The organism is Aquiflexum sp., from assembly GCF_041751335.1.
Lineage (GTDB): Bacteria > Bacteroidota > Bacteroidia > Cytophagales > Cyclobacteriaceae > Aquiflexum.
Window position 1 is genome coordinate 1 of sequence record NZ_JBGSXS010000272.1, and the last position, 56,690, is coordinate 56,690.

62 protein-coding genes and 2 pseudogenes (1 of these 64 running past the window's edge) are annotated in these 56,690 nt (G+C 39.0%); 33 read left to right on the plus strand and 31 right to left on the minus strand.

Features of this window, described 5'->3' with window-relative positions; genetic code table 11:
- The 6 genes and pseudogenes from ACEW8U_RS14870 to ACEW8U_RS14895 form a co-directional block, all read left to right on the plus strand.
- Positions 1–366 (plus strand): annotated as a pseudogene (locus ACEW8U_RS14870) (NADP-dependent isocitrate dehydrogenase); the annotation flags it as partial.
- 527 nt (positions 367–893) lie between these two features.
- A complete protein-coding gene (locus ACEW8U_RS14875) occupies positions 894–1,157 on the plus strand; it encodes a hypothetical protein (RefSeq protein WP_373522839.1) in 264 nt (87 codons plus the stop codon).
- A gap of 53 nt (positions 1,158–1,210) precedes the next feature.
- The gene (locus ACEW8U_RS14880) at positions 1,211–1,738 is read left to right on the plus strand and encodes an antitoxin Xre/MbcA/ParS toxin-binding domain-containing protein (RefSeq protein ID WP_373522840.1); all 528 of its coding nucleotides are present in this window, start codon (positions 1,211–1,213) and stop codon (positions 1,736–1,738) included.
- Complete coding sequence (locus ACEW8U_RS14885; RefSeq protein WP_373522841.1) at positions 1,738–2,040, plus strand: RES family NAD+ phosphorylase; 303 nt, start codon at positions 1,738–1,740, stop codon at positions 2,038–2,040. Before ACEW8U_RS14880 ends, ACEW8U_RS14885 begins: the two co-directional genes overlap by 1 nt.
- A 14-nt stretch (positions 2,041–2,054) precedes the next feature.
- Positions 2,055–2,216: a hypothetical protein gene (locus ACEW8U_RS14890; protein ID WP_373522842.1), complete on the plus strand. Its 162-nt coding sequence runs from the start codon at positions 2,055–2,057 to the stop codon at positions 2,214–2,216.
- Positions 2,182–2,772: a HipA domain-containing protein gene (locus ACEW8U_RS14895; RefSeq protein ID WP_373522843.1), complete on the plus strand. Its 591-nt coding sequence runs from the start codon at positions 2,182–2,184 to the stop codon at positions 2,770–2,772. The genes ACEW8U_RS14890 and ACEW8U_RS14895 overlap by 35 nt, the downstream gene beginning before the upstream one ends.
- Positions 2,773–3,233: 461 nt before the next feature.
- Here the strand turns inward: ACEW8U_RS14895 and typA are convergent, their stop codons facing one another.
- Positions 3,234–5,039 (minus strand): translational GTPase TypA, encoded by a 1,806-nt coding sequence (gene typA, locus ACEW8U_RS14900; protein ID WP_373522844.1) that lies wholly within the window; start codon positions 5,037–5,039, stop codon positions 3,234–3,236.
- 721 nt (positions 5,040–5,760) lie between these two features.
- On the opposite strand from typA, the gene ACEW8U_RS14905 reads away from it, so the two are divergent.
- From ACEW8U_RS14905 to ACEW8U_RS14985, 17 genes are all read left to right on the plus strand, one after another.
- Positions 5,761–6,090, plus strand: coding sequence for a carboxymuconolactone decarboxylase family protein (locus ACEW8U_RS14905; protein ID WP_373522845.1), 330 nt, complete (start codon positions 5,761–5,763; stop codon positions 6,088–6,090).
- An 11-nt stretch (positions 6,091–6,101) separates the two neighbouring features.
- Complete coding sequence (locus ACEW8U_RS14910) at positions 6,102–6,509, plus strand: cupin domain-containing protein (RefSeq protein WP_373522846.1); 408 nt, start codon at positions 6,102–6,104, stop codon at positions 6,507–6,509.
- Between the two features lie 23 nt (positions 6,510–6,532).
- Complete coding sequence (locus tag ACEW8U_RS14915; RefSeq protein ID WP_373522847.1) at positions 6,533–6,733, plus strand: hypothetical protein; 201 nt, start codon at positions 6,533–6,535, stop codon at positions 6,731–6,733.
- A 568-nt stretch (positions 6,734–7,301) separates the two neighbouring features.
- A complete protein-coding gene (locus ACEW8U_RS14920; protein WP_373522848.1) occupies positions 7,302–7,568 on the plus strand; it encodes a hypothetical protein in 267 nt (88 codons plus the stop codon).
- A 149-nt stretch (positions 7,569–7,717) separates the two neighbouring features.
- Positions 7,718–8,965, plus strand: coding sequence for a hypothetical protein (locus tag ACEW8U_RS14925; protein ID WP_373522849.1), 1,248 nt, complete (start codon positions 7,718–7,720; stop codon positions 8,963–8,965).
- Positions 8,966–8,989: 24 nt separating this feature from the next.
- Positions 8,990–9,496 (plus strand): c-type cytochrome, encoded by a 507-nt coding sequence (locus tag ACEW8U_RS14930; protein WP_373522850.1) that lies wholly within the window; start codon positions 8,990–8,992, stop codon positions 9,494–9,496.
- Between the two features lie 21 nt (positions 9,497–9,517).
- Positions 9,518–11,533, plus strand: a complete 2,016-nt coding sequence (gene nosZ / locus ACEW8U_RS14935; RefSeq protein ID WP_373522851.1) for a Sec-dependent nitrous-oxide reductase — start codon at positions 9,518–9,520, stop codon at positions 11,531–11,533.
- Positions 11,534–11,586: 53 nt separating this feature from the next.
- The gene (locus tag ACEW8U_RS14940; RefSeq protein WP_373522852.1) at positions 11,587–12,666 is read left to right on the plus strand and encodes a hypothetical protein; all 1,080 of its coding nucleotides are present in this window, start codon (positions 11,587–11,589) and stop codon (positions 12,664–12,666) included.
- Positions 12,612–13,913: a nitrous oxide reductase family maturation protein NosD gene (locus ACEW8U_RS14945; protein WP_373522853.1), complete on the plus strand. Its 1,302-nt coding sequence runs from the start codon at positions 12,612–12,614 to the stop codon at positions 13,911–13,913. Before ACEW8U_RS14940 ends, ACEW8U_RS14945 begins: the two co-directional genes overlap by 55 nt.
- The gene (locus ACEW8U_RS14950; RefSeq protein WP_373522854.1) at positions 13,906–14,637 is read left to right on the plus strand and encodes an ABC transporter ATP-binding protein; all 732 of its coding nucleotides are present in this window, start codon (positions 13,906–13,908) and stop codon (positions 14,635–14,637) included. The genes ACEW8U_RS14945 and ACEW8U_RS14950 overlap by 8 nt, the downstream gene beginning before the upstream one ends.
- On the plus strand, positions 14,621–15,388 hold the full coding sequence (locus ACEW8U_RS14955; protein ID WP_373522855.1) for an ABC transporter permease subunit: 768 nt from the start codon (positions 14,621–14,623) through the stop codon (positions 15,386–15,388). The genes ACEW8U_RS14950 and ACEW8U_RS14955 overlap by 17 nt, the downstream gene beginning before the upstream one ends.
- Before the next feature lie 425 nt (positions 15,389–15,813).
- Positions 15,814–17,574 (plus strand): cbb3-type cytochrome c oxidase subunit I, encoded by a 1,761-nt coding sequence (locus tag ACEW8U_RS14960; protein WP_373522856.1) that lies wholly within the window; start codon positions 15,814–15,816, stop codon positions 17,572–17,574.
- Positions 17,567–18,577: a cbb3-type cytochrome c oxidase subunit II gene (locus ACEW8U_RS14965; RefSeq protein ID WP_373522857.1), complete on the plus strand. Its 1,011-nt coding sequence runs from the start codon at positions 17,567–17,569 to the stop codon at positions 18,575–18,577. Before ACEW8U_RS14960 ends, ACEW8U_RS14965 begins: the two co-directional genes overlap by 8 nt.
- 104 nt (positions 18,578–18,681) lie before the next feature.
- Positions 18,682–18,885 (plus strand): hypothetical protein, encoded by a 204-nt coding sequence (locus ACEW8U_RS14970; RefSeq protein ID WP_373522858.1) that lies wholly within the window; start codon positions 18,682–18,684, stop codon positions 18,883–18,885.
- Between the two features lie 25 nt (positions 18,886–18,910).
- Positions 18,911–19,363 carry a cytochrome C gene (locus ACEW8U_RS14975; RefSeq protein WP_373522859.1) on the plus strand — a complete coding sequence of 151 codons (453 nt, stop codon included), beginning with the start codon at positions 18,911–18,913 and terminating at the stop codon, positions 19,361–19,363.
- A gap of 91 nt (positions 19,364–19,454) precedes the next feature.
- On the plus strand, positions 19,455–21,953 hold the full coding sequence (locus ACEW8U_RS14980) for a heavy metal translocating P-type ATPase (RefSeq protein WP_373522860.1): 2,499 nt from the start codon (positions 19,455–19,457) through the stop codon (positions 21,951–21,953).
- A gap of 364 nt (positions 21,954–22,317) precedes the next feature.
- Complete coding sequence (locus ACEW8U_RS14985) at positions 22,318–23,070, plus strand: SDR family NAD(P)-dependent oxidoreductase (protein WP_373522861.1); 753 nt, start codon at positions 22,318–22,320, stop codon at positions 23,068–23,070.
- Positions 23,071–23,160: 90 nt separating this feature from the next.
- Here ACEW8U_RS14985 and ACEW8U_RS14990 read toward each other — a convergent pair whose 3' ends face one another.
- From ACEW8U_RS14990 to ACEW8U_RS15000, 3 genes are all read right to left on the minus strand, one after another.
- On the minus strand, positions 23,161–23,472 hold the full coding sequence (locus tag ACEW8U_RS14990) for a hypothetical protein (RefSeq protein ID WP_373522862.1): 312 nt from the start codon (positions 23,470–23,472) through the stop codon (positions 23,161–23,163).
- A 112-nt stretch (positions 23,473–23,584) separates the two neighbouring features.
- Positions 23,585–25,549, minus strand: a complete 1,965-nt coding sequence (locus tag ACEW8U_RS14995) for a c-type cytochrome (protein ID WP_373522863.1) — start codon at positions 25,547–25,549, stop codon at positions 23,585–23,587.
- 18 nt (positions 25,550–25,567) lie between these two features.
- Positions 25,568–27,379 (minus strand): family 16 glycoside hydrolase, encoded by a 1,812-nt coding sequence (locus ACEW8U_RS15000; protein ID WP_373522864.1) that lies wholly within the window; start codon positions 27,377–27,379, stop codon positions 25,568–25,570.
- Between the two features lie 191 nt (positions 27,380–27,570).
- Here ACEW8U_RS15000 and ACEW8U_RS15005 point away from each other — a divergent pair, with 191 nt between their 5' ends.
- Positions 27,571–27,804: a hypothetical protein gene (locus tag ACEW8U_RS15005; RefSeq protein ID WP_373522865.1), complete on the plus strand. Its 234-nt coding sequence runs from the start codon at positions 27,571–27,573 to the stop codon at positions 27,802–27,804.
- A 583-nt stretch (positions 27,805–28,387) separates the two neighbouring features.
- Here ACEW8U_RS15005 and ACEW8U_RS15010 read toward each other — a convergent pair.
- Positions 28,388–28,543, minus strand: coding sequence for a lmo0937 family membrane protein (locus tag ACEW8U_RS15010; protein WP_373522866.1), 156 nt, complete (start codon positions 28,541–28,543; stop codon positions 28,388–28,390).
- A gap of 106 nt (positions 28,544–28,649) precedes the next feature.
- Positions 28,650–28,961 (minus strand): hypothetical protein, encoded by a 312-nt coding sequence (locus tag ACEW8U_RS15015; RefSeq protein WP_373522867.1) that lies wholly within the window; start codon positions 28,959–28,961, stop codon positions 28,650–28,652.
- A 288-nt stretch (positions 28,962–29,249) separates the two neighbouring features.
- Between ACEW8U_RS15015 and ACEW8U_RS15020 the strand changes: the two genes are divergently transcribed.
- On the plus strand, positions 29,250–29,711 hold the full coding sequence (locus ACEW8U_RS15020; protein ID WP_373522868.1) for a DUF1456 family protein: 462 nt from the start codon (positions 29,250–29,252) through the stop codon (positions 29,709–29,711).
- A gap of 131 nt (positions 29,712–29,842) precedes the next feature.
- Here the strand turns inward: ACEW8U_RS15020 and ACEW8U_RS15025 are convergent, their stop codons facing one another.
- Together ACEW8U_RS15025 and ACEW8U_RS15030 are read right to left on the minus strand one after the other, a co-directional pair.
- The gene (locus ACEW8U_RS15025) at positions 29,843–30,535 is read right to left on the minus strand and encodes a protein-L-isoaspartate(D-aspartate) O-methyltransferase (RefSeq protein ID WP_373522869.1); all 693 of its coding nucleotides are present in this window, start codon (positions 30,533–30,535) and stop codon (positions 29,843–29,845) included.
- A gap of 53 nt (positions 30,536–30,588) precedes the next feature.
- Entirely contained in the window at positions 30,589–30,798 is a 210-nt protein-coding gene (locus tag ACEW8U_RS15030; protein ID WP_373522870.1) for a hypothetical protein, read from the minus strand.
- A 145-nt stretch (positions 30,799–30,943) separates the two neighbouring features.
- Between ACEW8U_RS15030 and ACEW8U_RS15035 the strand changes: the two genes are divergently transcribed.
- From ACEW8U_RS15035 to ACEW8U_RS15045, 3 genes are all read left to right on the plus strand, one after another.
- Entirely contained in the window at positions 30,944–32,716 is a 1,773-nt protein-coding gene (locus ACEW8U_RS15035) for a hypothetical protein (protein WP_373522871.1), read from the plus strand.
- A 180-nt stretch (positions 32,717–32,896) separates the two neighbouring features.
- Positions 32,897–33,115, plus strand: coding sequence for a hypothetical protein (locus tag ACEW8U_RS15040; protein ID WP_373522872.1), 219 nt, complete (start codon positions 32,897–32,899; stop codon positions 33,113–33,115).
- Between the two features lie 311 nt (positions 33,116–33,426).
- On the plus strand, positions 33,427–33,864 hold the full coding sequence (locus tag ACEW8U_RS15045) for an Rrf2 family transcriptional regulator (protein ID WP_373522873.1): 438 nt from the start codon (positions 33,427–33,429) through the stop codon (positions 33,862–33,864).
- A gap of 9 nt (positions 33,865–33,873) precedes the next feature.
- Here ACEW8U_RS15045 and ACEW8U_RS15050 read toward each other — a convergent pair.
- A pseudogene (locus ACEW8U_RS15050) lies at positions 33,874–34,722 on the minus strand (cytochrome c biogenesis protein); the annotation flags it as partial.
- Positions 34,698–34,958 (minus strand): hypothetical protein, encoded by a 261-nt coding sequence (locus ACEW8U_RS15055; protein ID WP_373522874.1) that lies wholly within the window; start codon positions 34,956–34,958, stop codon positions 34,698–34,700. The gene ACEW8U_RS15055 and the pseudogene ACEW8U_RS15050, both read right to left, overlap by 25 nt.
- A 127-nt stretch (positions 34,959–35,085) precedes the next feature.
- Here ACEW8U_RS15055 and ACEW8U_RS15060 point away from each other — a divergent pair, with 127 nt between their 5' ends.
- The gene (locus tag ACEW8U_RS15060; RefSeq protein ID WP_373522875.1) at positions 35,086–35,640 is read left to right on the plus strand and encodes a fasciclin domain-containing protein; all 555 of its coding nucleotides are present in this window, start codon (positions 35,086–35,088) and stop codon (positions 35,638–35,640) included.
- A 182-nt stretch (positions 35,641–35,822) separates the two neighbouring features.
- Here the strand turns inward: ACEW8U_RS15060 and ACEW8U_RS15065 are convergent, their stop codons facing one another.
- From ACEW8U_RS15065 to moaA, 10 genes are all read right to left on the minus strand, one after another.
- Positions 35,823–36,269, minus strand: a complete 447-nt coding sequence (locus tag ACEW8U_RS15065; RefSeq protein WP_373522876.1) for a molybdenum cofactor biosynthesis protein MoaE — start codon at positions 36,267–36,269, stop codon at positions 35,823–35,825.
- Complete coding sequence (locus ACEW8U_RS15070) at positions 36,259–37,362, minus strand: ThiF family adenylyltransferase (RefSeq protein ID WP_373522877.1); 1,104 nt, start codon at positions 37,360–37,362, stop codon at positions 36,259–36,261. Before ACEW8U_RS15070 ends, ACEW8U_RS15065 begins: the two co-directional genes overlap by 11 nt.
- A gap of 2 nt (positions 37,363–37,364) precedes the next feature.
- Positions 37,365–37,946 carry a molybdenum cofactor guanylyltransferase gene (locus ACEW8U_RS15075; RefSeq protein ID WP_373522878.1) on the minus strand — a complete coding sequence of 194 codons (582 nt, stop codon included), beginning with the start codon at positions 37,944–37,946 and terminating at the stop codon, positions 37,365–37,367.
- 683 nt (positions 37,947–38,629) lie between these two features.
- Complete coding sequence (locus ACEW8U_RS15080; RefSeq protein ID WP_373522879.1) at positions 38,630–38,950, minus strand: nucleotidyltransferase domain-containing protein; 321 nt, start codon at positions 38,948–38,950, stop codon at positions 38,630–38,632.
- 211 nt (positions 38,951–39,161) lie between these two features.
- Positions 39,162–39,392 (minus strand): MoaD/ThiS family protein, encoded by a 231-nt coding sequence (locus ACEW8U_RS15085; RefSeq protein ID WP_373522880.1) that lies wholly within the window; start codon positions 39,390–39,392, stop codon positions 39,162–39,164.
- A gap of 39 nt (positions 39,393–39,431) precedes the next feature.
- On the minus strand, positions 39,432–40,175 hold the full coding sequence (locus tag ACEW8U_RS15090; protein WP_373522881.1) for a sulfite exporter TauE/SafE family protein: 744 nt from the start codon (positions 40,173–40,175) through the stop codon (positions 39,432–39,434).
- A 191-nt stretch (positions 40,176–40,366) separates the two neighbouring features.
- Positions 40,367–40,798, minus strand: coding sequence for a putative toxin-antitoxin system toxin component, PIN family (locus ACEW8U_RS15095; protein ID WP_373522882.1), 432 nt, complete (start codon positions 40,796–40,798; stop codon positions 40,367–40,369).
- A gap of 3 nt (positions 40,799–40,801) precedes the next feature.
- Positions 40,802–41,032 carry a hypothetical protein gene (locus ACEW8U_RS15100; protein WP_373522883.1) on the minus strand — a complete coding sequence of 77 codons (231 nt, stop codon included), beginning with the start codon at positions 41,030–41,032 and terminating at the stop codon, positions 40,802–40,804.
- A gap of 125 nt (positions 41,033–41,157) precedes the next feature.
- Positions 41,158–42,339: a molybdopterin molybdotransferase MoeA gene (locus ACEW8U_RS15105; protein ID WP_373522884.1), complete on the minus strand. Its 1,182-nt coding sequence runs from the start codon at positions 42,337–42,339 to the stop codon at positions 41,158–41,160.
- Positions 42,340–42,674: 335 nt separating this feature from the next.
- Positions 42,675–43,655 (minus strand): GTP 3',8-cyclase MoaA, encoded by a 981-nt coding sequence (gene moaA / locus ACEW8U_RS15110; RefSeq protein ID WP_373522885.1) that lies wholly within the window; start codon positions 43,653–43,655, stop codon positions 42,675–42,677.
- A 271-nt stretch (positions 43,656–43,926) separates the two neighbouring features.
- On the opposite strand from moaA, the gene ACEW8U_RS15115 reads away from it, so the two are divergent.
- Positions 43,927–44,778 (plus strand): alpha/beta hydrolase, encoded by an 852-nt coding sequence (locus tag ACEW8U_RS15115; RefSeq protein WP_373522886.1) that lies wholly within the window; start codon positions 43,927–43,929, stop codon positions 44,776–44,778.
- A 61-nt stretch (positions 44,779–44,839) separates the two neighbouring features.
- A complete protein-coding gene (locus tag ACEW8U_RS15120) occupies positions 44,840–45,373 on the plus strand; it encodes a GNAT family N-acetyltransferase (RefSeq protein WP_373522887.1) in 534 nt (177 codons plus the stop codon).
- Positions 45,374–45,492: 119 nt separating this feature from the next.
- On the opposite strand, the gene ACEW8U_RS15125 is transcribed toward ACEW8U_RS15120, so the two are convergent.
- Positions 45,493–46,038: a hypothetical protein gene (locus ACEW8U_RS15125; RefSeq protein ID WP_373522888.1), complete on the minus strand. Its 546-nt coding sequence runs from the start codon at positions 46,036–46,038 to the stop codon at positions 45,493–45,495.
- Between the two features lie 119 nt (positions 46,039–46,157).
- A complete protein-coding gene (locus ACEW8U_RS15130; protein WP_373522889.1) occupies positions 46,158–46,511 on the minus strand; it encodes a hypothetical protein in 354 nt (117 codons plus the stop codon).
- Positions 46,512–46,651: 140 nt separating this feature from the next.
- On the opposite strand from ACEW8U_RS15130, the gene ACEW8U_RS15135 reads away from it, so the two are divergent.
- The gene (locus ACEW8U_RS15135) at positions 46,652–47,614 is read left to right on the plus strand and encodes a calcium/sodium antiporter (RefSeq protein ID WP_373522890.1); all 963 of its coding nucleotides are present in this window, start codon (positions 46,652–46,654) and stop codon (positions 47,612–47,614) included.
- A gap of 22 nt (positions 47,615–47,636) precedes the next feature.
- On the opposite strand, the gene ACEW8U_RS15140 is transcribed toward ACEW8U_RS15135, so the two are convergent.
- From ACEW8U_RS15140 to rocF, 9 genes are all read right to left on the minus strand, one after another.
- Positions 47,637–48,200: a hypothetical protein gene (locus ACEW8U_RS15140; protein ID WP_373522891.1), complete on the minus strand. Its 564-nt coding sequence runs from the start codon at positions 48,198–48,200 to the stop codon at positions 47,637–47,639.
- The gene (locus ACEW8U_RS15145) at positions 48,187–48,618 is read right to left on the minus strand and encodes a VOC family protein (RefSeq protein WP_373522892.1); all 432 of its coding nucleotides are present in this window, start codon (positions 48,616–48,618) and stop codon (positions 48,187–48,189) included. The genes ACEW8U_RS15140 and ACEW8U_RS15145 overlap by 14 nt, the downstream gene beginning before the upstream one ends.
- A 156-nt stretch (positions 48,619–48,774) precedes the next feature.
- Positions 48,775–49,488 (minus strand): SGNH/GDSL hydrolase family protein, encoded by a 714-nt coding sequence (locus ACEW8U_RS15150; protein WP_373522893.1) that lies wholly within the window; start codon positions 49,486–49,488, stop codon positions 48,775–48,777.
- Between the two features lie 109 nt (positions 49,489–49,597).
- The gene (locus tag ACEW8U_RS15155; RefSeq protein WP_373522894.1) at positions 49,598–49,954 is read right to left on the minus strand and encodes a translation initiation factor; all 357 of its coding nucleotides are present in this window, start codon (positions 49,952–49,954) and stop codon (positions 49,598–49,600) included.
- Positions 49,954–50,805, minus strand: coding sequence for a universal stress protein (locus tag ACEW8U_RS15160; RefSeq protein WP_373522895.1), 852 nt, complete (start codon positions 50,803–50,805; stop codon positions 49,954–49,956). Before ACEW8U_RS15160 ends, ACEW8U_RS15155 begins: the two co-directional genes overlap by 1 nt.
- Positions 50,806–50,876: 71 nt before the next feature.
- On the minus strand, positions 50,877–51,788 hold the full coding sequence (locus ACEW8U_RS15165; RefSeq protein ID WP_373522896.1) for a 1,4-dihydroxy-2-naphthoate polyprenyltransferase: 912 nt from the start codon (positions 51,786–51,788) through the stop codon (positions 50,877–50,879).
- A 76-nt stretch (positions 51,789–51,864) separates the two neighbouring features.
- Positions 51,865–52,452 (minus strand): glutathione peroxidase, encoded by a 588-nt coding sequence (locus tag ACEW8U_RS15170; RefSeq protein WP_373522897.1) that lies wholly within the window; start codon positions 52,450–52,452, stop codon positions 51,865–51,867.
- A 2-nt stretch (positions 52,453–52,454) separates the two neighbouring features.
- Positions 52,455–54,245: an arginine--tRNA ligase gene (gene argS / locus ACEW8U_RS15175; protein ID WP_373522898.1), complete on the minus strand. Its 1,791-nt coding sequence runs from the start codon at positions 54,243–54,245 to the stop codon at positions 52,455–52,457.
- Positions 54,246–54,394: 149 nt separating this feature from the next.
- A complete protein-coding gene (rocF, locus tag ACEW8U_RS15180) occupies positions 54,395–55,345 on the minus strand; it encodes an arginase (protein WP_373522899.1) in 951 nt (316 codons plus the stop codon).
- 722 nt (positions 55,346–56,067) lie between these two features.
- Between rocF and ACEW8U_RS15185 the strand changes: the two genes are divergently transcribed.
- Positions 56,068–56,690: the 5' portion of a methionine aminotransferase gene (locus ACEW8U_RS15185; RefSeq protein ID WP_373522900.1), read on the plus strand. It continues 523 nt past the right edge of the window; 623 of the gene's 1,146 nt are visible here — the first part of the coding sequence; its start codon is at positions 56,068–56,070; its stop codon lies off the right edge, out of view.

Here is a 56,690-nt window from a genome sequence, read left to right on the forward strand (position 1 = left end):
AAATTGAAGCCGGTCACAAAATCCAAAAAGGATCTTATCGGTGTAGATGTATTTTTGGATTGGGATGAGGACGGAAGAGATCCCAATATTCTGGGTGAAAAGCTTAGGAAAGCAGATGCCGATGGCATGAAACTGACTTTAATTACCAATAGGGGAGTGAAAGTATTTCCCGGTGGAATGAGAGAAACCTTCTGCACAGACCATTGGAGATGCCGTTTCCAAAATGCCGGACAATCCGTGGTAAGCCATGGCCAAATTTTGGAATTGCTCAAACAAATTAAAGACCTTGGCTTTGATTTTATCAAGACAGAAAACCTTTATGCCTTTGATGGGGTGAGGGCATATAGCTTGGCGCAGGGAGAGTGATTGGAGAAGCGAGAGATTAGAGGCGAGATTTTAGAGCCAAGAGACCAGAACCAAGAATCAAGACAAGCTTTTCCTTGTCATTTCGCCTTCCTGCCGTGGCAGGAACGTAGAGAGAAATCTAATCTCCCCTGAAGGTTTATAGACCTCTCTCCCGTACTGTTGTCGGGAGAGAGGTGACAAGGCAAGGTTTTCTTAAATAACTTTCCTTTTTTTGATGGATAGCTACTTGCATTTAACCTTCCTTGTCATTTCGAACGAAAAGAGAAATCTGATAAGGGATGAGGGTTAATTATGAGAACCAAGAAATAAGAAGGGATTGACCTTGTCCTTTCTTCTGACTTCAATAGCAGGAATGAAGTGATTCATTTGTTGAATTACCGAATTAAATTAAACACAAAAAAACCTGGCAGGGATGTCCGGTTTTTTTTAAAACTTTTCGTTTGAAATTATAGTACATCAGTAATATTGGATATTTTTATTATTTTGATGATCAATTAATTGATAAGAAAAAAACTAAATTAACAAATATGGGAACGGTTGAGCTAAAATCTGATTTGCACAAAATTTTGGATACCATTGAAAATGAGGAGCTACTCAGAACAGTTTATGACTTTTTAAAACAAGGACAGAAAACTGAAAAAGGACAATTTTGGAATACCCTGACTGAGGATCAGAAAAAAGAAGTTTACTTGTCATATGAGCAGTCCCAAGATGATGAAAAGCTTATCAAATGGGATGATATCCTTTCTTTTTTTGATGTAAGACAAAATCCAAATAAGAAATTTAGTTAGAACTTATTGGTTCAGCTTTTTTTTATAGGTCTTGCGTGTGGGCTGCAATAAATATGTTGTATGTTTATAGCATATATGCTGCTAATGAAATGGAAAACAAAGAAAAATCCGTGAGCACCAAATGGTTTCATCCTAAACGAAGCATTCCAAGGGAAAGGAATCCTAAGTGGCGGTTAAAATTGGCCGAAGGGGAATATGAATGGCCGACTCAAATGGACCGTGTAAATATTATCAGAAAAGGGCTTCCTTATGAATCTTTTGAAGTGTTGAGCAAAAGGGCAGATTTACCCGTAAAGCAGGTTTTGCAGCTTTTTGGTATTCCTCAAACTACCTATAATAAGAAAAAGAAAGACAAGGATTTGCTTAGTAGTAGAGACAGCGAGGTTGTTTTGGTCCTGACGGAGTTGTTGGATTATGGATTGGAAGTGTTCAATGATGAAAAGGAAAAATTCCAGCGTTGGTTGAAAAAGCCAAATATTTCATTGGGGGAAGTCGCACCGGAAAGTCTGTTTGATTCATTGACGGGTATTCAGGAAGTCAGAAACTGCCTTAACAGGCTGGAATATGGAAATCTTGCCTGATGAGGGTTTATAGAATCGAAAGGAAGAAATACCTTGAAACCACATTGAGTGGAACAGGTGCTGCTTTGACTGAAGGTTTCCGTTGGAACAGCCCCAACACCTATCTGGTTTACACTTCCGCATCGCGAGCCTTGGCAACTTTGGAAGTTTCTGTTCATTTGGATCTCAGTGAAGACCTGCCAACCGATAGGTATTATGTGGAAATAGAAATTCCTGATCAAGTTGATATTTTGGAGTTAAGGTCCAAAGACCTTCCGGAAAACTGGAGTGCTTATCCCCCCATACCCGAACACAATTTATAGGAGATGATTTTGTGATGGAAAATATAGCAGCGGTTTTGAAAGTGCCCAGTAGTATTGTTCCCCCAGAGTTTAATTATTTGATCAACCCCAACCATACCGAAGCAAAAATGATTAAAGTGGTTTCTGTTGAGTCATTAAGATTTGGTCAGAGGTTTAGGGAGAAGAGGGGGGGATAAAGGGTCCGGAAAAGTAGAAAAATTAGCTCAAGATGATTTAGCTTCATTGGCACAAAGAACCCCGCAAACCCATGGAGAGCACTACAAGTATTTAGGGAATTATTTGGAGATCTTTGAGTTGATGAAAAGGTATTTACCTACCTATAAGTTGGAGGCACCAAAACTGTTAAAAGTACTTGTCTTTAATTACCTTTTTTCAAATGGGGATGCGCACTTCAAAAATTTCTCGATATTGGAAACCCCATTTAGGGATTATAGGCTCAGTCCAGCTTATGATTTACTCAATAGCCGTATTCATATAGAAGATAAAGATTTTGCATTGGACGATGGTCTATTGCCGAGAAATATAGCGCTTGGAAAGGTCAGTTTGCAATTTGCCAAACTAGCAGAGAAAGCAGAAATCAGCGAAAAAACTTTCAATGATATCATGGCATTGATGATTTCAAAATCAGAGTTTGTTGAAAAAATGATCACGGCTTCTTTTCTTAATGACCATACCAAAAGAAACTATTTACAGTCATATCAAGGTCGTTTGAAGCATCTCATTGAAAAATGAGAAAGGATTTTTTTTAACGATACGGTTGGATGACTTTTATGGAAAAAAATTTAAAAGTCCCACCAATAAAAAAGAAAATTGGATGGTCTTTGGGGAAGCGATGAAATTTTTCAATAAAAAAGAGGCTTTTCTCGTCACGCTTTCACAAGAAGATGATTTCGAACAGGATGGGTTTAGGATTAGGGTGCTTCCTTTTCACCAGTTAGAGTGATAAAAAAGTAGACCTGCCAGATTTTCAAAATCTGGCAGGTCTACTCCCGTAACCTTTGAGGTCTGCCCTACCGGGACGCCAGGACCTCGAAGGTTTCCCCCCTTTTAGGATCCAAAGGGTTTAATTAAATGTCAAGACCTTCGGTCTGCCGCGGCGGATCAAAGGTCCAAACGCAGACAAAAAAGACCTCAAAGGTTAAAAAAACCTTCGAGGTCAAGTCTCATATCTCAAATCTCACGTCTCAAATCTACTAAGCTTCTTTCTTCGCCATCCTCGTTCTCTCATTCTCATCCAGATAAATTTTTCTCATACGGATGGATTTTGGAGTGATTTCAAGGTATTCATCCTTTTGGATATATTCCATGGCTTCTTCCAAGGAGAACTTTTTGGCAGGTTGGATTCTTACGTTATCATCAGAACCTGAGGCCCTCATGTTGGTCAGTTTCTTGCCTTTTTGTACGTTGACGACGATATCATTGTCACGGGAGTTTTCACCAATAACCTGACCGGCATATAACTCATCTCCCGGATCGATAAAGAATGTACCCCTATCCTGTAATTTGTCGATGGCATAAGCGGTACATTGCCCACCTTCCATGGATATCAGGGAACCGTTTATTCTTCCCGGGATAGGCCCTTTGAATGGTTCGTATGCTGAGAACCTGTGGTTCATGATAGCTTCACCTTGTGTCATGGTCAACACATTGTTTCTCAATCCAATCAATCCCCTTGAAGGGATTTTGAATTCCAAATGTTGTAAGTCACCCTTAGGTTCCATGACCAACAATTCACCTTTTCTTTGGGTAGCCAGTTCGATTACTTTTCCGGCAGTAGTTTCAGGTACATCCACTACCAAGGTTTCGATAGGCTCATTTTTCACACCATCGATTTCTTTGAAAATCACCTGGGGCTGACCAACCTGCATTTCATAACCTTCCCTTCTCATAGTCTCAATCAATACTGACAAATGGAGGATACCACGTCCGTAAACTAGGAACTTATCCTCGTTGTCAGTAGTCTCCACCCGCAAAGCAAGGTTTTTTTCCATTTCCTTGAAAAGTCTGTCTCTCAGGTGTCTTGAAGTCACAAACTTGCCTTCCTTACCAAAAAATGGTGAGTTGTTGATCGTGAAGAGCATGTTCATCGTAGGCTCATCTATCGAAATTCTTTGAAGCGGTTCAGGATTTTCCAAATCAGCCAAAGTGTCACCGATTTCAAAATCCTCAATTCCTGTAACTGCACAGATATCACCTGCAAGGACTTCTGTGGCCTTAACTTTGCCCAAGCCTTCAAATACATGAAGTTCTTTTACTTTAACTTTTTTGAATACCCCATCAGCTTTGCAGAGTGTCAGTTGTGCACCCTCTTTGATTGTTCCTCTTCTCACCCTTCCGATAGCAATTCGGCCAACAAAAGAAGAGTAATCCAAAGAGGTGATCTGCATTTGCAAGGTACCTGCATCTATCTTAGGTGCCGGGATATGCTCAATGATTGCATCCAAAAGAGGAAGAATGGTATCTGTCGGATTTTGCCAATCGGGTCCCATCCAATTGTTTTTGGCCGAACCATAAAGTGTTTGGAAATTCAGTTGGTCTTCGGTGGCGTCCAAGTTGAACATCAGGTCAAAAACAGCCTCATGGACTTCATCAGGCCTACAGTTTTCTTTGTCCACTTTGTTGACCACCACGATCGGTGTCAATCCCAAAGCCAAAGCTTTGCCCAATACAAAACGTGTCTGAGGCATTGGACCCTCGAAGGCATCTACCAAGAGGATAACCCCATCAGCCATTTTCAATACCCTTTCCACCTCACCGCCGAAGTCAGCGTGACCTGGGGTGTCAATGATATTTATCTTGTGATCTTTGTATCTAACGGAGACGTTTTTTGAAAGAATGGTGATCCCTCTTTCCCTTTCCAGGTCGTTACTGTCAAGGATCAGGTCGTCAAATTGTTGGTTTTCACGGAAGATTTTGGAGATGTGAATGAACTTGTCCACCAAGGTGGTCTTACCGTGGTCAACGTGTGCGATAATCGCAATATTCCGAATATTAAGCATTGTAAAATTGAATTAGGGTGCAAAGGTAGGAAGAATATTTTGTTTCGTACCGCAAGACTTAAAAATCATAATGAAAAGTTAATGGAGGCGGGACTTACACTTACAGGATTGAATACTCTTTCACCATTGATGAAACAGTCCCTAGATTGGCACTTTTGTTTTGGTAAGGTAAAATAGGTTTGTAATCCTAATATTGTTTAGGGTGGGTCTATTGGAATTACAAATTCCATTTATCTGTCCGCGCGATTACAAATCACGAAAAACTTCAATTAATCTTTTTAAATATAAAGTTAAAAAGTAAATATTGTGCGAATCCTGTAACCTATTATTAAAATAGTGTAATACAAAGTTTTATAAAAAATCTTAACATTGTTTATTGTGAAAATTCATCTGCAAATAATTATGAAAACACAACAAAGCAAAATTCAGATCAAGCCTTTGTTTCCGCTTATGTTGATTATACCCATACCATTGCAGCCATCCATCATAATATAAAGCGCTGTGCTGCTCATATGTGATCCTTTTTACAAATACTGATAGGTATGAGCAAAAATAATATTAAAACAACATTATCATGGAATTTATAATGCCCATTTCATTATCAAAAGGTCATGAAGAATTACATGCCATGCTCATGGTCCGATAACTAATGGGGCTTTACCAATCAATTTCTTCGTGTAATACGGTCGATATAAAGAGTTAAAAATAAAAAACTAAAAATATGAAAAACGAAAATTTATATCCAAAAGTAACCAAGGATCTTGCAGATAAAAAGGCAGCTTTGGCTCCTAAAAATATTGAAGCTTGGCGTAATTTCAGCAAAACAGTATTTGAGGAAGGAGCACTTCCCGAAAAGACAAAGCAATTGATTGCCGTTGCTGTTGCACATGTAACGCAATGTCCATATTGCATTCAGTCACACACTACCCAAGCCATGAGAAAAGGAGCGAGCAAAGAGGAAATTATGGAGGCTATTTGGGTTGCCTCAGAAATGCGTGCAGGCGCAGCTTACGCCCATGCAACTATTGCGATGGCTGAGATGGAGAAATAGAAATAGACGTGATGAAAAAGAAATTTAATGAAGCAACCCCGCAGCGCACTACAGACCATCTTTTGGATGCACAATTAGTGCCCATTGACATTCCGGCTTTTATTGAGCAATTAAAACAAGAGTCAACCTGGAAAGAAAGCGATCGGAATGCCATAACTGTTTTTAAAACAGATGGGTTACGCATTGTACTTATAGCTCTTCACGAAGGGGCTGAAATGGCTAAGCATACAGCAAACGGTCATATAAGCGTACAGGTAATTGAAGGAAAAATAAAGTTTACTACTGATCATAAATCTATTGAATTAAACAAGGGGCAAATGCTGGCACTTCATGAGCGTATCCCACACAGCGTACTTGCTATGGAAGAAACTATTTTTTTATTAACCCTTACGGTAACCTTGGAAGATAAAAAAAAATAGTGTAAATAATTAAATTCGGATTTATGAAATGGTCACAATTGAGTAGATTCTGGTGGCGTTGCCATCGTTCCAGGGTTTCAGATTATTTGAAAGTTAATGGCTGGAAAGTAATGCACATCATGGGAATAGGGAAAGAAACAGAACATCCCTTTACTGCACCTGCGGGAATCATAGATGGAATAATGACCTATGGGGAAAATAAAATAATGGGTAAGTCATCTTAAACTTTTTATAATTTTCAAAAGTTGGTTTTTAACACCCGACTATTTAATGGTTACTACTAAATATCATAAGATAAACTTCTGTTGATATTTGGTATACACTTCTCCCTTCAGTGAAATGGGATTTGCCTGTTTTTTTTGTGTGGACAAATGAACTATCCAAAATCCAGAAAATCCCCATATTTCCATACCTTTTTCAGTAATTCCCACATCAAGTAACCCGCTTAAGTTTTCAATCTTAAACCTAATGAAGTGTGCTAAGAGTGAAATATATAATGAATCTTTGAAGATTTGTAATGCCTGACTCTTAAGAGATAACTAAATTACACATTATTAAAAATTATATTCAATGCAGTTAATAAAATGAAAATATTTACAAATAAAATACAAATCAAAGGATTGGAAACACCCCAGGTTTGAAGATGTATTAGTATTAATATTAAATATTTAGGTAATTAATAGAAGTTGTGACCCTTACAATGGCCCTGTAATTAAGGATGCAATTAAAGTGCATTAAAAAAACAGTGTATAGCGTAATGAAACAGAAAAATGAAGACCCAAAACAAGAAATATGGACATCATAGATAATATCATCCAATATTTTAAAAGTGAAAATAAGGAAGAGGAATTGGTTTCTCCTGAGGGCACTTGCCCGGTATGTTGGGGAAAACAAGAGTATGACGGAAAAATCAGAACACTGCTTAAAGATAGACAGATAGACATCAACAATCATCAAGACAGCTATATGATCATTCAAGAATTTATGACACGCAATATAGACGGAATCGAGTTGAAGGAAGGTATTGTTAAGGAGTGTCCAGAATGTTCAATTGAATAGAAAAAGATTGACAATCGAAGAAATAGATGAGGATTTGAAATCATCAACCACCCCTGTTACAAAGTCGCTCCTTCATGGTTCAGGCTTTAAAGTGCTGTTTCAATAGGGCATTTAATAATACTTGTCACCTAATCATTAAAATTAAGAAAATGAAAATAAATAAGAATTGGGTTTTATTTTCTCTTATTAATTTTTTTATAGCCTCAGTAATGGGGTTGATGCTAAGAGGGGCATTTATATGGGAAATCAATTGGTTAGATTATAGGAACTTAATGCATGGTCATTCCCATGTTACCATGTTGGGATGGGTTTATTTAGCACTTTATATTCTTATTGGCCATTGTTTTCTACCAAAAAAAGTATGGGCCAAACCTATTTATTCATGGCTGTTCTGGTTTACACAGATTACGGTGCTTGGGATGATGGTCAGTTTTCCAATTCAGGGCTATGGTGTTGTTTCCATTACCTTCTCTACATTACACATATTGGCAAGTTATCTCTTTTGTTATCTTGTATGGCGTGACCAGGACATCAAAAATCCTCAAATTTCTTTGTTACTCAAGACGGCGCTGGTCCTTTTGGTTTTTTCTACTTTGGGGGTGTGGAGTTTGGGGCCATTGACAATTTCATTGGGAAGGGGCTCTACACTTTATCAGCTGGCCATCCAATTTTATTTGCATTTCCAATTCCATGGATGGTTTACCTTTTCTCTTTTGGCTTTGTTAATGGGCTTGTTATCCCAAAATTCCAATTACAATCACAGCACCTTCAAATGGTTTTATGCCTTGCTTTTGGCATCTGTCATTTTAACCTATGGGCTGGTACTGGAATGGGGTTTGGGGGGGTCTATTCCATTAATATTGAACGGTTTGGGCATAGTATTTCAGTTAGGAGCATTTCTGATGTTTATTAACTTGATTAAGGAAAACAAACCCAATTATTTGAATAATAAATCCTCTTTAGGCAAATCATTTTATGCCCTTGGATTGCTTTCTTGGATGTTCAAAATTATTATCCAATGTGCCGTACTAGTGCCTTCTGTAGCTGTAGTTTCCTTTACCATTCGATCATTTATGGTTGGATTTATCCATTTAACCATGCTTGGTTTTGTTTCGGGACTTTTGTTTGCGCTAATATTTGGGATCGGTCTTGTGAATGAAAGAAAAAAAGTCATGCAGACAGGGAAATACCTATTTGTTATTGGTTTTGTATTAAGTGAATTCCTTTTGTTTGTCCAAGGCCTATTTTATTGGCTACAATGGGGACAGCTTCCGGTATTTTACGAACTGATATTCGGCGCATCTGTCTTGATTCCACTTTCAATTTTATTGATGATCATTTATTTAATAAAAATTCCAATCTATAAATATAATCCTAAGATGATAATAGCTTATTAAAAACACATAATAAACAAATACTCTATGAAAAATCTAACTCTATTCTCGCTTGCTTTATTTAGCATATTGCTTTTTTCCTGTGGCTCAGGCAATAATGAAAGTAATGACGCAACATCTCAAAATCAGGAAATTAATGAGCCCGAAGTCCCAAAATCCATTGCAGAAGGCAAAGGAATAGGGGAAATTACCCAGGTAGAACTATCCGATGAAATAGATACTGGTATGGTCAAAATGGGGAAATCTATATATGATATGAAATGTTCCGCCTGTCACAAGTTAACCGATCAGCGGGTAGTAGGCCCGGGTTTTCAGGGAGTAACAAACAGACGGAAGCCTGAGTGGATCATGAACATGATCACCAATGTAGAAGTCATGCTGGATCAGGATCCTGCTGCCCAAAAAATGCTGGAAGAATGTCTTACCAGAATGCCAAATCAAAATGTTTCTATTGGCGATGCTAGAAACATACTTGAATTTCTCCGGAATAATGACATGGAAACAGCAGGTGAAAAAGATGGTGCTACTTCCTAATACATACAAAAAGAAAGTATTATGAATCGATCAACAATTAATTTACAAATAATCTCAGTGGCAATATTGATGCTTGCATCATGTAGCAACCGGGACACCAGGCAAATAGTCCATGGTGATGCTGCCGAACAAGTCTATGTACCGCCCGGGGAATACGATGAATTTTATGCTTTTTTATCCGGTGGATATAGTGGACAGGTAACTGTATATGGTATCCCTTCGGGAAGAATGTTTAAAGAAATCCCGGTTTTTTCCCAGTATCCTGAAAATGGCTATGGCTATAGTGAAGAAACCAAACCAATGTTCAATACCTCTTATGGGTTTGTACCGTGGGATGATTCTCACCACATTGAACTTTCTCAGCAAAACGGTGAATTTGATGGTAGGTGGTTATTTGTTAATGGAAACAACACCCCAAGGATTGCCCGTGTGGATTTGACCACTTTTGAGACAGTTGAAATTCTAGAAATCCCTGATGTCGCAGGCTTACACTGTGCACCCTTTATTACCGAAAATTCAGAATATTTGGTTTCTGGGACAAGGTTTAGTGTTCCCATACCACAGAAAGATGTTCCGATTGAATCTTTTAAAGAGAATTTCAAGGGATTGATCAACTATGTTTCCGTTGATCCGGAGCATGGTCATATGGAACTTGCCTTCCAAATAGAAATGCCCGGGTTTAATTATGACCTGGCCAGAAATGGCAAAGGTCCGTCACACGGGTGGAGTTTTCTGACGTCCTATAACTCCGAACAGGCACATACCCTTTTGGAAGTTAATGCTTCCCAGATGGATAAGGATTTGATGGCAATCATCAATTGGAAGAAAGCAGAGGAGTGTCTGGCTGCGGGAAAATTTACGGAAAGAACTACGTCCTACTATCATAATTTGCATGATGAGGCTTCCGGCATAGTGAAATCTACAGAATTGACTACCACAAAAATTCTCGATCCTAAAGAATGTCCTGACTTGGTCTATTTTATCCCTGTCCCGAAATCACCTCATGGAGCTGATGTGGATCCAACAGGTGAATATTTGGTCGGCAATGGTAAATTGTCTGCGGATATGTCTGTATATTCTTTTAGTAAAATGATGAAAGCGATTGAAGAAAAGAATTTTGATGGAGAATTTGACGGAATTCCTATAATCAGCTATGAAGCCGGATTACATGGTATAGTCCAAAAACCAGGTTTGGGACCTTTGCATACCGAATTTGATGGTAGAGGAAATGCTTATACCACATTCTTTATCTCGTCGGAGGTGGTAAAATGGAATGTGGAAACTAAGGAAATATTGGATAGGCATCCAGTTTATTATTCGCCCGGGCACCTTACCATTCCAGGCGGCGAAACCCGCAAACCAAACGGAAAATATTTGTTAGCGATGAATAAAATCACAAAAGATAGGTTCTTGCCAACTGGTCCTGAAATGATGCACTCGGCTCAACTGTTTGATATATCCGGGGACAAGATGAAGATGTTACTGGATTTCCCCACCAAGTCAGAGCCCCATTATGCCCAGATTATTGCCGCAGATATGGTAATGCCCAATTCCAAAAAATTCTACCCAATTGAAGAAAACACGCACCCTCATGTCACCTTGGGTGAGGGAAATAGCAGGGTAGAACGAGATGGTGACGAAGTCCATGTCTATATGACTGCTATGAGAAGTCACTTGGCTCCGGATAATATAGAAGGTTTGAAAGTGGGGGATAAGGTTTTCTTTCATGTGACCAATATGGAACAGGATTGGGATATGCCTCATGGTTTTGCCATGCAGGGTGCCAGGAATGCGGAATTGTTGGTAATGCCCGGACAAACCAGGACGCTTTTATGGGAACCTCAGAAAGTGAGTGTATTTGCCTTCTATTGCACAGATTTCTGTTCTGCACTTCACCAGGAAATGTCCGGATATGCAAGAGTATCCGCTCAAGGCTCGGATGTGCCTCTTAAATGGGGTCTTAATGAAGAGCTTAGAGAAAGTCAGCAGGCGGCAAATGCCTTCTATGATCAAGCAAAAACCAATGCAGGCAAATAAAATAAATGTACTGCCACTTTTAATTGGTGGCAGTATCATAAAAAAATATTCAGATGAGAATTTTACCCTCTTCAAGAATTTTGATGATCCTGGCTTTGTTGAGCCTTGGCGCAGTTTTCTTTTTCCCCTTGTGGCAAATACTTTTGGACGCTGCTCAATTTCCAGGAGGATTACAACTTCATATCTGGGTCAATAAAATTTCCGGAACGGACAAGTATATACTTCAAAATATCAATATTCTAAATCATTATATTGGAATGAAATCAATTCACCCGGATTCCATTCCTGAATTGAAATACTTTCCATTTATTATCTATGGATTGTTGGCTTTGGGGCTCGTCGTTGTGGTAATAGACAAGGCCTGGGCATACCTTTCATGGTCCGTCCTTATTTCATTATTGGGGATACTAGGAATTTATGACTTTTACCTTTGGCTATATGATTACGGGCACAATCTTGATCCGACAGCTCCTATAAAAATAGAGGGTATGACCTATCAACCTCCCTTATTCGGTGCCAAGGATCTGCTTAATTTCTATGTTCAATCTTATCCTCATTGGGGGGCAGCCTTTCTTGGTTTGGCTGTTATTATTGCATTTTTGGCTTATTTAAAAAAGATCCATAAACCTAAAATAGATCAACTCGAACCTGCAGATTTAGTAACGAAAGCAACAGGTCAATCGAAACAAAAAAAGGTTAACAATATATTAATCCAAGTTATTGCTGGTTTGCTGTTGGTAGGTTGTGGTATAAATCCAGAACCTATTGTTTTTGGCAAAGATCACTGCGTCTATTGTAAAATGAGCATTGCCGATCCCAAATACGGGGCGGAACTGGTTACCGCTAAAGGTAAGGTATTTAAATTCGATGCATTGGAGTGTATGGTGCCGTATATGCAACAACAGGACAAATCAGACTACGCTTATGTCTTGGGGATAGCCTATGATGATCCCGGCATATTACATCCCGTAGGCAGCATGCATTTTATAATCGCTGAAAAATACAATAGCCCGATGGGTGCTAACTTGGCCGGATTTAAAAATGTGCAGCTTATTGCAAATAATCCGAATCTATTTGATTGGGAAAGCCTAAAAAGTCATTTATCCTCCAGAATCTCCCAGCAGCAGCCATGACCTTTCAGTTTAGAATTTTCCTATTACTATGTTTTTTTGGATTTGGAGAAATTTCAACTTTCGCTGGTACCTGGCATGTTAGGAAAGGTACTGATTTATCCAATATTAAGATGGCGGTTTCCTTAGCACATGACGGTGATACCCTGTTTATCAATAAAGGGCTTTATTTGGAGAATTTGATCGAAATCAACAAACCACTTACTTTAATTGGAATAGACAACCCGGTAATCGACAGTGAGGGTGGGGATGAGATTTTTGTGGTTACATCGGACGATGTGTTGATACATGGATTAACACTCAAAAATATAGGTGTAAGTTTTCTGAAAGACAGGGCGGCTATCAAACTGATTGAAGTAAAGGGGGTAGTTATTCAGAACAATACACTGCTAAACTCTTTTTTTGGTATTTATTTACAAAACACCAGTGATTGCACTATTCGAGATAATGTGGTGACCGGGAAATCAGTGGACGAAATCCATTCGGGTAATGCGATTCATATCTGGAAAAGCAAAAGGATAGAAGTGGTCAACAATCAGTTAAGCCATCACCGCGATGGCATTTATTTGGAATTCGTTGATCAAAGTTTGTTTAAGGGAAACCTCAGCAAAAACAACATGCGCTATGGTATGCATTTTATGTTTTCCAACTATGATACTTATCAGGACAACACTTTTGAGAGAAATGGTGCAGGAGTTGCGGTAATGTTCAGCAAGCATATTAAAATGATAAATAATGTTTTTGTTGATAACTGGGGCGGTGCATCCTACGGAATTCTGTTAAAGGAAATCAGCGACGGATTGGTGTTCAATAATACCTTTGAAAGAAACACAACAGGGGTTTATGCTGAAGGTGCTAACCGGATTACCTTAGAAAACAATAATTTTATCTCCAATGGAAAAGCCATGGACATTAAAGGAAACTGCTTGGACAACAAGATTATTTCAAATAATTTTATCAATAATACTTTTGAAGTTCTTACCAATTCCCGCTCCAACCTAAATCATTTTGAAGGAAATTATTGGGGGCAATATAAGGGGTATGATCTGGATAAAGACGGAATAGGTGATGTGCCCCATAGGCCGGTAAATCTTTTTGCATTGGTCACTGAGAAGATTCCGGCGGCCAACATGCTATTGCATAGTTTTTTAGTAAACAGTTTGGAGATGGCTGAACGTTTGTTTCCATCGATGATTCCGGAGCAATTGGTAGATGAAAAGCCCCTGATTAAGCCCATAAAATATGATTAATATTGATAGACTATATAAAGCTTTTGGCAAGCATCAGGTTTTGGATAATATATGTTTGGATTTTGAAAAAGGTCAAAGCGTGGCATTGATTGGTCCCAATGGATCTGGAAAGACAACTTTGATTAAGATTATATTGGGTCTCGTGGGAGCGAACAACGGCACAACGACAGTAGGTGGTAGATCCATTAAAGGACAGAGTGATTATAGAAAGCAGATTGGTTACATGCCCCAAATGAGCAGCTTTCCGGATAACATGTCTGTCAGGCAACTTTTCACCATGATGAAAAAACTTCGGTCCGATGTGGGTAATCAGGCATATGATCTTGACTTATACCGAGCATATAATATTGAAGGAATGGGTAAAAAGCGGCTCGGGATCCTTTCTGGAGGTATGAAGCAAAAAGTCAGTGCTGCACTGGCCTTCCTTTTTGATCCTCAGATACTGATTCTGGATGAACCTACCGCAGGGTTGGATCCAATATCCAATGAGATTTTAAAGGATAAATTAAAGGCACAAATCGATGCCGGAAAACTGGTTTTGATTACTTCACATATTTTAAATGACCTGGATGAAATAACTACACATGTTGCGTATTTAATAGATGGAAAAGTTAGGTTTTATAGAAGCCTTGAGCAGTTAAAAAAGGAAACTTCAGAATCTCGACTTAACAGAATAATTGCCCAAATTTTAAAGACAGATGAGGCGTATGCTAAAGATAACTAAATTTGTCATTCTGGATTTATTCCGCAATTGGATTCTTTTTTTGTATATGGCTTTCCTTGCGATAGCTGTCTTTGGGTTCTTTATGTTGGAGGGACAAGGTGACAAAGCGATACTTGGAATCTTTAACTTGGTACTATTGGTTGTGCCGATGATCACGGTGATTTTTTCTACGATTTACTATTACAACATGTATGAATTTATCGTCCTTTTATTGGCTCAGCCACTTAAAAGAAGAGCGGTTCTGGGAAGTATTTTTTTAGGCCTGGCCATTTCCTTTGGCCTTATTCTATTGCTGGGGCTAGGCTTGCCACTATTGCTGATGCATCCTTCGGAAATTTCCTTCCTGGTGCTCATCGTATCCTTAATGCTGACGATGGTCTTCATATCACTGGCGCTGTTGGGAGGTATTCTAAGCAGGGATAAGGCAAAGGGGATTGGAATATCGTTGTTGTTTTGGGTGTATTTTGTAATAATATATGATGGAATTATTCTTTTGCTGATGTACAACTTCAGTGATTACCCCATAGAAAAAGGTATCCTTTTTGTCACTTTTCTCAACCCTGTTGATCTGGGCAGAATAGTGGTGCTAATGCAGACCGAGGCTGCAGCTTTGATGGGGTATAGTGGTGCTATTTTCAACCTGTTTTTCAGTGATTGGAAGGGTATAATAGGCAGCATAATTGTCTTACTGTTGTGGTCATTCATTCCGGTTTTGGGGGCATTCAGGATTTTCAACCGAAAGGACCTTTAAAAAGGGTTTAATAAATGTTCACTGAGCTATTGGAACTACAGATTCCTTAGACCTATCCCTGCGATTTCAAAGGATAGTCTTCTGATTTGTGAGAAACCTGTAACCTATTATTAAAATTGTGTAATGCAAAGCGCATTAAAAAAACTTAAAATTGTTTATTGTGAAAATTCATTTGCAAAGACGATATAATCACATCAAAGGATAAAAAAACAGATTTTTTTTAAACTTTCATACACCAATCTTATTAAATTTTAGTTCACTGTCAGCTATTATCCATTGTGGGCCCTGTGATATTTCATTGCTTAAGGATTCTTGTAAAGCTGCTTATAGTCAAATAGATAGAATTAAACAACCATCATGACAGATATAAAATGAAGCAAAAACAATTGATACTTATACTTTTAATTTTAAATCCTTTCTCACTGATGGCCCAGTCGGATTCCATAGATACCGAAAATTGGTTGAGCAGTCCTGGGATTATCGGTACATTAGTATTAATGGCTATTATCCTGATAGTAGCCGTTTTGATTATTGTTGCCAGGCTTAACAGTTACGTTAGCGGACTTAATGAAAAAAGACAAAGAAATCAAAGGCTTGAATTTAGTGAAGAATTAGCTAATCTGGAGGAAGGTGATATTGACAATATTCTGGAAAAGCGCAAACAGTCCCTCAAATATCAACTTAAAGGTACTGAGTTGGGCAGCGACTATGAAGCTAAAGATGAAAAGGGCCTTATTCAAGCAGTAACCAACGAGCCGGATAATCCCATAGCAGATGAAAAAAAGCGTGCCGGCGAAGCATTGGAAACCCCGGAAAAACTTAAACAACTCGTCGTATTTTATATTGGAGCGGCTGCGTTTTGGCTGGTTTTCGGCACATTGGTGGGTCAGTATTTAGGGATGAAGTTTATTTGGCCGGAATTGGACAATATTTCCTGGCTCTCCTTTGGCAGATTACGACCGGTACACACCAATGCTGTATTCTGGGGTTGGGCATCTTTGGCAATGTATGGATTGGGTTATTTTGTTATAGCCAGGACCAGTAACACAAAAATCTACAATTATATATGGGGATGGTTTGCATTTGTGTTGATTAACCTAGCCGTATTACTTGGTTCGCTATTTCTGATGGGCGGAATCAACAATGGAGGTGGAGAATACCGAGAGTACATCTGGCCAGTGATGTTGCTTTTCGCTATAGGACTTGTTATCAATTTCTTAAATTTTTATAAGACAGTCGCCAACCGGAAGATTTCCGAAATTTACGTATCGAATTGGTACATATTGGGCGCCATGGTGTGGACCATTGTGTTAATAATAATTGGCTATTTGCCTTTCTACCAAAACGGTCTGGGCGAAACCGTGACCCAGGGATATTACATGCATCAGGGTGTGGGCATGTGGTTCATGACATTTACCTTAGGGCTCCTCTATTACTACTTGCCGGCAGCGCTGAACAAACCCATCTATTCTTATTCTTTGGGCGTTTTGGCTTTCTGGACACAGATGCTTTTCTATACCATGATCGGCACACATCACTTTGTGTTTAGTCCGCTTCCTTGGTGGCTGCAAACAGTGGCAATTGTTTTCAGCGCAGGAATGCTAATTCCTGTAATAGCAGGAACCACTAACTTCCTGATGACCATGAAAGGCAGCTTTCATCAAATTTCCAAAAGTTATATCTTGCCCTTTTTCCTGGTAGGTGTAATTTATTACTTTGTCGGATCCGCACAGGGTAGCTTACAGGCTTTCCGTTTCACCAACTACGTCTGGCACTTTACCGATTTCAATGTGGCTCATTCCCACATTACTATGTATGGTATCATCACCTTTATGCTATGGGCGTGTATATATGCCATACTTCCCCGTATCACCGGAAAAGAGCCTCCACAGTTATTGGTGGGGGCACATTTCTGGTTGGCCTTTATCGGACTTTTTGCTTATGCGATTTCATTGATGGCCGGAGGGACTCTCAAAGGTTTGAGCTGGGTGGAGGGATTACCTTTCATAGAGTCCGTAATCATGATGAAGCAATATTGGGTATCCAGAGCAATCGGAGGTACGCTCATGTTTATCTCACACCTTATTTTTGCATACAATATTTACCTGATGGTGAGGCAAGATAACGGTGTAAAAAGCAATATAAAAAGCAGTGCAGACCTAAAAGAATCCAAAGCTCATGTTTAATGTTCATAAAAATCTTAGAAATTTAGTCTTTATTTCTTTTCTGGGCTTTCTCATATTAAGTCTTGGGGTAGCAATATTCCCGGCCTACCAGATGCAGAACAATACAGCGCCTTTGGCAGAGATGGAGCCCATGAGTGAAGCTGAACTTCGGGGATTGCATTTATTCATTAAAGAAGGCTGTGTAGCTTGTCATACCCAGCAGGTCAGAAGTATAGAGATGGATAAAACCTGGGGTACCCGGCCATCCATTCCTTCGGATTACTATTACAGCAAACAGCGCATGGACATCTGGCGACAGTCGCCTTCCTTGTTGGGAAGTGAGCGTACAGGTCCTGACCTGACCGAAATTGGAAAGCGACAGCCAAGCGAAGACTGGCATTTGCTGCATTTATATAATCCCCGCATTGTAGTGCCGGCGTCCATTATGCCGTCTTACCCATGGATGTTTGAAGAAAAGACCGCCCCGAGCGAGGATGAAAAAGTAATACCCGTGCCAGCTGAGTATAAAAAAAAGGGAACAGTGATAACACCAAAACAGGATGCCATGGATCTGGTGGCTTACCTGCAATCACTCAAGCAGGCGGCACTCACAGGTCAGCAGCCGGAATTTATTCCATCAAAAAGAAAAAAACTGGAAGAAACCATTGCTGCCATAGGTGTTCCGGGGCAAAAACAACTTCCTGATGGAAAAAACTTGTATATGGCAACCTGTTCAGCCTGTCACCAAGCGAATGGTACTGGCTTGCCGGGGGCTTTTCCATCCCTGATTGGAAGTCCGGTCGTGAATGACTCAGACCCGGAGATGCTGGTAAGGATCATTTTGCAAGGCTATGATGCCCGTCCGGAATTTGCTCAGATGCCAGGCTTTGCCGATCAGTTAAGCGATATGGAGATTGCCGCTGTCGCTAATCATGAACGAAAAAGTTGGGGAAATGATGCCCCGGAAATAACAGCTGAGAATGTTAAAAAAATCAGGGATTTTGTCAAGGATCAAATTCAATAATTATGAGAAATATAAAGAAGTTCAGTTTGGCCACAATTTTCGCTTTAATAGGTTCGATGCCTTCAGTTTTAGCCTGCGAATTGTGTAAGCAAAACCAGCCCAAAATGCTGAAAAATATAACCCATGGTACCGGGCCGCAAAGCGAGTGGGATTATGTAATCATCATCATTGGAATTATTATCGTTTGCCTCACACTTTTTTACAGTGTGAAATTTCTCGTAAGACCCCAAGAAAAAGATCCCGACCATATTAAAAATATTGTTGTGAATGAAGGAAGACTGGTAAATGAATCCGACAGCTATAGCTGAATCGACTATTAAACATGAATTTACTATGACAAACAAAATAATTATAGATGGGCAATTTGATGACAGCAGAATCATTAAAGTATTCCTGAACGATGAAGAAAAGCCTTTTGCCGAATTTCACCCACCTGTCAAATTTGTGCTGGATACCACCAAAATACCTGATGGCAAGCATCGGTTGAGGATCGTGGCAAAGTCTTCCAATAATGTGGAAGGTGTCAAAGAAATCCCGTTTGAAGTTCGCAACGGTCCGGAAATATCTGTAGTTGGGTTAAAATCCGGTGAGATAGTGGACAATCAAGTTGCTATAATTCTCAATGCTTATGGTAGTGAGAGAAAAGATGAATTCATTGTTACGGGTTCCGAAACTCCAAAGGGAATTCCAGCTTGGGTTTGGGCTTTGGTAGTGGCTTTTATTGGCTTTGCACTTTTCTATTTCATCATGTATTCAACTCCGGAATTTTACAAATCTTTTTTCTGATAGGAGCAAAGAAAGATATCATTTAACTTGAGGGTTTTAAATAGCCTCTGGATAGTTTTTATGGCTACGATTTTATAGAATAACAAAAAAAATGAGACATACTTATCATATTCAAGGAATGACGTGCAAGGGATGTTCCGGTCATGTAGAAAAAATACTTTCAAATGTGAAAGGGGTTTCAAAAGCATCAGTTGATTTAGAAAAGGCTGAAGCCTCCATCGAAATGGAAAAACATATTCCATTTGAAACATTTCAAGAGGCTTTAAAAAATGATGGTGCAACATATAGTATTCATAAATCCGGCGGGCATCAACATCATCCGGAAGCTAAAAAAGAGAAATTAAATGGAAAAGGCACGGGCACATTTTATTGCCCGATGCATTGCGAAGGCGATAAAACCTATGACAAAGCAGGCGATTGTCCGGTCTGTGGAATGGATTTAGTCGAAGAGCAAAATATATCGGGCACCTCGTCAGAACAATGGACCTGCCCAATGCACCCGGAAATAGTAAAAGATGAAGCCGGTGCCTGTCCTATTTGCGGTATGGATTTGGTGCCACTACAAGCTGACCTCTCAGCGGAAGAAAAAACATACAAAAACCTGTTAAGGAAATTTTGGATAGCATCAGTTTTCACGTTACCTATCTTCCTGATCGCAATGAGTGAAATGATTTCCAACAATCCATTATATCAAATACTGGAACAAAAACATTGGAATTGGATTCAGTTTGCATTGTCCATTCCAGTGGTGTTTTATGCCACTTGGATGTTTTTTGAGCGTGCTTATAAAAGTATTAAAACGTGGAATCTCAATATGTTTACCCTGATCGGAATCGGGGCCGGGGTGGCTTGGTTATTTAGTGTGTTTGGAATGCTTTTTCCGGATATATTTCCAGTACAGTTTAAAACCGAATCAGGTGCAGTTCACGTCTATTTTGAAGCTGCAACTGTAATTTTAACCCTTGTACTTCTCGGACAATTATTGGAAGCCCGTGCCCATAGCAAAACCAATTCGGCGGTAAAAGAACTTTTAAAATTAGCACCTAACAAAGCTATTAAAATAGTCAATGGTGAAGAAGTAGAAGTGAGTATCGACAAAATAGAATTAGGGGATATCTTAAAAGTAAAACCTGGCGAAAAAATACCTGTAGATGGTATAATTTCAGAAGGCGAAACCACCATTGACGAATCCATGATTACGGGAGAACCTATTCCTGTAAATAAAGCCGAGGGAGATAAAGTAAGCAGTGGCACAATTAATGGCAACCAATCTTTTCTGATGAAAGCAGAAAAAGTAGGTAGCGACACTTTACTATCCCAGATCATTCATATGGTGAATAATGCCAGTAGAAGTCGTGCCCCTATTCAGAATTTGGCAGATAAAGTTTCAGGCTATTTTGTTCCGGTTGTCGTCCTTATTTCTTTGCTCACCTTTGCGGTTTGGGCTATTTGGGGACCGGAACCTGCTTATGTATTTGCGTTTGTGAATGCCATTGCTGTGTTGATTATTGCCTGTCCCTGTGCTTTAGGGTTGGCAACACCAATGTCCGTTATGGTTGGTGTTGGCAAAGGCGCCCAAAATGGGGTGTTGATCAAAAATGCCGAAGCACTCGAAAAGCTAAACAAGGTAGATACCTTGATCATTGACAAAACAGGCACCATAACCGAAGGCAAACCCACAGTAGAAAAAATGGGTGCTTTTGATAATGGTTTCAGTGAAAGCGAAGTGCTTCAATATATCGTTTCATTAAACAGCAATAGCGAGCACCCATTAGCTGAAGCAACGGTGAAATATGGTAAAGAACAAAGCGTAGATATTCTAAAATCTGAAAATTTCAGTGCTGTAACAGGCAAAGGTGTTGAGGCAATAGTTGAAGATAAAAAAGTTGCATTGGGCAATCCGAAAATGATGGAATATGCTAATGCAGAAATTACTTCTACAATGCAGGAAGAGGCTAAAAAATACCAGCAGCAGGGTAAAACAGTTTCATACCTGTCTGTTGATCAAACAGTAGCTGGCTATGTGGTGATTGGCGATAAAATAAAGACCACAAGTGCGAAAGCCATTGCCGAACTTCAAAAACAAGGTATCGATGTGATTATGCTGACAGGCGATAATCACGACACCGCAAAAGCCGTTGCTGACGAACTCAATTTAGCAGATTTTAAAGCCAGTATGCTTCCAGAAGATAAAATGAATGAAGTGGAAAAACTGCAACAACAGGGCAAAGTGGTGGCAATGGCGGGTGATGGTATAAATGATGCCCCTGCTTTGGCAAAAAGTGATGTAGGTATTGCCATGGGAACAGGTACAGACGTTGCCATTGAAAGCGCAATGATAACGCTGATAAAAGGCGATTTGCAGGGCATTGTAAAAGCACGCAATTTGAGTCACTCAGTAATGATAAACATCAAGCAAAACCTGTTTTTTGCACTTATATACAATACCCTAGGTATTCCGATTGCAGCAGGTTTGTTATTTCCTTTTTTTGGGATATTACTATCACCCATGATAGCGGCATTGGCAATGAGTTTTAGCTCTGTATCTGTTATAGGCAATGCTTTACGGTTAAGGACCGTTGATATTTAATTATTCCCCGCTGTTCGCCATTCCCGCTGTTCGACATTTGTAATGGCGAACGACAGATAATCAGGATTTGTAATCCTGGTCTCATTTACGGAGGGTTCTATGGGAATTACAAATTCCATTTATCTGTCCTCGCGATTGCAAATCACGAGGAGCGGCGGAGCAGCTCCAAGAATTGATTTTTTACCACCCTGATATTTTCTTATCATGGAATCATGCAATATAAACTAATTATAGTGTAATGCATAAACCTTATATGTCACGTACTTTTATTAAAGTAAGTTTTAAACTATATAACCAATTCTGATTCATATAATTGAAGAATGCTTTTGGAAATGCTATCATGACATTAAATACTTTATCAAAGATGAAAAAATTAGAAAATAAAGTAGCAATTGTTACTGGTGGTGCAGGTAGTATTGGTAGAAATACTGCTAAACTTTTTTTAGATGAGGGAGCTAAAGTACTTTTGGTAGATTTAAATGAAGAGGTACTTAAAAAAGCTGTTGAAGAATTGGGCGGAAAAGATGTCAGTTATTGTGTGGCGGATGTATCCAAATCAGAAGACGTTCAAAAATACGCTGACAAAGCTGTGGAATATTTCGGGAAAATCGATGTCTTTTTTAACAATCCGGGAATTGAGGGAGTAGAAGAACCAATTGTTGACTATTCAAAAGAAATCTTTGACAAAGTAATTGCAGTCAACGAAAGAGGCGTTTGGTTGAGAAATAAATACGTATTGCCACAAATGAATGTCGGTGGCAGCATCATATCATTATCAGGTTTGGTCGGAGGCCCATATATAAGCGCTTATATCACACGTGAACATATTTGTGTGGGAATTTTGCAGGTATTGTCTGTGGAAGCCGATCTCAAAAAAATAAAGGTAAATAGCATATATTCTTCTCCCTTTTTTAACCGAAAGATGCGCTCACCGGATGAAGGATTTTCCAGGGGGCAGGGATCAGAGGTAAAAGTAAATCTTGAATTGGCTATTCCTCTGTGGCAATATGTACAGCCCAATGAAATAGCAGAACTTGTATTGTTTTTAGCTAGCGATGATAATCAGTTTACAACTGGCACCTCTCAGTTATTTGATGGTGGAATGACTGTAAATTAAATAATGATCAAGGTTCTATTGGAATTACAAATTCCAATCATCTGTTAACGGGATTGCAAAATCCGAGGAGCGGAAGTTTATGTTTTAGAATTATTTTCCTTCCTTTACCAATCTCCAAAAAGCACCTACATTTTTTGGAATGGGGATTTCTTCGATCTTAAAATAAATTGTATTTATCCCAATGGCAGCTTGGTAATGTGCCAGGTCTTGGAGCGTAAAAGTAGTCTTATATTCATCCCTGACCTCCTCTGCGTCTTTCAGACACAAGTTGGAGGTCGAAGTTGAACTTAGATCCAAAGTTAAATCCAAGCTTTTCTGAATTTCTTTCAATAATGCCTCAATGGATCCGTCTTTGACTTTTTGTTGAATAAGTTTAAATAATTCATCTTTTGAGCTTTCCATAAACAAGGTTTTGTAAACAGTCTTATGAATCAAGATAAGGAATCTTTATTGAAGTTTTGGAATTACAAAATTCCATTTATCTGTCCCCGGGATTGCAAATCCCGGGGAGCGTTTACCTTAAAGAATTAATATAAGCAGCTATTTTCAAAACTTCCTCACGGGGAACATGGGGCATGGGAGGCATGGGGGTGGGGTAATCAGGCCAGTTTTCCGGCTTGGGGTTATAGATCAGTTCGACCATTTGCTCGTTGGTATATTTCCTTTTTGCAATGTCTGCATAAGAAGGACCAACCTGTTTTTTATTGACATGATGACAGGCAGTACAGGTATTTTTCGCCAATAGCGTATTGATAACTTCCATTGAAGGCACCTCATCTGCTTTTGGCGCAGCAGGTTTAGCAGCTTCGGTGGTTACGGGCTTTTTGAAGGTTGCTTCTTTTTTGGTTTCTTCTGCTTTGGCCTTTTCCTGCTCCATAGCCGAATTGAACCTGCTGACATCAGCAAGATCAAGTTTTTCCCCTGTTGGGATATTGTTTAAGGTATAGTAGGCAGTTGGATGTACAAGGGAATGGGAATCTTTTCTCTCCCTTATCCCATCTAATGTAATACGGTGAATATAATATCTTCTCAGTCCATCGACGATGATCCGGACTTTCATGCCATCCTCTGAAACTTTGACACCTGAAACAGCATTGTCCAGGATGTTTACAGGAGGACTACCGTAAACAGGGTGGTATTTATAAGTAAAACTTTGTACAGCATAAGAGGCCAGGTCAGTGGCTATTTTGAAATCAACAGGCTTTGTAAATTCAATTTCAAATCCATCAGGCATGGCTTTGACGGTCCTCATTTCAAATGGAATCTCATTATTCCAAACCAATCTTTGCAGCCCTTCATTGGCTTCTCCTGCTGAACCCCAACCTCTGTTGGTTTCTCCGACAAAAAGGGATTTGTCCGGAGCAAAAGCCATCCTTAAAACCCCGGATTGAAATCCGCTTCTAAAATCTATGGAAGCTCCCTGGTACTCTCCGTTCACTTTTTCAAGGAAAATCCTCATGATTTTACTTTGACCCTGATCACCGACCAAAATCTGTCCCTCAAAAGGGCCAAGATGTCCTTTGGGAATCTGTAAAGGTTCTGCATTAGAAATTCCATGGATGCCATGTGGAAGCCAAACTGCGGGTAATTTCAGGTCGGACAATTTCTCCTTTGCCTGATACATGGTCACAAATTCTTCATCAATTACATTTTCAGGTTTGATGTATCGGCCATTCTGGTCTTTCACTTTTCTGGGATCCACCACAGCGTCAAATTGGGCAGCGGTAAGCTTCAAAGGAGAATTTTCCATTCCTGTCCATGCCAATCCCGCCGGATGTCCGGTGAAATCGCCTTTCTCCAAATGCCATAATCCGCCGGAACCCATATAATCTCCTTGATTTTCGGTATAAAACAATTCACCGTCTATGATTCCCAATCCAGCGGGTGAGCGCATACCGGTAGCAAATGGTTCAATGGCACCATATGGAGTGATTTTTATAACCCAACCTCTGTAGGGTACGCGGCTTTCCCCTCTCCACCATTCCTGATTGCCAAAAGCTACATTTCCCGAGACATAAAAACTACCATCCTTACCAATCACAGGACCAAAACTATATTCATGGTAATGTCCCGATATTGGCCAAGAGGCAAATGTTTCATAAAGGTCAGCCTTACCGTCCTGATTGGTGTCAGTCAGTTTGGTCAATTCCCCTCTTTGGGCACAATAGAATGAACCATCTTTATATTCCAGCCCAAGTATTTCGTGCAAGCCTGATGCAAATTTTCTGAAATAAGGTCTTGGGCTTGTAGGGTTTTCGACAATGAAAACATCCCCTCTTCGGGTTGCCACGCCAAGGTGTCCGTTGGGCAGCATGGTCAGCCCACCCACTTCCAATAGCGTACCTTCAGGTGAACTTACTTTCATGATCTTGTAGTAATCCTCCTCCATGGGTGATTCTTGGGCGAATGCCTGATTTAATAAAATTCCTGACAGGCAAAGCAAAAATGAAAGCGTATATGTTAAATTAAATTTTTTCATCAGTTTTTGGCAATAGGGTTAAAACAAAAGGGAATACTGTAATGGCAGGCTGATCGAAACCATCAGGTTTTTTCCTTCGGCACCGCTTTCAATGGTTGGTTTGGAAAGTGATTTCGGATCCATTTGGATGTAGTAACCTTTGTCCACTACCCAATACAGCCCGTCTTGGATCATTTTGATATCTCCACCTGAAGCGATACTGTAACGCTTATTGGCGGTGATTCCTTCGGTGGTTAAGGTCCGGTCTAATCCTTTTCCGTCTGCTCTTCCAATGATAAAATCCTTGAATTTTACCCCAATATTTTGGTACTGATATTCTACGCCTCCGTTTTTGACCTGATACCCATTTGCCTTGAACTTTTCACTCATGGCAGTGAATTCGGTATCATGAAGGTTTTTTTCCGGATTCCCCAGAAAGACCACAGCACCCAATGGTCTGGAAACACCATTTCCCCGATTGTGCCACATGGGAGTTGCATCCAAAAATCCGCCCCGCCATACTTGTACAAGATTACCTTTACTCAGGTCAAAGGAGTAATGCACTTTTTGTGCACCGGCAACAGAAACAGCATGGGTCAATCTTTTTCCATCAGGTAAATCAATAAAACTCCGGAGAATTGGAACTTCATTTTGGTTTACCAAAATCGGATCAACCACATTACCGGTTGATACTTGGCTTTTGGATAAGGGAAACAGACGGAGACCAGGTCCTGCAATACTTAGGTCCAGGCCCGTGTCAGACCAATCGTTGGTTTTTGAGACCAGAATCTCTACGGGGACAATCCCTTTTTCAAGCTTGATTTCTTTGGATTGATAACCTTCCTGTATCGGAAGTAGATTATTACCATTGATATAAAGTGCGCCCATTCCTGAAGGAACCCCCATCAAAAAGGTGAAATTTCCCGATGCAGGAATTTCCAGTTTTCCTTCGTACCTGACGAGGTTTTGTTTGGTAGGAGTATCTATTTGATCATTGATATTTTTTATTATTCCTACCCCGGATACATTCAAATTGTCAAATTCCGGAACTTGGTTAAAAAAACCTTCATATACCTCATATCGCAAATCTGACAATACCGGTACTTCCGAATCAAATTTGGTGACTTTGATATTTCTAAAAGCAACTGCACCATGGTCACCTTGGATGCGGATAGGACCTTTTGGTATGTCATTTGGTTTCAAAGAACCCCTAGTTGGCCCAAATACTTCCAGATTTTCATGGATCAATACGCCGTTGAGGTGGACAGATAGGAATTTTGCATTTTCTTTTTTCTCACCCTTTTCATTGAATTTAGGAGCTTGGAAAGAGACTTTGAGATTTTGCCAGACCCCGGGGGCACGGCTTACATTTTGGCGTGGGGCGTAACCCTGATATCCTTTTTGTCCATCGGGCTTGCTTTCATCCCATCTTTCATAGATACCCCCCATATCACCTGCACGTGCTGTGGTTTTGCCCCAACTGTCCAGAATCTGAATCTCATACTGTCCCATCAGGTAAACACCTGAATTGGACTGGGGGGCAACCAACACCTCAAGTTCCAGGTCAATATCACCGAATTCTTCCAGAGAAATCAGGTCCTGACCTTTGTTTTTCTTGGTAGGTTGATTGACAAGCACCCCTTCACCTTTGGTAAAATTCAGGAGATTTGGCTTGTCCAAATTGCCTGATACTTCGGAGGCATTGTGCCAAGTACCGGTATTGGGTTTAAAGTCTGAAAGGGAACTGATTTGTACTGTCTGTTGGGCAACTAGTCCTGCGGTGGGAAAAAATACAGTCAGTAACAGACAACTAAGACTGCTTGCCCAAGTTTTTAAATTGGTTATGGTCATTTTTGCAATAAATGTGGTATGAAATTAAGAAAATTTAAAGACCATAAAGATGCTTTAAATGGGAGGTTTTTCCAAATGATTTGATTTGGTTAAAGCCATGGGAGGTTATTTCAATAAATGAGATGCTGACATTAAAATAATTTTGTCGCAAAAATCTACTAAATTTGCGACAAATAAATATTTTAAAATAAGTGATAGTAGGTCATAGGGAAAGGTACTCCAAGGTGAAAGGGGTAGATTATGGGCTGCACAAACCTGAAAGTACTCGGTTTTTACCACCTGATCTTGTGTTGTCAGCTTGGGAAAAAGATTATGGGCAGATGCAGGAGAGTATGATTTACGGGGAAAAGCCTACTTTCCACGAATTGCTAGAGGCATTGGCGGCACTGCAACAACAAATCAACCAATTAGCATGGAAAAAATAAATTATCCAGAAATAGATGTTGGGATATATTATCAACTGTGGTGGGTCGGATGCTGGACCGGTATAAAAATAGAAAGACAGGTAAAAAAACCTGCCATTCTTTCTATAAATAAGCCCTAATGATTATCTTTTGATTTATTGGATTCTTTTCATAATTCGAATCTTTCTTTTCAATAAATCTGTTTCTTTATTGTATTTCGTGTCTTTAAATATTTTTTTAGGCATTTTTAAAAAAAAATTATCCATTTTCAGCAAGTGTCGGTATAATTAATTCACCCAAACAATTATTACCAAATTAAAAGTGTCATTTGCAAAGTGATTTCTCCTCTAAATAAAATCACTTAATAAACTGTTCACCCGCCTACTCATGGATAATCAAAAAAATGCTCTCTATAATTCTAAGGGTTAATAAATTTATGTAATCTCTTTTGATCACTGTTATTTCTCCCTAATATTTAAATCTATTTATACAAAGTTTCCAAATTAAATTTGCCTATTGGTTATAATATTCATTTTAATTGTTATAAAAATCCCACATTTCCACTCTTAGAAAATCAGGATTATAGCGACCAATCAATCTCAGATCAAATTGCTTTTCTGCCGCTGATGACCCGTAGTATTACTGCAATTACAGCAATGACCAAGAGAATATGAATAATGCCCCCACTGTTGTAGCCGAGGAATCCTACAGCCCAGATGATTATTAATATAACAGCGATAATGTATAGTAAATTTCCCATGATTCTGTTTGTTTATATGTATGTGTATAATTTAAATACTGATTCTATGCAGATTATTTCCCATCACCAATTCAGGGATTGAATGTTCAAGTTTTTGTATTTGAAATCAAAGCAATAGAATCAATAATAAGATAACCAAAATAATAGCTCCTATGGATAAATAAACGCCGCCACTGTTTCTGGTGATTTCTTTTTTAGTTTCTTTCAACTCGTTACGTAAATCTTTCCTTTCGGCTTTTGTCAGGGTAGATTTGTCAATTTTTTTGATTTCTTCCAATCTGTCAATCAATACCTGCATTTCAGCAGGTGTCATGGTTGATTCAACCGGAATATTCTTAGTGTCGTTAGCTGAAACCGGGCTCAGTCCTAAGAAGAATAAGACGATTACTGTGACCCATGCAATTCTTAAATTTTTCATGTGAGTTTAAGTTGTTTAGTGCTGGAGGTAAATTTTTACAGCGGTTATTTTTTATTTCCTAATGATTTGTGATCATCATCACTTTACAAATGTAAGGGAATACCTTTTCAATTTTTTTATACAATTTTATGTGCTTATTGTAAATATTACATAAAAAAAGCAGGTTAGGATGGTGTAATTAACGATTTCAACAGTCACCTTTTTTCTATTCTATTTGGAAAGCTTGTGCTTTTGGAACATCTTTATCCGTGATTTTATGAACAATTCTATATATTTCATTCCAATACCATGACCAACAATGACATCTTGCGCATCTTACGATATACCTTCGATTTCGGTGATGATCGGATGATCAGGGTTTTTGAACTAGGAGGGAAGGTTGTTATCAGGGCAGAGGTAAGCGATTGGCTGAAAAGGGATGAAGATCCTGATTTTAAAGGTATTTACGACAAGGATCTAGCTTACTTTTTGAATGGCCTGATCATCGACAAAAGAGGTAAAAAAGATGATACTCTCCCGGTAGCAGAAAAAACGCTGACCAATAATATGATTCTCCGGAAACTGAAAATTGCTTTGGAGTTGAAGGATGAGGATATTTTGGATATGTTGGAACAAATGGATATTAAAATCAGCAAGCATGAACTCAGTGCATTTTTCAGAAAGCCCACCCAAAGCCAATATCGCCTTTGTAAAGATCAGGTCTTAAGGAATTTTCTGAGGGGTCTTCAAATGAAGTATAGGGCAGGTTAAGTTTTTAGGAGTTTTCACTCTGTATGTTAACTTCTAAATTTAATCCCGATAGCTATCTGGATCGGTCTTCCGCCTTCTGTCTTCCAGCCAATTTATAACAAAACTCTCACATCTTGCAGGCAGGCGGATAATCACCATTTATTTTTTTCATCTCTTGTAAAAGGAACAAACCGTACCGCCCCGAGGCTTGTGATCTTTACTTTTCCTCTAATCCTTTCTACCAACTGTAGTTCCTGAACGGCCCCCTGTTTGCCAACAGGAATAACCATCCTGCCGCCTTCTTTGAGTTGGTCAATAAGTGGTTGGGGAATCTGTTCTGCAGCCGCAGTAACCAAAATCGCATCAAATGGAGCCTCAGTAGGCCAACCCTGATACCCATCGCCTATTTTTACAGACACATTTTTGTAGCCCAATTTTGCAAGGTCTGCTTTTGCTCTATTTCCCAAATTCTCCACGATTTCTATTGTAAATACCTGGTCTACGATTTCCGCCAGTACTGCTGCCTGATATCCCGAGCCTGATCCTATCTCCAATACTTTCATTCCTTTTTTGGGCTGGATGAGATCGGTCATGTGTGCCACTATATACGGTTGTGAAATTGTCTGCCCATCACCAATGGACAAAGGCCTATCTTTATACGCATTGGCTTTTTGGTTTTCAGGAACCAACAAATGCCGGGGAACTTTGCGCATGGCTTCAAGAATCAATGTATTTGTTATCCCCCTGTTTTCAATTTGTGATTTGACCATATTCAACCGTTCGGTTTTGTATGTATCAGTTTGAAAATACGCGAAGAAAATCATAATCAACCAGAAATGCTTCATTTTTAAACTGGGTATATTCTAATTCAGATCAATTTAAGGCTTTATTGAAGGGATCACAAATGGATAGGTAAAACACATGATAAACTATTTTCATAATTCCCGACTCCCTGACTTTCACATCTTCCCACTTCCAATTTCCATACCTCCTTACTTCCATACTTCCCCACTTCCCTAAACTCAAACTTCCCTACTTCCTTTCCTCTGCAAACTGCCCACTGCGACTGCCTACTGCCAACTGAGACTGCCAACTGAATTCTCCCCACTTCCTGACAAAAGTCATATCCCTCAATGAGGATTGCTTTCTTTTTGCAGTCAATTAGAGGATAGCTTTGTTAGCTTATATGAATTCAAGTATCAGGAATCCAAAACCTCTAATGCCTTTAAATAATGATTGCGACTCAAAACACAATGCATAAATTCCATATTCCTGTTATGGGACTGGGTTTTACTGTTGACTCACCGATTAAAATTGCCAAATATGGCATTTCATCCGTGGTATCGATAATGGATGACCATTTGTTGGAAGATATGAGACGGATTTATAGCAGGAAATTGAAAATTCCATATTTGTATATTGATGAAAAGGAGGAAGATTACAGAGCAAAAAGAATCAAAGCTTATATGAACCTACTTCATCAGGCTGTTGAAAATCAGATTCAGGAACTCAAGCTAAAAGATTTTGAAAGGGATGAAGACATTAACCAATATTTTGAATTATTACCAGAGGAGTATCATTTATATCAATTGTACAAAAAGATGCCTCACGTCACTGATGTGGAAAGGAGAAAAATTGGGAAGATACTGAAGGATGCGATCATTCCCGGTAGTATTGATGTCAATATAATGACCAAGGTAGATAAATTAAATTATGATGGGAATGGGAATGAATTGCCACGAGAATACTCAGATGCACTTTCTGCATTGAGAGGCTATGCAGAAAGTGATCTGAACAGTTCTGTGGTTTATTCAGCCGGATTGAATCCTGCATTGTATAGTTACATAGCCCAGTTTCCTGACTTTTTTCCTGATGAAACCGGGGAAATCAAAAAAAGAATTATCCTAAAGGTTTCAGATTATAGGTCTGCTTTGATTCAAGGTAGATTTTTGGCCAAGAAAGGAATATGGATATCAGAATTCAGGATTGAATCAGGATTGAACTGCGGAGGTCATGCATTTGCGACTGAAGGCTTTTTGGCAGGACCTATTTTGGAGGAATTCAAAACCAATAGAGTGAGTTTGAGAGAAACTTTATTGACTGCATGTCAAGAGGCACTGAAGGAAAAAGGACTGCCCCTGCTTCCTGAAAACATCAAACCTAAGATTACTTATCAAGGTGGAATTGGCAATTCAGAAGAAAACAGTTTTTTGTTGGAATACTACCAATTGGACGGGACAGGTTGGGGAAGTCCCTTTTTGTTGGTGCCCGAAGCCACCAGTGTAGATAAAGATACCTTGAACAGATTGATCAGATCCAAAAAGTCTGATTATTATCTGAGTCATGCTTCTCCATTGGGAATACCTTTCAATAATCTAAGAATAAGTAGCGGCGAAGAACAGCGGATTGCCAGAATTGACAAAAACAGACCGGGAAGTCCCTGCTACAAAAAATTCCTGACATTCAGCAAAGAGTTCTCTGATAAAGCCATTTGCACCGCATCTAGGGAATATCAAAATCTTAAATTCAAGCAATACAAAGCAGGTGAAGTCACAGAACTGGAGTTGAACGAAGTTTTGCAAAAGGACTGCCTCTGTGAAGGGCTGAGTGCACCGGCGATTTTGAATGCAGGAGAAACTCCCCGTCGAAATTTGTCCGCGGTGACGATTTGTCCAGGCCCTAATCTGGCTTATTTCAAAGGTGTCTTCAGTCTCAAGGAAATGGTGGGGCATATCTATGGGAAATTTAACCTCAACCTTGACGCTGAAAGGCCTCATGTATTTATCAAGGAATTGCAATTGTACATGCAATACCTGAAATCCGAAATGGAAAAAGCACTTCCGGAAAACAATCAGAAATTCGAAACTTATATTGGAAAATTCCAAAAGAACCTGGAATCTGGAATTCAATATTACAATGACCTGATAGAAGGTGTCTCAGTGGGGAAAGATGAGGTTACCAAAAAGATGAAAGAGCAATTGGATTCGATTCTTTTGGAGATTCAAGGAACAGCTTCTATAGTCTGATATTGAGTCACTTTCATGATTACTCGAAAATCATTTAATAGGTATAAACATCAAACTAAGTGGATAACAAGACAATCTCTGGATGTTTTATTCATAAAACAATAAATCCAAAAGCATAAAATGTCCCGTTTCTACGCATTCATGAGTTGAATAGAAAATCTAACTCCAAACCATACGAAAATGAAAAAATTCAAAGATTTTACCGTAAATGAAATAATTACCGCAGATTTTCGGGCAGGCGCTGTTTTCAAGAGATTTGGAATTGACCCTTTATTAAATAAAGAAATGAGAATTCAAGAAGTTTGTGATCATTTTGACCTTGATCCTAATACTATTTTGGACAAAATCATTGAAGAAATGGAGGTTAAGGCTCCAAAGCCTTTTAAGGTGACAGCATAATATTGGAAGATTAATGTAATACAACCATTTCAACTTTATTGGTCATTAGGAAAAGAAATTTCCTAAAGAAAAAGAGGGTAGTTTTTTCTGATGACGCCTAGTATCACCTAGTTTCAAGAAACGAATTAAGCTTTGAATTTCGGAAAGCCCTTCTTAATAATAGATTATTGGTTTTCGTGCTAAGATAAATCACCCTTTTTAAAATCTTTTGAAAAATTTGAACAAAATAACTCTGTTTTTGTATCATTAATTACAGATAGAAAGATAAATTTATCTTTATTTTGCAAAGTTTTATTTAAATAAAAATTCTTATGTTTTCCAAAGCCTGTCAATACGGAATCAAATCAGTAATATATATATGGAAGCAAAGTCAAATTGGCCAAAAAGTAGGTGCTAAAGAGATAGCGGCACATGTTGATGCTCCGGAGCCTTTCACAGCAAAAATCCTTCAGGAACTTGTCAGAAAGAAATTAATAGGTTCCCAGAAAGGACCTTCAGGAGGGTTTTATGCAGGCAAAGAGCATGAAAATTTTACCTTAAAGGATTTGGTGGTTGTCATAGACGGCGATGAACTTTTTAATGGCTGTAGTCTAGGATTGAAGCAATGTTCGGAAACGAACCCATGTCCTTTGCACCATGAAATTAAAAATATAAGATTGGAATTGGTTCAGATGCTGACCAATAAAAGCCTCAAACAACTCGCAGAGGAAGTCGAGAGCGGTGAAACTGTACTTTATAGATTGGCTTAAGTTTGGTCATCAGACCACAAGTTTTTTGACCTCTGATTCTTTTAATTTTTTATATTTCACAACAGCTAAGACCGATACCGTCAGCAAAACCAAAATTACCCAATAAACCCAACTGGGAACCGGCACAGGATCTCCTGCTGCATAGGAATGAAGCCCTGACAGGTAGTAATTCACCCCGAAGGAGGTCATGACAATCGAAGAGAAAGCCCATAGGCTTGCAAGATTGAAGACCAGCCCGTCTTTGAATTTAGGAATCAATCTTAAGTGCAATACAAAGGCATAGACGATCACAGAGATCAAAGCCCAGGTTTCTTTTGGATCCCAAGCCCAATATCTTCCCCAACTTTCATTTGCCCAAACACCTCCCAGAAAAGTCCCGATAGCCAATAAAAACAATCCGATGGTAATGGACATTTCATTGACCATCTGAAGTTCTCTGATACTGCTCCACCATTGTTTTCCTGGACTATTGGGTTTAAAAATGGTCAGCATCAAACTCAATAAACCTATGATCGCGGAAAGTGCCAAAGGTGCATAACTGCTCACGATAATTGCTACGTGTATTTTGAGCCAGTAGGAATTCAACACGGGCATCAAATTCGTGATTTCTGGATTGAGCCAATCCAAAAACCCGACAAAAAGCAATGTTCCTGAAAAAAGCAGACCAAGAGGCAGTGTGAATTTTGACTTTGTAGAAAACAACAGCCCAAAAAGTAACACCCCCCAAGCCACAAAGACCAACATTTCAAACCCATCGCTCCAAGGTGGATGTTTGGCTATGTACCATCTTAAACTCAGGTGGAAAGTGAATGCCAGAAAACCGAACCATGTCATTACTTTACCGACTGACCAGATTTTTTTCCAAATGCCTCTGTAATGTTTTGACCTGATTCATCCTGTATGCTGTATTTGATAACATCCAACAGATTTTTGGCTAATTCGGGGTCTTCCTCAGAAACATAGCCCAGTTTGGCGTTTTCATGAATTCCTTTGACCAAAAATGCACCACCTTCCCATTGGTAAAGTGTCCGCATTTGGAGTGGATGGGATTCGCCTGCATGTTGGTTGCATATTTTTTGGGTAGCCATCTCCATCAGTTGTAGATGTTGAGCTGTTTCTATGATCAAAAAACAATCAAAAATATTCCATTATCATGACTTTAATCATAAAAGATAAAAAAGTCTTTTTATATCTTGTGCCAAAATCCAAACCCAAAACGAAATGAAATCGATATTTAAATCTCTTGCAGTAATTGGCTCGCTTCTGTTGTTGATAGCATGTGGTTCTTCGGAAAATCAAAATACCAACAGTTCTGTTTCTGAGACAACACATGTGGGACAATCAGGTGTCAAAGATGATATGTCCAACCCTAATATTGTACAAGTGGCAGTCGGATCAGCCGATCATTCTACATTGGTAGCAGCATTGAAGGCTGCTGACTATGTAGATGTTTTGACGAACGTTGGGCCTTTCACTGTTTTTGCGCCAAGCAATACGGCTTTTGATGCCTTACCAGATGGAACACTTACCACATTGACAAAAAAAGAAAACCAAAGACAATTGAGGGATATTTTGGAATTCCATGTTCTGCTTGGCGTTTACAGAGTCGAAGACTTTGTAAATGGAAGAAAACTTGGAACCGCCCATGGAGCATCTTTAGTAATAGAGAAGTCAGAGGATGGTACAGTATTGGTCAATGGAGGTAAAATAATTGGAAGTGTTCCTGCTTCAAATGGAATAATACACGTAGTGGACAAGGTGTTGTTGCCAGATTGAAATTGTTATTATGGTTATCCGCTTATTTTCCAAAATAGCAGGATTCTCATTTCTCTGGTAGGAAGTCCGATGACAGATGACCGATGTTACGGACAATAAAGCATTCAACCATAGTTTTAATTTTAGGTAAAGGTTAATGGTTTCTAATCCGGAAAAGCATCAGGCATTAGCTTGGTGCTTTTTTAAGTATTCTCCTTCCAAACACTTTTCTCATTCTCCAAAATTTCCTTTCCCCAAACAGGCACTTCTTTTTTGATCCTTTCTACCAGTTCTTCACAGGCATCAATGGCGGCTTTTCGGTGTTTGGAGGATGTAAATACAAAAAGACAGATTTCTCCAACTTTGACTTCCCCGAGACTGTGGTAAATATGCATGCAGGAAAGAGGGTATTTGGCAAAGATGGCCTCGCGGATTTCAAAAGCTTTCTCCAAGGCCATTTCCTCATAAGCGGTATATTCAATCGCCCTGACCATTCCGCCTTCTTTTTCATCAGCCCTGACTTGGCCAAGGAAAATGCTGTGGCCGCCGATGTCCGTTTTGGTGCTGTGATTGGCGATGGATTTGGCAATTTTGTCAGGAGAAATAGCTCCTGCTACAAATATGTTTTTTGGTGTTCTTTTAGTTTCCATAATAGTTTTTGTTGATCGGTGAATCCAATGCTTCGATACCTCCCGAAATGGAATGGATTTTTTTTCCGGGAAAAGCTTTTTCCAGGATTTTGACTGATTTCAAACTTCTGACCCCACTTTGACAAAATAACAATAAGGGATCAATAAGACTCAAAACGCTGGTAGTTTCTTCAATTTCAGAGATAGGAACCAAAATGTGGTCAAAATTCTTTAACCTGGGAGCTTCATCTTTTTCCCTGACATCGACCAGCTTTCCATTTGGGAATTTCTCCAAAAGTCCAATGGCCTCTACCCAATTAATACTGTCACCATTTCCACATACAACTGCATAGTCCATTTCCATGAATTCCGTAATGGTTTTTGGCATTGAAAGATGTGCGTCAGGATTTTTGCTCAGCCCGACCTCGTAGGATTGATGGTCAAGCAGATTATAGAACAGCATTTTATCTATCAAGGTATTACCATACCCGGTTATGAATTTAATAGCCTCTGCGGCCTGTATAGTCCCTATAATTCCAGGCAATACGCCCAAAACCCCAGTTTCATTGCAATTGGGGATCTCGTATGCAGTAGGTGGGTCAGGGAAAAGGTCTCTGTAATTGATGCTATTGGAATCATTTGCATTGAGGATACCAACCTGTCCTTGGTTTTGATAAATTGCCCCAAAGACCAAAGGTTTTCCCAAAAGTACACAGGCGTCATTGACCAAGTAACGTGTGGGGAAATTGTCCGAACCATCCAAGATAAGGTCATATTTGGAGATTACAGATGCTGCATTTTCAGTGGTAATAAACTCAGGAATACAATCTATAAGAATATCAGAATATTTGGATTTCAAATAATGTGCGGCAGTTTCTGCTTTGTTCATCCCGAGGTCACTTTCGCCAAAAAGTATCTGTCTGTTCAAATTGCTGACTGAAACCAAATCACCATCCATGATGCCTATGGTTCCCACGCCTGCGGCAGCCAAATACAGCAATGCAGGACATCCCAAACCTCCGGCTCCAATGACCAGTATTTTGGATTTCTTTAGTTTTTCCTGGGCCTCTTTTCCAAACCCGGGCAATACATATTGTCTTGCAAATCTGTCCATGTTTATTGTTTGTTCCAGTAATCCAGTTCTTCCCTGCAATTGATATTTGTCAAAGTTGTCGGTTCTGTCTTTTCAATTTCATCCATTTTCACGATGTGGTGATCTTGGGAGGAAATAAAATCCTGCAACTTGAGAAGGTCATTTTCTATATGTTTCTTGAGTTCAGGAAGGATGGATTTGGGATAAATGGCCAAAAGGGGATTGATATATCCATTGGTCTCGGCCACAGTGATCTTGTTTTCTTTGCTATTGTCAATCAAGTGACTTATCACATTTTTGGTGATAAAGGGCATATCGCATCCCATAAGTAACACATAAGGGGTGGAGGTCTGTTCCAAAGTGGTAATTAAGCCTCCCATAGGACCTTTGTTCTGAATAGAGTCCTTATATAAAGGTAAGTAAAATTGATTGTAATCGGGATTCGCTGAAATCAATTTTACCTCCAAAGGGATCGATTGCAAGGTTTTGATGACTGAGGTAATCATAGGTGAGCCATTTAATAACGCCAGACCCTTATCTTCCCTCATTCGAAGGCTTTTTCCACCGGCCAATATAAAGGCTTCTATTTCCTGATATGCAACCACTGAATCTAATTTGGTTTGGTAAATAGATTTTTACATCTCCATTCTCGCAGAAATTTAAATATCGGAACTTATAGGGGTAATCAAAAGCAAAAGGTGGACGGAAATCATATGGAATTTCAATCCCAACCTTTCCTAATACTATTGTTTTGTCAAAAATGTGTCCCTGGAAATCATTCTTACCTTATTGATCCAACTTAGCCACAAATATTATGTGCTATTGCAGGTCAAAAAACCTGTAGATAAACCAGAAAACACCACCGAGTCCAAACCCAAAAAACAAAAGTTAAATACCATACTTTTTTTGCTGGTCTTGCGGTCTTCTAGTTGAATATTGCTTCTTCGCCTTTCAATTCTTATAAATCTTGAATTATTTTTTTTCTTTTTTTTTAGAAAAAAGGCCATATCGGTCTCTAACTTTTCAGCTTTTCAAGCTGTCTTTTTTTCCTCATTCTAAATCCAAGGATGGAGGTTATTGATCAGACCACTCTTTCATCGTCCAAAAATTAAGACAGGAAATAGATATATTCGTATCTTGAGTTTAATCAACATAAAATAAGATGCATAATACATTCGATTAATCGCCGTATTGTAATATTTATTATTTATGTGAGTCCGCACCTCTTCAATGGTTTCCAAGGCCCGCTCCATTCTGTAATTAATATAGTCCTCGGGATTATTTCCTGTCATAGTAGAATTGCACTACGCATAACTTTTTGATAAAAAGGAGTTATTTTATATTTGGTGTCCCATTCATTTTCACTGTATACCATAGGGATAATTACTTCTCCTGTTTCAAATTCCAGGTCATACAATGGGTTCGTGATTTTATTTTCGTCTTCAAATGTAATTTTCTTTTTATTTAGGAGAATTAGTAGGTCCCAGTCAGACATTTTTTTGGAGGTTCCTTTTGACCTAGAACCAAATAAATAAACTTTGGCTTTAGGGTCTAGGTCGGTTACTATACCTTTTATTTCATCTAACAGCCATTTCTCAGTCTTATTCATAAATCAAATATAAGCATTTGGTTATTTTAATGATTGGGTTTGTTTACCTAAATCAATTTTTGCATAAATGTCCAAACTTATATATTTGCCATTTTTAAGTTCACAATCTTCCATTGTTCCTTCATGGTTAAAATCAAGTTTGGTCATTGCTTTTTTACAATTTATATTTTCCGTATCCACACCTCTAATCAACCAATGCCCATTCACTCCCTCACCCTCCCGAAAATGGAGGCAACAATGCCACTTCAGCACCAAGGGGTATTATGGTTTTTCCAACAGCCTGTTTTTTATTGACTGCTAGGCTGAATTTAATATGTTTCAGGTCGGGAAATTGTTGATGGAGAAATCCAAGGAGGACTTCCGTGTCGGGCATGTATTGTAATTCCATTTCATTGGTCTGAATTTTTTCAGCGACCATTCCGAAGGCTTTGATCTTAATCATATGCTTTTATTTTTGAAACATTAATTTAATCAAAATCCATTACCCTGTCCATATTAATTTGACGGCGGCAATAAACAGTACCAAGGCAAGTAAATATTTGATGGCAACGGGATTGAACTTTCTGGCACCCAAGTAAGCACCGAGCCCACCTCCCAAAATAGTCAAAGGCATCACAATCCATAATTGCTGATCAATCTGAATCTGAAAGCCATCAGCTCCCAGAAATCCTGAAACAGAATTTAAGAATATAAATATGGCACTGACCGCAGCGGTTTCCTTCATATTGGTCCAACCCAGCATCAACAGAATGGGAGAAAGGATGATTCCCCCACCAATACCAATCAGGCCTGAAAAAAAGCCTATCAATAATCCTAACAGAGGTGCCATCCACCATTTTTGTTCGACTGAATTATCTTCATTGATAGGGAATACATTAAGAAACCGCAGAATGGGGAAGAAAAGCAAAATCCCTAAAATCCTTTTGTAAAGAATGGTGTCTACCAAAATTGAACCACCTAAATAGGCTGCAGGAATGGAAAAAATGATCAGTGAAAGAAAAAGCCTGTTGGGAAACACCACGGTTTTTCTGAATCCGAGAAAGGCCATCATGGATACAAACATGTTCATGAGGAGTGCCGTTGGGCGGATTTGCTCAGGAGCAAAGTTCAATAAAGCCAAAACCATCAGATAACTGCTGGCACCTCCATGACCCACGGAAGCATATAGAAATGCCACCAAAGGAAGGACGAGGTATAGAAATAGGTCGCTCAGTTCCAAGCTCATATTTTATCTAACATATTCCATATGAAATCAGGTTAAAAGAGTCCTGTACGGGAAGGATGTGTACTGCGCCATTTTCTAATTTGCTTTGAGGAATGGGGTGATTCCTGCTTTTTTGATAAAATTATATGCCAATGGATTCTTTCCCGTGGGCTTATCCTCATCAAAATTCAGGAAGGCCTCCAATGGGATGTTCAATGCGGCGGATACCTGCTGCCTTCTTGATTAAGTTTCTTTTCAAATTCTTTTATACCCAAAACCTCGATCTTGGGAAAATCGATTTTCTTTAACACTCTGAAATCCTTGTCCTCGGTTACAATAAATTGGGCATTTGATGCAACAGCACAATCAACAAACTTGTTGTCATCCCTGTCTTTTTTTATCAAATCGAATTTATACCAAGAGGTAATTATGTGAACATTGGAAAGATTCTCCAAAACGCCAACAACACTTTCGCTGACTTCAATACCCATGTGTTCTTCTATCACCTCAGCGTACTCGAACACTATTTCCGTTGTTACACACAGATCATATTGCCTCTCGATCAATTTAAGGTATATCCAATGGTAGGGTGACCTATCGGATATACTGACCAATAATACATTGCTATCAAGCACAATCCGCATGTATCACCTGTTTTTGTAAGGTGTCCTAAGTTTTGTTCGAAGTAACTCATCTGCCTTGGCCGAAGTCCAGCCTTCCTCGTCCCATACTTTATTGGCCGATTCAATGGATTTTTTGGCAAAAAAGTCTGCAAGCATGTCCTTTATTTGCACAAGTTCTTCCTCACTCAATTGATGCGAAAAGGCCTTGAGCAGTTCGAGCTGTAAATTTGACAATGGTCTTTCTAATGTCTCCATACACTTTACTGATTGAATTTCTATCCAATATAACAATTTTTTGAAGTAAATGGCTCATGACATCGTTGAGTACCCTTTCGTCATAAATCACCAATTCGTCTTTTGATGTCCCACCCGCTTTTGGCTTACCATCCGTATACAGGGACTAAAGCTCCTGCTTGCAGGGATTCCATCTCTTCTCCGATTTCCGCAATACAATTGGCTGTTCCATATGATATCAAGTTGAAAGATTCTTGTCCAGACAGAATGTGTACTTTCCCATCTTCTAATTTTGCCTTTAGGAATAATGTGATTCCGGGTTTTTTATTAAAATCATAAATAAGAGGAAATTTTCCACTTGGCTCCCAAACATTTGATTTACCGATCCAAGCCAATAGACAAGGTTTGACATATTGGTTGAAGCAAGTGAGCGTTGAGGCTGGGTTTCCAGGTAAGGCAAAGATCCATTGATTTTCCCTTTGTCCCACAAAAAGCGGTTTTCCCGGTTTTTGTCTGATTTTATAGAAAAGTTCTTTTACTCCCGCTTTTTCCAAGCTTCCTTTGACATAATCATAATCACCCACAGAAATGCCGCCGGAAATTAAGATGATGTCGTACTTTTCAAGAAAGTTGTTAATGGTGGATTGCAATTTGGCCGGTTCATCCAGGGCAGTGGCCAATCCGACTTCATTGATTCCCAACTGTTTGAGATAGGTGTTGAGAACGGGACCATTGGAATTATACACTTTGCCAAAACTCAAAGGCTTACCGATTTCCTCCAATTCATCCCCTGTGAGAATGATTCCAACAGTGGGTTTTGAAAAAACTCGGACTTCATGAAGTCCCACCGATGACAACAGGCCAACCATTCCAGGTGTTATTTCGGAGCCTTTGAGCGCAATAATATCTCCTGCCTTGTTTTGGGCTCCTTGCTTTCGGAGGTTGGATCCTTTTTCAAATTTATCTATCTCAAATAAAAATGTGTCATTTTCGATCTCCACCCATTCCTGTGGAATGATGGTATCTGCCCCTTTAGGAACAGGTGCTCCAGTAAAAATCCGAATGGCTTCATTTTCATTTAATACAAAATCCTCCAATTCCCCGGCCCTGATTTTGGTCTCTGGCCTCAGCTTTCTTTTGTTGTCCCCATCCTTCCAAGCAATGGCATACCCATCCATGGCTGAATTATCAAAAAACGGTATGTCATATCCTGAAGGAATATCCTCGGCCAAAAACATTCCCAAAGCTCCCTCTAATGGCATGTAAACAGGTTGACCCCGAATGATGTGTTTGGATAAAATCTCTTTGGCTTTAGTTACGGAAATCATATTTATTTTTATTTCAGTGAGTTTTCAGCTTCGCCTTGCTTCAAAGGGTTGTAATTCAGTACAAAACTGTCACGTCCTGAATTTTCTTGACACATTTATCACTTGAAACCTTTTAGTTTAACCTCCCGATTCTCGGGACAGGCTCTTCAGGGTTGATAGAGTCAAATTTATTATTTTATCCAAACCCCGCATTTCAAACGGGGCTATTAAATGTTCAATCACTTTGTAGTTATTTATCTGTGACCAACTCTTCGGTACATCGGTCATCGGTCATCGGACAATTTAAAACTCAGATGGTACACAACTGGAAATAAATCGGATTGACATATTTTCTTTTACCCTCCTATTTTGATCATACTCCGGTTTTCGATTTTATCGGCATCAGCCTTTTCGTAATCCTGGGTAAACTGTCCGCCCAAGATGGCATGTTTCCTGAAAATAGATAGTTTGATCAAGGGAAGTATGTCTTCACCTTTTCTTAAGGTCCCCAAAAGATCCATTTCTTCTTTTCCAAAAAGACAGTTTTTCATTTTGCCATCTGCTGTGATTCTCATCCGGTTGCATGAACCGCAAAAATGCTCACTCATGGTGGTGATAAAAGCAAATGTCCCTTGATGGCCAACAGCTTTGAATTTTTTGGCGGTATCATGTTTTTCGTCCATCAGTTTGACGGTATCAAATTCAGTTTGCACCAATTCAAGCATTTGGCGGGCAGTAATTACCTGATCACTTTTCCAGTGATTTCCAGTAAATGGCATGAATTCTATAAAGCGTACATGTAGTGGTAATTGCTCAGTAACCTTAACAAATCCCAAAAGCTCTTTTTCTATAATCCCATTGAGTGCCACTGCATTAATTTTGACACGGAAGCCATGGTCCAACAGTAACAGGATATTGTCCCAAACTTGCTGGAATTGATTTCTTTTGGTCAATTTGAAAAAAGTGTCAGGATCCAAAGTGTCTAAACTGACATTCAGGGAACGGATTTCCGCTTCTTTGAACAACTCCAAATGTTTGTGTACCAATACCCCGTTAGTAGTAAGGGTCAGTTCAACGGGAAGTTTGCATAACCTGCGGACAATCTCAGGAAACTCTTTTCTCACCAAAGGCTCTCCACCCGTCAATCGGATTTTGTTGACCCCCAATCCCACAAATGTCCTGGCAATTCTTTCGATTTCATCAACGGACATCAGGTTGGAGTTGGGCATGCATTCGATCTCCTCATTGGGCATACAATAGGCACAGCGGAAATTACAACTATCAGTCAGCGATATCCGGAGGTAATTGTGAATCCTTTGATGTTGGTCTATGAGCATTTAATACCGATTGGATGAATGACAAAGATGCCGATTATATGAAAGAAATGAAAGGAATATGTGTTGGATAGTTGGGAGACAGAAGACCGAAGACCGAAGATGATCATAATCCAACGTAAACTATCACTATGATTGAGGTGGATTATTGTTGGATTTCTTTAGTTTTCCAATTACAAATTGGATGTTATAGAAAGGTGTAGTTGCCTACACCTAGCCACCACCTAATTTTAGATTTTATCAAGAAAGGGTTTTTACATCTTTTATACCATTTATGAAAAACATAAACGAAATGCAATCCATCAAAGTAATTTTGGTCTTGTTGGTCTTATCCTACACAACTAATGTAGCTTATGCCATTGACCCGGATAGGGAATATATCCGAACTCCTGATGATCTAGGTTTGAATTATGAAACATTGGTTGTGAGAACGTGTGATGGCTATGATATCAATACTTGGATCTATTCTGCTGATGCAGAAAAAGACAATGGTAGATTGCTGATCTTGGCTTACCCTGATGCTGGCAATATGTCCTATTTTGTTTACCATTCTGCAATATTTGCTAGCCAAGGATATACAGTGGTTACTTTTGACTACCGTGGATTTGGAAAGAGCGCTGACTTCGAGATAAACAAGGATAGCTTGTATTACAATGAATTTGCCACCGATTTAATTGCTGTTACAGAAGAAGTCCATCAGAAATTCCAAGATAAACAAATTGGTATTTGGGCAATGTCCATGGGTACAATTATAGCTGTGAAAGCAATGGGTTCATTAGAAGGAAAGGTGGATTTTATGGTAACAGAAGGTTTTGTCTCTCAAACATCTCTAATTGTTGAAAGAACATTTGAGCAAAAGGGTAAAACCTTAAGCCTTCCCGAGGAAAGTAGTAATTACTTAAGCGATCTTAAAAACATCAACATTCCCACAATGATATTTGCTGCAAGCCATGATAAAATCACGACCTATGAAGATGCTTTAAATGTTAAAAAAATCATTTCGGCAAATTGTGAAGTTATTAGATTCGATGGAGAGCATTTGGGAGGTTTTAACTCAGGGGATGGGGAATGGGGAGAATATTATATTGGTGAAATTAACCTATTTTTAAAAGAAGCCTTTGGATAAGCAACCAATCGGTGCTACTCAAAATGGCAGACTAGTATTTTAACTAGTTTATGGCAATAGAATGAAAAATATTTTAAAAACAAAGAGACTAATATTAAGAAAGTTGACCTTCGATGAAAGCCTCTTCATTGTGCAACTGCTGAACAGCCCCGGATGGCTCAAATACATTGGAGATAGGGGAGTAAAAACAGAAAAGGATGCAAAATTGTATCTTCAAAACGGGCCATTGCTCAGTTATGAAAAATATGGATTTGGTCTTTATCTAGTGGGGTTACTAGAGACGGGTGAACCCATTGGGATGTGCGGGCTTCTAAAGAGGGACAGCCTGGAACATCCTGATCTGGGATTTGCTTTTTTACCGGAATTTATGGGGAAAGGGTATGCCTATGAAGCAGCCAATGCAGTGGTTGTATATGCAAGAGAACATTTGAGAATCAAAACTTTATTGGCCATAACAATGCCTGAAAATGCAACATCAATCAAACTTTTGGAAAAAATAGGGATGAAATACAGTGGTGTAGTCAAGTTTCCTGACAGTAAGGATAATTTGAATCTTTACAAATTGGAATTGAATGAAGTTGTATCAAATGTTTGATTACCAACTTATGTTGAATTTCAGTTTTATGGAACGCAGATGACACTGATTTAGCCGATTCACACAGATTTTTGGTCAGCGTAAATCAGTCTAATCAGCGTCATCAGTGTTCTTTAATTTCAACTGATCAAGGAAACTGCACTTCCTTTCAAGGTATCTAATCTATAAATTTCAATTTTGTTTTCTTTGACCAAAGGTTTTAGGATATTTTCCCATTTTTTGGCTAATGGCCATTCTCCATCAAGATCCGAAAATCTATCGCAATTGTAGAATTCCAACACATGGGATTTGTCTACACAGTCTATTTGAATTGCCAAATGATCTAGAATCTGTCTCTTTTCTTTTCCATTGCTTATTTCATGTTCCGTTTTTTGAAAAGAGATTTTATGTGCCTTTTGGAGGTCTATGATCTTTGTTTCTGATGGAGTTCCATGGAAAACATAGATGAGCTTTTTGTTTTTGATATCGAGACCCATTCCATATAATCCCCTCCAATGGTCCTCATGATCAAAGTGAAGCTGGGATGCCTGTCGGATTTTGTCAAGAAACTCTTGTTGGGATTTCAGTTTGAGTTTTTGTTTTCTGCTATAATAATATAGTGGCCAGATAAAAGCCAATAATGCGATCAGGGATATACCCAATGACGCAGGATCAATGTCTAACATGATGTAATAGTTAATTCGTGAATGTAAAAGGAAGAATTTGGGATAACCGAAGTTTATCGGTAATCCATAAATCAGCTCAAAGGTGAAATTGGACCTTTTGCTATTTTTTCAAATTACATTTACAGGAAAAAGTGGAATGGGTAAAGGAGCTTTTGAACATCGAAAAATTTCACATCCATTTTGAACCAATCCAATCGAAGCATTTTACGCTCCAAAATTCCGGAGTGTTCAATTGGAATTAGGAACAAACCAGCATCTCCCAAACTCTTAACTTTAATGGAAGGGATGACGATTTTTTCAGATGAGGTTTTTACGAAAAAATTGAAATCTCCATCAATCTGAGAATCGCTGAGAATGTCCTGCTCAAAAGACAGCAACTGTTTATCCCCATGACCTGAAAAGCCACTCAATATACTGTTTGATCCAATGATCAAAATCAGCAATAAGGATAAGTAGTTTGAAAGGCCTTTCATCAAGATTTTAAAGATTTGTTAATGGGTTACAAATATCATTTTAATTTTGATCAAAATGTGATCCAATTATTAATTTATTTTCAAAAAAATGATTAAATGTTTCCAACAAAGTCGAACTTTGCTTCAATAGCTACCAACATATGATAATCTCCATCATTTTACTCATTTTAGGATTTGTGCTTTTGGTTTTTGGTGCCGAAAAACTGGTGGATGCGGCATCGGCTTTAGCCGCAAATTTTGGTATTCCCAATATTGTCATTGGCTTGACGATTGTAGCTTTTGGAACTTCTGCCCCGGAGTTGGTGGTCAATATTTTTGCCGCAGTCAGTGGTTCATCCGAAATGGTCATGGGCAATGTTTTGGGAAGTAATATTTTCAATGTGCTTGGTATATTGGGGATTTCGGCCCTGATTTATCCACTTACGGTCAAATCGAATACGACTTGGATAGAAATACCTTTAAGTTTGTTGGCAGCCGTGTTGATTTGGATATTGGCCAATGACATCCTTTTGGATTATCAGGTGGTCAATTTGATATCTAGGTCTGAAGGTTTGGTATTGATCTTGTTTTTTGCGGTTTTTTTGGTCTACAACATTACGGTTTCAAAAAGCTCCCAAGAGACGGAAGAAACGGTTGAAATCCCATTGGGTTATACCACGACAAAGTCAATCCTCTGGATTATGGTAGGATTGGCAGGATTGATAATCGGAGGAAAATTGATAGTGGACAACGCCGTTGAAATAGCCAAGATATTTGGAATGTCAGAAAGGTTGATTGGCCTGACCATAGTTTCTATTGGCACTTCCCTGCCGGAGTTGGCCACTTCTGTGGCAGCAGTGAGAAAGAAGAAAGTGGATATAGCTATCGGCAACGTGGTGGGTTCCAATATCTTCAACACCTTTTTGATTTTGGGCCTTTCATCTATCATTAGCCCGGTACAGGTAAATCAGGCCAGTAATCTTGATATAATTGCCAATATCTTGGCAGGTCTGTTATTGTTCCTGTTTATTTTTACAGGCAAAGGAAGAGCACTTGAAAGATGGGAGGGAGGTCTTCTTCTTGCCTTATATATTGGCTATTTGGTGCTGTTGGTCTTCACCTGATTTTAATTTTTGAATTAGTCATTCATACAATCAGACTCAACCATCCAAAAACAATTCCCAATAAACCGCCTACAATTAGCTCAAATTCACTGTGTCTTTTCATTTCCAATCTGGACCAGGAAATCAGCAAAGCCAAACCCACTAAAAACATTCCCTGCCAGAAACCAATGCTGAAAACCGATACAGCGATATAAAATGCAATCCCGGCATGCATGGAAGCTTTTAGCCAAAGGTTGATCAATGCCATCAGCAAGACCATTGCAAAAAATAATAAAGACTTTGAAATCACCGCTTTTGGAAAGTCAAAAACCCAGAATACCAAAATCAAAATGGCAAATAAAGTAATAACAAAGGGATAAAACCCTTTTCGCTGTTGTTGATCTGAAACATCAAAATTGGTATAAGTTCCTTTTTTTGTTTTTCTCCAATTATTAAAAACAATAGGGATCGTAATCAGCAAGATAACTGAAACAGAAACAGCCATCGCCGTATGTTTGGGCAGGTTGTGAAAACTCATTAGAACCACATATATGGATCCCAAAAGAAGCGGGTGGCCAATGATGGAAATGGTTCTAGCCAATTTCATTATTTTCTTCTTTATTCTCGGATTTGGCAGGCTCAATAAGGTCCCAAAGATTTCCATACAAATCTTTGAAAACCGCAACTTTCCCAAAGGCCTCTACACTTTTTTCTCTGAAAATCCTGATCTTTTGGTCAAGAAGGTTTTGGTAGTCTCTATCAAAATTATCAGTATATAAGAATAAAAATACCCGACCCCCGCTTTGATTTCCTACTGTTTTTTCCTGTTCTTCCCCAACTGCTTTTGCCAACAAGATTTCACAGTTGCCTTCCTGATGTCCCGGAGGGACTATTCTTACCCATCTTTTGGTTTCAGACATTGGTGTGTCTTCCAAAAGTCCAAACTGTAGTTTTTGGGTATAAAATTCAATGGCCTCATCATAATCTCTGACCACCAAGGAAATTCTTGAAATGAATTGTTTCATTTTTTTCTAATTCTTCTCAATCCAGTTAAAGTATAGTTTTCGTATATCAATGTAATAAAAACTATTATTATCTATCTCGAATTAAAATACTGTTTACTGTTTAGTTTGTGGTTAATTTTTTGGACATACAGGTGGCCCCCTGCGGGTCATCTGTTATTATTGTATCGACAAGAGTGTTTCTTTTGCCATCAATTCATAACCTTTGTCTGATGGATGTATGCCGTCTGAAGCCAAAAGATCGGAGGACAATTCAAATTTGAAGTTATTAAAATCCATAGCAGGATAACTTTTTCCCAAAGACCTCAATTCCCTAGTGAGAATACTCCTGTGCACTCCTAAAAAAAAGCGAATAATTCCCGGAATAGAAGGGAAATGTTGAACAGGAGCGATGGATGGAATAATTATCCTTTGAACTGATTTTTTGTTTTGCAATAATTGAATAAAATCCTTCAGTTGATGACTGAATCTTGCAGGCGGAGTAAATTTGAAACAGTCGTTGGCCCCGATCAGAATAATTGCAAATTCAATCTTTTCTGGAATTTCCTGTTTAGCGTGTGCCAATAGTCTCTTTAGTTTTTCCGCTTTAAGTCCATTTTTCCCAAGGTTATGGATATTGAAAGCATGGCCACTTTGATAATATATTTGTGCGGCAAATGTGTTGTCTTGTGTACTTGCTCCAACGCCTGCTGCGGTAGATTCTCCAATGATCAATATATTTCTGCTGTATTTATTATGACCCAATACCAAATATTCACTTTGAGGTTTTAATTTGATAATGGTCTCCCTAAGTTTTTTGCCTTTAAAATAGAAAAATGGGAAAAAGGGAAGCAATAGAACCAACTCAAAAAAGTACAGTATTCGATTGAACATATCCTTGCTGGTTAGGGGTTTAAAGAAAGAATACCAAGCTTTTTTTTGAGCTTGGTGTTTTGATGATTGATTAAAGTAGGAAATAAAGAAAAGCGGGAATTATTAGATTTTAGCCTCCGGATTTTTTTGCTTTATATCCTTCCTGAAGTAGGATCTGCAAAACTTTATCCCGATGGTCTCCTTGAATAAGTATTTCTCCTTCTTTTGCACTCCCTCCAACACCACATTTACTTTTTAGAAGTTTCCCAAGTTCTTTGAGGTCATCTTCCTTACCAACAAAGCCATCAACCAAGGTTACTTGTTTGCCACCCCTTGATTTTTTATCCAACATAACTTTTAAGTTTTGCTGTTGAACCGGAAGGGTGTTTGCTTCGGAATTAGCCCCAAAATCATAATTAAAATCACCACGAGTTGAATACACAACCCCATCCCTTTTCTTCCAATCGTTATTCTTGTTTTTTGACATTATTTTTTTGCTTTCATGGTCCATACAGGCCTTTTGGCGGCATTGACCACGTCCTCAGCAATACTACCGCTCAAAAGATGCAAAAAGCCTGTTCTGCCATGAGTTGCCATGGCGATCATATCAGCATTGATGTCTTCTGCATATTCCAAAATCCCATCTTCTTCCGATGAACTATTGTACACCTCCATTGAAGCAGCATCGATTTCAAAATCATCAACAAAGGATTGTATTTTCTGAATGGATGTTCTGGTGTTTTCAAAAATGCTTGGGGTATTGATCTTCACCAAATGAAGTTCAGCATTAATGGTGCTGATGGTAGTTTTGAGTCTGTTGATGACATCACTAGGAACTTCATTGAAATCACTGGCAAAAACCACTTTATGGATATCATTGGGAGATATCTTACTTTTGATGGTCAGTACCGGACAGGTTGCGTTTCTCACGACCTTTTCAGTGTTACTACCGATTAAAACCTCTTCCAGTCCTGAAGATCCTTTGCTTCCCATGATGACGATATCTGCTTTTGCATCTACTATTTCCTTTGAAATTCCAGCAAAAGGATTCCCAAACACCAATTTAGTCTCAAAAGAAAAACCTTGATTTTTATATTTGGCCTCAAATTCAGCCATTTGATTTTTTCTTTTCTCAACCAATTCAATCATGAAAATTTGGTTGGATTCATTGCTGAAGGCTCCGGCCTCTCCCATACTGCTAAAACTCTGTGGTGTAGGGAGTTCTATTACATGGAAAAGCTTTAAGAGATTTTTGGTCCTTTTTGCCATTTCACTGGCAAATTCAAATGCATAATCCGCTTCTTTGGAAAAATCATAGGGTACGAGAATTGTTTTCATGTCTAAGGGTGTTTATTGATTCAGGAAAATACAAAAAATACATCAATCACATCTAAAGCTTTCCAATTTTATCAGAAAAATATTAATCCAGCCCCAAAAGCCAATACCCAAAGTAATGTCGAAACCGCCATTTTTTTCAAATAAGGATCCAATTCTTTTGAACTTGTTTTTGTACTAACTGCTTTGCCCACATTCAACATAAATGGAAGTACGATTAAGGCCAGCAGGCTCCACCAACTTTGATCCAGAAAAGCAAAAAACAATAAAAATAAGTTTCCTCCAATGATTAGTACCCAGTTATAAAGTATAGCATTTTCTCTTCCGATTCTTACCGGGATTGATTTCTTACCGGCGTTGGTGTCAGAAGTAATGTCTCTGATATTATTAATGTTCAATACGGTGGTGCTGAATAATCCCAAAGAGATAGCAGGAAATAATATTTTTGAATCAAAAGAAAGTCCATGAAGGAAGAAAGTGCCAGAAACTCCCAATAATCCAAAAAAAACAAATACAGAAATATCGCCCAATCCTGCATAACCGTAAGGTTTTTTTCCTGATGTATAGGTAATGGCCGCTACTATCGCAGCGATTCCAAGAGTTAAAAACAGAATGAATAGTTTTAAGTCCGGAAGGGAGATGTAAAGTAAGATCAAACCTGAGATAAGGGAAAAAGCTGTAAAAAGAAAGATTGCTTTTTTCATCTCAGAAAGACTGAGGATTCCGGACTGCACAGCCCTTATAGGCCCTTCTCTATCTTTACTGTCAGCACCATGCACGCTGTCACCGTAATCATTGGCAAGGTTTGAAAGGATTTGTAGGAATATAGTGGTCAATGAAGCAAAGATGAATACTTCCAACCGAAAGACCTGATAGTGGGCAGCAAGGAATGAACCTGCCAAAATACTTGATAAAGCCAAAGGAAGGGTTCTCAATCTGATGGCATGTAGCCATGCCTCTTTTTTGCTGGATAAGGTAATCTCCACGGTTTGTTTTTTGGCAATGATAATAAAAAGACCTGTCTCCTAAAAGGAAACAGGTCTAATTGGGACAAACAACTTTTCAAGCTTGAATTAATTTTATAATCTCGTCGTCCATTGGTTTGACTGATGATGGGAAAAACTTCACCAATTCTCCTTCCTCATTGATAAAATACTTACAAAAGTTCCATGATGGTTCTTTATCATTCCAACCGTTCATGTTTTTATCGGAAAGCCATCTGTATAAAGGATCTTTGTCTACACCTTTTACAGAAACTTTGTCCATCATTTGAAAGGTAACTCCAAAATTTTCAGAACAAAACTGCTTGATTTCTTCATTGGTGCCTGGTTCCTGACCGCCAAAATTATTGGCAGGAAAGCCGATAATGGTCACTTGGTCCCCATGTGCTTCATGAAGCTTTTGCAAATCAGCATATTGTGGGGTATAACCACATTTGGAAGCGACATTAACCAATAATAATTTTTGACCTTTGAACTTGGAGAAGTCAACCAATTCTCCGTTGATGTCTTTCATTTTGAAATCATATACTGATTTTTCCATAAGTAATTGATCCAATGATGTGATTTGACTGTTGTCAGATTTTTCTTTTTGAATGGTGGAGGTGCATGCAAATGCGATGATGGCGATTAGGAATAGGATTTTTTTCATAATTACATTCTTTCTGGGACATTTATTCCTAATAACATCATGCCTGCTTTGATTGTTTTGGCAGTCATGGCTGAAAGTGCAATTCTAAAGGATTGGACTTTAGGATTCGATTCATTAAAGATAGACAATTCGGCATAGAACCTGTTATATTCTTTTGCGATATCAAAGAGATATTGAGCTACTTGAGAAGGGGAAAATTCTTCTCCTGCCTGTCTGATTTTTTTCTCGAAGTCATTCAATACCACGATCAGGTCTCTTTCTGCATCTTCAAGTTTTTCTAATCCCTCAAATCCCTGATTTAAATAATCCACTCCTATCTGATCTGCTTTTCTCAATATAGACGATATTCTTGCATGGGAATATTGGATAAACGGTCCTGTGTTTCCCTGAAATTCTATGGATTCCTGGGGATTGAACAACATTCTTTTTTTAGGGTCCACCTTGAGGAGGAAATATTTCAAAGCTCCCATTCCCAGTGTTTCGTACAATTCTGCGGCTTCATCTTCAGAGAATCCATCTATTTTGCCCAATTCTTTGGTGTGGGATTCTGCAGTGGCAACCATCTCGTTCATTAGGTCATCCGCATCCACTACGGTACCTTCCCTCGATTTCATTTTTCCTGACGGAAGATCCACCATGCCATAAGAAAGATGGTACAGTCCGTCGCCATAAGATCTTCCAAGCTTCCGCATGATTTTGAAAAGGACATCAAAATGATAATCCTGTTCATTGCCTACGACATATACGGATTTGTCAAATTTGAAATCCCGGTATTTGAGTTCGCAGGTTCCCATGTCTTGGGTGATATACACTGAGGTGCCATCCGCCCTTAGAACCAGTTTTTCATCAAGTCCTTCTTCACTAAGGTCAACCCAAACAGATCCGTTTTCTTTTTTGAAGAATACCCCTTTCCGAAGTCCCTCTTCCACTATGTCTTTTCCCAATAAATAGGTGTCTGATTCATAATAAAACTGATCGAAATCAACGCCCATTTTTTTGTATGTAGCTTCGAATCCCTCATACACCCAATTGTTCATGGTTTTCCAAAGGTCAACAACTTGTCTATCCCCAGCTTCCCAGAGTCTCAACATTTCCTGGGCTTCAATTATCAACGATGCCGTTTTCTTTGCTTCTTCCTCTGTCGAACCGCCTTTAATCAAGTCAGCGATTTGTTTTTTATACTCTTTGTCAAAAATAACATAGTATTTCCCAGCCAAATGATCTCCTTTCAAACCGCTTGAATCAGGAGTTTCACCATCTCCATAGTGTTGGTATGCAACCATGGATTTACAAATATGGATACCACGGTCATTCACGAGATTGGCTTTGATGACTTCGTATCCATTTGCTTTAAGGATTTCCGCTACCGAATATCCCAAAAAGTTGTTTCTGAGATGTCCAAGATGAAGGGGCTTGTTGGTGTTGGGGGAACTGTATTCCACCATTACTTTTTGCCCGTTTTTTGGAAGTCTTCCCAAATGTGGATTTTTGGATAATTGTGTAAAAATATCCAGCCATGAAGTTTCTTTGACCGAAATGTTAAGAAAACCTTTGACGACATTAAAACCCTTGACCACATCAGCATACGCAGTCAGGTATTCACCGATTTTGGTACCGCTGACTTCAGGGTTAAGTTTAGTGACTTTTAAAAAGGGGAAAACCACAAATGTAAATGTCCCTTCAAATTCCTTATTGGTTGGTTGAAGGGATATTTGATCATCTCTTAATTGATGGTCAAATAGCTCCTTGAAAGCTTGTTGGATTGTAGTAGATATTTTTTGTTCTAAATTCATGTAATAGATATGAGATATTAGATGTGAGACATGAGACACTTCCGTGGTTGGGGAGACTTTTAGGGGAAGTCCAAACTATGATGGGATTTAGAAAATTGCTCTACCTTAAGCCCTTCATATCGCTAATGTCATTATTTAAAATTTTCACCTCAGAAATTGTCCACCAATGATTTTGTGGTGGCTTCAAGGATGTCAAAGGCATTTTCTGCCATCAGATTTTCGCTATCCAAGGTAGGGTTAACTTCCACGATTTCCCAACAGCAGACTCTTTTGTCTTTGATCAGTTCCTCATTAAGCTTTAAAGCTTCTTCAACTGTCAATCCATCAGGAACTGGAGTCCCCGTACCGACCGAAATGGAAGAATCCAAACTATCCACATCAAAAGAGATATATATTTGATCACAGTTTTTAAGGATGTCCAATGTTTCTAAGGCGATGGTTTTAATCCCTTTGGATCTCACATCGGCAACAGGGAAGTTTTTGATGTTGTATTTTTTGATAATATGGTTTTCAGGTTCTTCTGTATCCCTTACTGATATGAATACGATATCTTCAGGCTTTAACTTGGGGAATTCTCCTCCTATTTTCTTTATTTTTTCCCAAAACTGAACTGTATCCTCAGAAGGTTCATTTACCTGACATTCCTTGTTGTCGATCTGAAGGCACATCGCTAATGGCATTCCGTGCATGTTTCCTGATGGGGTGGTGTAAGGAGTATGAAGATCAGCATGTGCATCGATCCAAATAACACCAAGACGCTTATCAGGATGGGCTGCTTTGATTCCCATGATTGTACCTGCTGCTGTGGAATGGTCTCCTGCCAGGACAATGGGAAATCTTTTATCCAACCTTAGCGATTCAATGCTGCTGTACACATTTTTCAGTACATGGTAAACCCCGTCGATATATTTGGCATTGGGGAATTTATTGGCCCTAAAAAGGAAATTGTTGGCATCCTGAACATGGACAGGTTCAAATTGACTGAAAAAGTCAGAAGTCTTGTCAAGACTTGCAATTTTCAGGGCATCAATACCCAAACTTGCCCCTCTAGTGCCTGCTGCGATTTCAGACCGGACTTCTACTAGCTTAATATCTCTCATAAAATTATATAGATAGGGTTTATTGTATTTTGCTTTTTGGTGCCGCAAAAGTAAGGATTTGGAAGGGGAGAACCAAGGGTTATGAAGGATGAAGGATGAGGGAGGAAGGATGAGATTGAGAACCAAGAAGCAAGAACCAAGAAGCGAGAACCGAGATGCGAGAACCGAGATGCGAGAAGCGAGAGGCGAGATGTGAGAGGCGAGATGTGAGAAGCGAGATGTGAGAAGCGAGATGTGAGAAGCGAGAGCCAAGAAATAAGAGCCAAGAACAAGTAGCGAGAGCGAGGTAGGGTTGGCCCGTCATTCAGAACGGAGCAAAACTGGTCTAGATTTTTTTAAAGAGTCTTGTGCGAAGTGATGAATCTCAAAAAAGTTGAATTTCGAATATTGAACATCGAATAATGAATGATGAAAAAGGGGTTTAGCGCCCAAATGCTAAAGTTTCAATGATTATTGGGGAAAGAAGAGTCAAGAAGTTTAGAATTATCCAATATCATAAGTATTTGTGGAGATACTCACAATGGGAGTGGAAAAGGGTTATTCAGTAATAATAAGGTGAGTGGACACACACACACAATGGCAACATCTTACATCCAAACAACCATAAAAATCTTTTTCAACCATTGAAAAGAAAGTCTTTTTGGTTTGGGAATAATCTTGGTAAGTTTGGTTGTATTTTTATTTGATCGTAAGACAAACCACCGGGTTGAAATAATTTAGTAATGCTTGAGTCCAAATTACCACAAATAGGCACCACCATATTCACAGTGATGTCCAAAATGGCGGCCGACCACGGTGCCATCAATCTTTCCCAGGGTTTTCCCGGTTTTGACTGTTATCCATTTCTGAAAGATCTGGTCAGTGAGTACATGGACACTGGGCACAATCAATATGCCCCGATGAGTGGGGTGGAAGATTTAAAAAACCGGTTGGTAGAAAAAACCAATATCGTACATGGAATCCAATTAAATGCGGAAGAGGAAATAACTGTAGTTTCGGGAGCTACTGAAGCACTTTATGCGGCGGTGACTGCTGTAGTCAGAAATGGAGATGAAGTAATTCTTTTGGAACCTGCTTATGACAGTTATGCCCCTGCTGTGGTGTTGAATGGGGGTGTTCCGGTATATGTCTCTCTAAATTTACCGGATTTTTCAGTTGACTGGGAAAAGGTAAAAGCTGCCATTACCGACAAAACAAGGCTGATTATGGTCAATACGCCACATAACCCCTGTGGCTATGTCTGGACACAGGAAGATCTGAATACTTTGGCAGACCTGATCAAAGACAGGGAAATTTACGTGGTCAGTGATGAGGTGTATGAGCATATCACCTTTGACGGGAAAAA

Bases quoted from the DNA above. Each gene is read 5' to 3' on its own strand.
- ACEW8U_RS14955 (WP_373522855.1), top strand. From the start codon at position 14,621: ATGCTAAAGATAACTAAATTTGTCATTCTGGATTTATTCCGCAATTGG.
- ACEW8U_RS15115 (WP_373522886.1), top strand. From the start codon at position 43,927: ATGAAAAACATAAACGAAATGCAATCCATCAAAGTAATTTTGGTCTTG.
- ACEW8U_RS15065 (WP_373522876.1), bottom strand. From the start codon at position 36,269: ATGGAAACTAAAAGAACACCAAAAAACATATTTGTAGCAGGAGCTATT.
- moaA (WP_373522885.1), bottom strand. From the start codon at position 43,655: ATGCTCATAGACCAACATCAAAGGATTCACAATTACCTCCGGATATCG.
- ACEW8U_RS15055 (WP_373522874.1), bottom strand. From the start codon at position 34,958: ATGGAGATGGCTACCCAAAAAATATGCAACCAACATGCAGGCGAATCC.
- ACEW8U_RS14965 (WP_373522857.1), top strand. From the start codon at position 17,567: ATGTTTAATGTTCATAAAAATCTTAGAAATTTAGTCTTTATTTCTTTT.
- ACEW8U_RS14960 (WP_373522856.1), top strand. From the start codon at position 15,814: ATGGCCCAGTCGGATTCCATAGATACCGAAAATTGGTTGAGCAGTCCT.
- ACEW8U_RS15120 (WP_373522887.1), top strand. From the start codon at position 44,840: ATGAAAAATATTTTAAAAACAAAGAGACTAATATTAAGAAAGTTGACC.
- ACEW8U_RS14890 (WP_373522842.1), top strand. From the start codon at position 2,055: ATGGAAAATATAGCAGCGGTTTTGAAAGTGCCCAGTAGTATTGTTCCC.
- ACEW8U_RS14950 (WP_373522854.1), top strand. From the start codon at position 13,906: ATGATTAATATTGATAGACTATATAAAGCTTTTGGCAAGCATCAGGTT.
- ACEW8U_RS15070 (WP_373522877.1), bottom strand. From the start codon at position 37,362: ATGGACAGATTTGCAAGACAATATGTATTGCCCGGGTTTGGAAAAGAG.
- ACEW8U_RS15020 (WP_373522868.1), top strand. From the start codon at position 29,250: ATGACCAACAATGACATCTTGCGCATCTTACGATATACCTTCGATTTC.
- ACEW8U_RS14940 (WP_373522852.1), top strand. From the start codon at position 11,587: ATGAGAATTTTACCCTCTTCAAGAATTTTGATGATCCTGGCTTTGTTG.
- ACEW8U_RS15125 (WP_373522888.1), bottom strand. From the start codon at position 46,038: ATGTTAGACATTGATCCTGCGTCATTGGGTATATCCCTGATCGCATTA.
- argS (WP_373522898.1), bottom strand. From the start codon at position 54,245: ATGAATTTAGAACAAAAAATATCTACTACAATCCAACAAGCTTTCAAG.
- ACEW8U_RS15045 (WP_373522873.1), top strand. From the start codon at position 33,427: ATGTTTTCCAAAGCCTGTCAATACGGAATCAAATCAGTAATATATATA.
- ACEW8U_RS15015 (WP_373522867.1), bottom strand. From the start codon at position 28,961: ATGAAAAATTTAAGAATTGCATGGGTCACAGTAATCGTCTTATTCTTC.
- ACEW8U_RS14915 (WP_373522847.1), top strand. From the start codon at position 6,533: ATGAAATGGTCACAATTGAGTAGATTCTGGTGGCGTTGCCATCGTTCC.
- ACEW8U_RS15170 (WP_373522897.1), bottom strand. From the start codon at position 52,452: ATGAAAAAAATCCTATTCCTAATCGCCATCATCGCATTTGCATGCACC.
- ACEW8U_RS15025 (WP_373522869.1), bottom strand. From the start codon at position 30,535: ATGAAGCATTTCTGGTTGATTATGATTTTCTTCGCGTATTTTCAAACT.
- ACEW8U_RS14910 (WP_373522846.1), top strand. From the start codon at position 6,102: ATGAAAAAGAAATTTAATGAAGCAACCCCGCAGCGCACTACAGACCAT.
- ACEW8U_RS15090 (WP_373522881.1), bottom strand. From the start codon at position 40,175: ATGAGCTTGGAACTGAGCGACCTATTTCTATACCTCGTCCTTCCTTTG.
- ACEW8U_RS15085 (WP_373522880.1), bottom strand. From the start codon at position 39,392: ATGATTAAGATCAAAGCCTTCGGAATGGTCGCTGAAAAAATTCAGACC.
- ACEW8U_RS15080 (WP_373522879.1), bottom strand. From the start codon at position 38,950: ATGAATAAGACTGAGAAATGGCTGTTAGATGAAATAAAAGGTATAGTA.
- ACEW8U_RS14925 (WP_373522849.1), top strand. From the start codon at position 7,718: ATGAAAATAAATAAGAATTGGGTTTTATTTTCTCTTATTAATTTTTTT.
- ACEW8U_RS15060 (WP_373522875.1), top strand. From the start codon at position 35,086: ATGAAATCGATATTTAAATCTCTTGCAGTAATTGGCTCGCTTCTGTTG.
- ACEW8U_RS14990 (WP_373522862.1), bottom strand. From the start codon at position 23,472: ATGGAAAGCTCAAAAGATGAATTATTTAAACTTATTCAACAAAAAGTC.
- ACEW8U_RS14975 (WP_373522859.1), top strand. From the start codon at position 18,911: ATGACAAACAAAATAATTATAGATGGGCAATTTGATGACAGCAGAATC.
- ACEW8U_RS14995 (WP_373522863.1), bottom strand. From the start codon at position 25,549: ATGAAAAAATTTAATTTAACATATACGCTTTCATTTTTGCTTTGCCTG.
- ACEW8U_RS15035 (WP_373522871.1), top strand. From the start codon at position 30,944: ATGCATAAATTCCATATTCCTGTTATGGGACTGGGTTTTACTGTTGAC.
- ACEW8U_RS15140 (WP_373522891.1), bottom strand. From the start codon at position 48,200: ATGAAATTGGCTAGAACCATTTCCATCATTGGCCACCCGCTTCTTTTG.
- ACEW8U_RS15145 (WP_373522892.1), bottom strand. From the start codon at position 48,618: ATGAAACAATTCATTTCAAGAATTTCCTTGGTGGTCAGAGATTATGAT.
- ACEW8U_RS14920 (WP_373522848.1), top strand. From the start codon at position 7,302: ATGGACATCATAGATAATATCATCCAATATTTTAAAAGTGAAAATAAG.
- ACEW8U_RS14930 (WP_373522850.1), top strand. From the start codon at position 8,990: ATGAAAAATCTAACTCTATTCTCGCTTGCTTTATTTAGCATATTGCTT.
- ACEW8U_RS14985 (WP_373522861.1), top strand. From the start codon at position 22,318: ATGAAAAAATTAGAAAATAAAGTAGCAATTGTTACTGGTGGTGCAGGT.
- ACEW8U_RS15155 (WP_373522894.1), bottom strand. From the start codon at position 49,954: ATGTCAAAAAACAAGAATAACGATTGGAAGAAAAGGGATGGGGTTGTG.
- ACEW8U_RS15150 (WP_373522893.1), bottom strand. From the start codon at position 49,488: ATGTTCAATCGAATACTGTACTTTTTTGAGTTGGTTCTATTGCTTCCC.
- ACEW8U_RS15130 (WP_373522889.1), bottom strand. From the start codon at position 46,511: ATGAAAGGCCTTTCAAACTACTTATCCTTATTGCTGATTTTGATCATT.
- ACEW8U_RS14875 (WP_373522839.1), top strand. From the start codon at position 894: ATGGGAACGGTTGAGCTAAAATCTGATTTGCACAAAATTTTGGATACC.
- ACEW8U_RS15095 (WP_373522882.1), bottom strand. From the start codon at position 40,798: ATGCGGATTGTGCTTGATAGCAATGTATTATTGGTCAGTATATCCGAT.
- ACEW8U_RS14885 (WP_373522841.1), top strand. From the start codon at position 1,738: ATGAGGGTTTATAGAATCGAAAGGAAGAAATACCTTGAAACCACATTG.
- ACEW8U_RS15135 (WP_373522890.1), top strand. From the start codon at position 46,652: ATGATAATCTCCATCATTTTACTCATTTTAGGATTTGTGCTTTTGGTT.
- ACEW8U_RS14905 (WP_373522845.1), top strand. From the start codon at position 5,761: ATGAAAAACGAAAATTTATATCCAAAAGTAACCAAGGATCTTGCAGAT.
- ACEW8U_RS14880 (WP_373522840.1), top strand. From the start codon at position 1,211: ATGTTGTATGTTTATAGCATATATGCTGCTAATGAAATGGAAAACAAA.
- ACEW8U_RS14970 (WP_373522858.1), top strand. From the start codon at position 18,682: ATGCTGAAAAATATAACCCATGGTACCGGGCCGCAAAGCGAGTGGGAT.
- ACEW8U_RS15160 (WP_373522895.1), bottom strand. From the start codon at position 50,805: ATGAAAACAATTCTCGTACCCTATGATTTTTCCAAAGAAGCGGATTAT.
- rocF (WP_373522899.1), bottom strand. From the start codon at position 55,345: ATGAGAGATATTAAGCTAGTAGAAGTCCGGTCTGAAATCGCAGCAGGC.
- ACEW8U_RS15040 (WP_373522872.1), top strand. From the start codon at position 32,897: ATGAAAAAATTCAAAGATTTTACCGTAAATGAAATAATTACCGCAGAT.
- ACEW8U_RS15105 (WP_373522884.1), bottom strand. From the start codon at position 42,339: ATGATTTCCGTAACTAAAGCCAAAGAGATTTTATCCAAACACATCATT.
- typA (WP_373522844.1), bottom strand. From the start codon at position 5,039: ATGCTTAATATTCGGAATATTGCGATTATCGCACACGTTGACCACGGT.
- ACEW8U_RS15100 (WP_373522883.1), bottom strand. From the start codon at position 41,032: ATGGAGACATTAGAAAGACCATTGTCAAATTTACAGCTCGAACTGCTC.
- ACEW8U_RS15010 (WP_373522866.1), bottom strand. From the start codon at position 28,543: ATGGGAAATTTACTATACATTATCGCTGTTATATTAATAATCATCTGG.
- ACEW8U_RS15000 (WP_373522864.1), bottom strand. From the start codon at position 27,379: ATGACCATAACCAATTTAAAAACTTGGGCAAGCAGTCTTAGTTGTCTG.
- nosZ (WP_373522851.1), top strand. From the start codon at position 9,518: ATGAATCGATCAACAATTAATTTACAAATAATCTCAGTGGCAATATTG.
- ACEW8U_RS14980 (WP_373522860.1), top strand. From the start codon at position 19,455: ATGAGACATACTTATCATATTCAAGGAATGACGTGCAAGGGATGTTCC.